Consider the following 54,757-nt stretch of genomic DNA (forward strand, 5'->3'; position numbering starts at 1 on the left):
CGGACAGCATCGACGGCGCCCTCGCCGCCGCTGCGGAACTGCCCGGCGCGCTGGGCGAACAGCTGATCGCCGCCGCACAGGCGGCCTTCTCCGGCGGCCTGAACATGGCGGCGATCGTCTCCGCGGTCATCGCCGCGGTGGCCGCGATCATCGCCGCTACCCGCCTGCGTCACATCCGCCCCACCGGGCAAGCGCAGCGCCTCGCTGAGGAATTTCACACCAGCCAGGAATACCCCTAAGGGGTATTGTGTTGGAGGAGCCATGTCCTAGCGAAAGCCCGAGAAGATTGTCACGAGAATGCGGGAGCGAGTCACCATAATGAGTGGCAGATACATGCAACTACAAGCCGCCGGGCGCTCACTTGCGATCTGATCCGTATCCGATCGAACCGTAATCAACCAAAGGAAGAGATCTACCTGATGACTGCATACGAGAACCTCAACCTCACCGACACCTCCGCCACGGGTGGCAGCTGCTGCGACCATACGCCCAGTGCGGAGACCATCGCCCAGACGCCGGCCGATGCGATGACCGAGTGCCAGGTCATGGCCGGCACCCCGGTCGTGAAGGCCGACGCTGAGGCCGCCGGACTCTACCGCGACCACAACGGGCAGCGGTACTGGTTCTGCTGCGCGGCCTGCGGGCCCCTGTTCGACGCCGACCCCGACCGCTACGCCTACGCCGCCTGACGGCATCTGGTTCCGCGCTCCCGACGTGCGAACGTGCACGGGAGCGCGGAACCTTCGCCCCGGTCTCGCCTCTGGGCTGGGGTGACGAACGAAGGAGACGAGACCATGAGCAACGATCCCTCGACACGATCGCACGCGCATCCTGAGCACGTGGACGTTCAGCACGCGCACCACGACGAGCCGAACACCCACTCCGGTCACCACTCGCACGACCACCACCAGAGTCACGGCGAGCCTTCCAGCCATCACCACGACGCCCACGCGCACCACGAGGGACACGGCGGACATGATCATGGGCATGCCGGACACGGGGATCACGTCGGGCAATTCCGGCGCTTGTTCTGGATCATGCTCGTGCTCGCCGTGCCGGTGGTGGCCTGCAACGACATGTTCGCCCACCTCGTCGGCTATCAGCTGCCCGAGGCCGCGTGGGTGCCGTGGGTGTCGCCGATCCTGGGCACGGTCGTCTACCTCTGGGGCGGCAGGCCGTTCCTCTCGGGCGGGCTGAGCGAGATCCGCTCCCGCAAGCCGGGCATGATGCTGCTCATCGCACTGGCGATCACCGTCGCATTCCTCGCCTCCTGGGGTGCGAGCCTCGGCATGCTGCACCACGAGCTGAACTTCTGGTGGGAGCTGGCGCTGCTGGTTGTCATCATGCTGCTGGGGCACTGGATCGAGATGCGCTCGCTCGCGCAGACCACCTCCGCCCTCGACTCGCTCGCCGCGCTGCTGCCCGACGAGGCCGAGAAAATCGACGGCAACGACGTAGCAAAGGTCGCTCCTGCTGATCTGGCCGTCGGCGACGTGGTGATCGTGCGCCCGGGTTCCTCGGTACCCGCTGATGGCAGGATCGTCGACGGGGCGGCCTCGATGGACGAGTCGATGGTCACCGGCGAGTCGAAGACGGTGCGCCGGGAGACCGGCGATCAGGTGGTCGCCGGCACCGTCGCCACCGACTCCGGCCTGCGCGTCGAGGTCACCGCCACCGGCGACGACACCGCCCTCGCCGGTATCCAGAAGCTCGTCGCAGACGCTCAGGCGTCCTCGTCCCGGGCGCAGCGGATCGCCGACACCGCGGCGGCGTGGCTGTTCTGGTTCGCCCTGGGCGCGGCGGCAATCACCGCCACTATCTGGTCGCTCGTCGGGCTGCCCGACGCCGCCGTGGTGCGCACGATCACCGTGCTGGTCATCGCCTGCCCGCACGCGCTCGGCCTGGCGATCCCGCTGGTGGTGTCCATCGCGACCGAACGCGCCGCCCGCGGCGGAGTGCTCGTCAAGGATCGCCTCGCGCTGGAGTCTATGCGCACCGTGGATGCGATTCTGTTCGACAAGACCGGCACCCTCACCAAGGGCGAGCCGACGGTGACCGCCATCGATCCCGCCGACACCCGGACCGAGGCCGAGGTGCTGGCCCTGGCCGCCGCCGCGGAGGCCGACAGCGAGCACCCGCTCGCCCGCGCGATCGTCGGCGCCGCGCGCGCCAGGGAGCTCGACGTGCCCGTGGCCTCGGACTTCTCATCCTCCCCGGCGGTCGGCGTCAAGGCGACCGTCGATGGAATCGTCATCGAGGTCGGCGGACCGTACCTGCTCGACCAGCACGGGGCGGACGAACTCCCCGTCGCCGACACCTGGCGCGAAGAGGGCGCGATCATCCTGCACGTGATCGCCGACGGCAAGGTCATCGGCGCCCTGCGGCTGGCCGACGAGATCAGACCCGAGTCGCGCGAGGCCGTCGACGCGCTGCACGCCGCCGGGGTCCAGGTCGTGATGATCACCGGCGACGCGCGGGCCGTCGCCGAGACGGTCGCGCGGGATCTCGGCATCGACCGCGTGTTCGCCGGGGTGCGCCCCGAGGACAAGGCCGCCAAGGTCGCCGAGCTGCAGCACGAAGGTCGCCGGGTCGCCATGGTCGGCGACGGCGTGAACGACGCTCCCGCACTCGCCCAGGCCGACGTCGGCATCGCGATCGGGGCGGGCACCGACGTGGCGATCGGCTCGGCGGGTGTGATCCTGGCCTCCTCCGATCCCCGGTCGGTGCTGTCCGTCATCGAGCTCTCCCGCGCGGCGTACCGGAAGATGAAGCAGAACCTGTGGTGGGCGGCCGGCTACAACCTCGTCTCCGTGCCGCTGGCCGCGGGCGTCCTCGCGCCGATCGGCTTCGTACTGCCGATGAGCATCGGGGCGATCCTCATGTCCGTCTCCACCGTCGTCGTCGCCCTCAACGCGCAGTTACTCCGCAGGCTCGACCTCACCCCAGAGGCCAGCACCGCCCGGATCCTGGATCGCTCAGCTTGAGAGCCCGTGAAACTTCCCCATCATGCCTATGCGGTGGCTAGCTACTCTGCAATTTGCACGACTCCTAGCTCGGGCTGCGAAAAGTGCTAACGAAAGTGCTAAGCAGCCTGTAGGTCGGGGTATCGCGGTGGAGTTATCCACAGGTTAGATGCCGTAGATCGTTGATTTCATACAGTAGAATGCTCGCCCGAGATTCGCGGCGCGAGGGGGTCGAGGTCAGTTCAAGTCCCCTCGCGCTAGCGACTGAACCATCGCCTCAAACGGCTCCGCTCTCCCCACAAGCAGGTGCAATCGGGTTGCGTGAGGTTGCACTGTGCAACCTCACGCAACCCCGGTGCCGGGTCAGAAGAGCGTCCGGCAGTCGCGCCTGCTCGGCGAGGAGTGCCGCCGCGTAGGTGCTGGCAGCCGTCGGGCTGGTGGCTGCAGTTCCTGGGGTTGCAGACGTTCGGCGAGCACGCGTTTCACGTCGCTCCATAGATCAGGCCGATCATGCCGGGCGTCGCGTTCGCATTCCTGGCGCAGGTCGTGGAGGAAGCGGGCGCGTCGGTCTGGGGTGGAGAGCTGGGCTTCGTAGAAGCCGTCGAGGTTGTAGTGCGCGATGAACCCGAAGCAGCCGTGAGTGGAAAACCCGCCGTACAGGGATCGGGTGAAGCGCTCACGCGGGAAGTCAGCAGCGATGAACCGCAGCAGCGAGTTCACGAACCGGGCCTTGCGCTCCGGCGTGCCCGACTCCCACCCCGACGCCTCGAACTGGGCTGGCTGGTACCTCGGTGCTCCCGTGCTCATGGCGCGCGTCCCTTCCTCCGTGGAGTCTCGGTCAGGAAGAAGGTGCGCGTAGACAGCTACGGCGCAACGAGCAGATCGGCGCGAGCAGCGTGTGACTTCTGAGGCGAGTGATGCACGCGTCAAACCGCAGATGCAAGACGCGTGGAAGGTCAGGAACGAGACGTACGACGAGCTGATCGCCTGCGCCTCGGCGAGGTCAGGCTGGCGTGCGTCGGCGACGGAACTTGCGAGTGAGAGTTCCGAGCGTTCGAGGTGGGCGCGGGGTGCACCTTAGAGGTGACCATCCGGCAGCACTGGGCGTGCGGGCCGGGAGCACCGATCACCGGGAGCCCCGATGCGAGAAGACCCCGCCCCAAGCGCCGCGCTTCTCCGCGTCGGGTCGTTGTTCTCCGGCTACGGCGGTCTCGACCTCGCCGTCGAACATGCCCTCCACGCGCAGACGGTCTGGTTCTCCGAGATCAGTCCCGTGCAGCGCGTCTTCGCGCACCACTGGCCGGACGCGCCGAACCTCGGCGACATCACCACGATCAACTGGGCGGACGTGCCGCCGGTGGATATCCTCTGCGGCGGGTTCCCCTGTCAGGATGTCTCGACTGTCGGGAAGATGGCCGGCCTCACACCTGGCACCCGCTCCGGGCTCTGGTCGCACATGGCCGACGCGATCGACCGGTTGCGCCCCGAGTACGTCGTGATCGAGAACGTGCGCGGTCTGCTCTCCGCATCCGCCGTTCGTGCAACCCCCGAAGGAGTCTCCGATGCAACCCCTGACCCCGCAACCCTTCGCGATCTGGAACCCGGCCTCTGGGGTGTGGGAGACGAGCCAGCTCGACCTCTCCGGGCGCTCGGCGCCGTACTCGGAGACCTGGCCGACCTCCGGTACGACGCGCGCTGGATCGGCCTACCCGCTTCCCTCATCGGCGCACCGCATCCCCGGTTCCGCGTCTTCGTTCTCGCGCATCGCGCCGATTCTCTTTCGCACGCCGCTCGCCTCGGACGCTTCCCGCGGCGGGGAGAGCGGGAACAATCGCGCTCTCTCATCAGGTCATCGACCTCGCCTTGCACGGGCCGAATGGCTCGACCGAATGTCGGAACGAGTCGGAGAGTCTGTGGTCGCTGATAGATGGCATCTTCACCGCTGGGGACGATACGCCGACGCCATAGCCCGATGGGAGTACATCACAGGGAGTGCGGCTCCGAGCCCGGCACTCCTTCATGAGTCCGGCGGACCGAGACCGGCCCCGGCGTTCCTCGAATGGCTGATGGGACTTGAACGGGGCTGGGTTACGGGCCCGGCTTACGTACTGACCGCGAACCAACAGATAACCGCGCTCGGCAACGGCGTGCTCCCGCTCCAAGCGGCCGCGGCTCTCGAAGCCCTCCTGCGACAATGGGAGTAATTCGACGGAAGGAAGCCAGGTGTCCCGCTCAAGTCCTCTGACGCGCTCATGGGGAGCCCGCTCTCTGATCTGGCCGGGCTCACCATGAGCGCGTCAGCGATGAGTAGCGGGAACGATCGGCTTTCGCTGGCGAATCAGGACCTGGTGGCTACTGGTGGCTACCAGCCACTGCTCGCCCGCACCCGCACCTTTCACCGACCAGTCGGCCCCGAGACCTATGACTGCGTAAAGCTCGCCACCGTGCGCGACGGATCGGCAATCGTTTACAGCGAGTTTGGGGAGAAGCACGCGAAGGTCGGTGACGTGCTGCTGCTCGGCGCGAACGTGCTCTGCGGCGCGCAACCCGAGGGCCACGTCACCGTCACGGTGATCTATCTCGATCTCGATTTCATCCTGGATCAGTTCTTCTGGCAGTACATCGATATCGTCAAGGATCGCTTCGCGTCGCAGAGTGTCGCGGACACGATCTACACCGAGCCCGCACAGTTGATGGGGCTTGGTGAGGATCGGATCGGGATGCTGATGCCGTGGCTTGATGAGTTGGTCGCGCTCAGCGTCGACGGGCAGTACCGGGAACGATTCCACCGGATGCAGGCGCTCTGGCACGCGGTGATCGACCAGGTGTCCCCGTTCATCCACGTCTCGCCGACTCGCACTCTTCCGGCTCAGCGGGCGCGCACGCGCCCGTCGGTCCCGCGTGGGCGGCGGTTCGCACCGCTGCGGGCCGAGGCCCGTGCTGTGCGAGAGCTCCTGGCCTCTGATGTGCGCCGTGCATGGTTGCTCTCGGAACTATCAGGAGCGGTACACCTTTCCGAAAAGCAACTCGTCCGAGTGTTCACGAACGCTTACGGGAAGACGCCGCTGGCATATCTCACGATGCTCCGTGTTGAGGAGATGGCGCGGCTCCTTCGTGAGTCTGGAGTGTCGATTGCCGAGGCCGGCAACCTGGTTGGGTGGGTGAGTCGGAATCGTGCTGCGACGGCTTTTCGGGAATGCACTGGTCTCACTCCGGGCCGGTACCGGGCGATGCAAGAAAAATCGTTGTGACCAGCATTTAGACATTCTCTGCGCAGGGAATGGACGCAGTTCGCCCGACCGCGGGAACGAATCTCTCATGGGCTGCTATCGGTAGTCCTACGTCAGGTGCCGTTGGGTCCTGACGGCCAACCTACCTCTTACTGTTCGCTGACCGTCTCGACCCGCCGCCGGCATCCCCGGCGTACCTCGCTTGCACGGGCACCCCGTTCTCGGGCCGCCCCGATGACGAGAGGAGGCGGTCATGGCTGCGAGGAGAACCCCCGAAGAGGCGCGCGCCGCGCGGGAGGCGAAGCTCGACGAGGTGCGCGAGCAGCTGAACGCGCAGGTCGAGAAGCTGGTCACCGGTGAAGACTGGAAGCAGGCGCTGACGTTTGCGGCGAAGTTCCGGTCCCGCAGCGTGAACAACTCGTGGCTGATCTTCGCCCAGCATCAGGCCGCCTGGGAAGCCGGCCGGGTGCCCGAGCCGATGCCGACGTACGTGGCCGGGTTCCGGCAGTGGGAGCAGCTCGGCCGCCAGGTTCAGAAGGGGCAGAAGGGGTACGCGATTCTCGCGCCGGTGACCGGGAAGTTCGCGTCGAAGACTCCTGCTGGTCCGATGTCGTGGCGCAAGCTCGCCCCGAAAGAGCAGCCGAAGCCGGGCGAGGTCGTCAGGTCGCGGATGATCGGCGCGAAAGTCGCCTACGTCTTCGACATCTCTCAAACCAGCGGCCCGGATGTGCCGCTCCCGCCTTCGCCGCAGCTTCTCGAAGGCGAGGCCCCGGCGGGGCTTCGTGATGGGCTGATCCGGCAGGTTGCCGAGGCTGGGTTCCAGTTCTTGCCGGTGCCGCACGAGGGCATGATCCACGGCGCGAACGGCAGCACGAACTTCGACACTCGGCAGGTGGCGGTGCGGACGAATATGGACGATGCCGCCCAGGTGAAGACCCTCGTGCACGAGCTCGCGCACGTGAAGATGCACGGCCCCGACCAGGAGGAAGCCCGCCAGCATCGCGGGATCGGCGAAGTCGAAGCCGAGTCCGTCGCGCTCATGGTCGGGGCCGCGCACGGGATGGACACGACCGCCTTCACGATCCCGTATGTGTCGGGGTGGGCGATGGCCGCCGACGGGAAGAACCCGATCCAGGTGGTGCAGGCGACCGCGGAGCGGGTGCGGAAGGTCGCCGTCGAGATCCTGGATCGGCTCGACACCGAACAGCTTGGCGACGGCACCCCGCCGGGCCTCACCCGCGAGGGTCCCGAAGTCTCGGCGGCGAAGCAGGTCGAGCGTAAGCCGTCGGCCCGCTCGTCCGCGCGGAAGCCAGCTGCGGCACGGTCGGCGCGTTCCTCGTCGCTGGTGCGGGGGCTGTGATGGACGTCGAACAGCTCCTCGCGCCGGTCGCCCGCATGAGTCTCGCGGACGCCGCCCGCCACTATGTTTCGCTGGGGGTGCCGGTGTTTCCTTGTGTGCCGGGTGAGAAGCGGCCGCTCGTCGCGCATGGTTTCAAGGATGCCAGCACCGATCCCGCGCAGGTTGAGGCGTGGTGGCGGCGGTGGCCGGATGCGAACATCGGCATCCCGACCGGCCCCATCTCGGGGATCGAGGTTGTCGATGTCGATGTGAAGGGCGACCCGCCGCGCGGTCCCGCCTCTTGGCAGCAGGCCACCGAGGCGGGCCTGCTCGATGGGTGGGCGGTGCAGGTCGTCACCCCGTCGGGCGGGTTGCACGCCTATTATCCGGCAGCCGCCATCGAGCAGCGGTCGTGGGCGTCGGGGGCGGCGCAGCTCGATTTCCGAGGCACCGCTGGTTACATCGTCGCCCCGCCGTCGAGAACGATCATCGACGGCGAGACGGTCGCGTATCAGCTCCTCGACCTCGCCACTGGCGACGTGCATCCCGTCGACGCGGGCGCGCTGCGGGAGTTTCTGGACCCGAGGCCCGTGCGGTCGTCGTGGGAGGCGCGCCCGTTCCGCGGCACTGTGGAGGAGCGGGCGAAGCGGATCGCGGCATGGCTGGAAGGGCAAGGCGAAGGCGAACGGAACCAGGGCCTGTTCTGGGCGTCGTGCCGCCTCGCGGAGAACGGCGCCACATTGGCGGAAGCGTTTCAGGCGCTCGGGCCGGTTGCGGAAGGGATTGGCTTGCCGCCGCGGGAGATCGAGCGCACGATCCGCTCCGCCTACCGCACTCCGAACACCACCCCGGCAGCACCCGCACCTGCCACGGCGCGCCCGGTTGCGCAGCGTGCCCCAGTTGATCGAGGGCGGGTGCTCGCATGAACATGAGGAGGGAGCGCCGGGGTGGCTGGCTCGCCGTGGTGACGGCGGTGGCGGGGACGGTGTTGATCGCGTGCGGGGCGTTCTGGCTTTCCTTCATTGCGCTGGCCGATCTCGCCCGCCGCTCCGGGATCGAGGAGGGGCAGGCGTGGGCGTGGCCGCTGATCGTGGACGGCGTCATCGTCGTTGCGACCGTCGCCGTCGTCGCGCTCGCCGGCACCCGCACCGCCTGGTACCCCTGGATGCTGCTCATCGCTGGAGCTGGGTTGTCGGTGACGGCGAACTCGATCCACGCGATCGTCGCCGCCGATGCGGATGTGCCTGCGGTGCTCGCGGCGTCGGTTGCGGCAGTGCCACCGCTGGTGCTGCTCGCGATCACGCACCTCACCGTGATCCTCACCCGCCACCAACCCAAACCGGCCCCTGAGACGGCTGCTGAGGAAGCCGCGGAACTGCACGTCGAGGCCGCGGAGCGGCCGGGCGGGCCGGTGCCGGTGGCGTCGCTGGAACCGGCGCTCCGAGCGCCGGTGCTCGCTGCGGTGCTGGCGCCCGATGCGGAGCCCGGCGCCGAAGCGGGTGATCCGCCGATGCCAGAGCAGGGGCGGGATGGGTGGTCGCGGCGTGAGGTGGCGGAGGTGCTGCGGGCGGGCGGCTGGTCGAACAAGAAGATCGCCCGCTACCTCGACGTGCACCCCTCGACCGTCGGCCGCTGGCTCCCGCAACCCAGCCCCACGCCGGAAGCCGAGCCCGGCACCGAACAGCCAGTCATCGCTATGCCAACGACCGATGCAGCAGCCGCGACGGCTGCAGATGACCCCAGAGACGAGGAGGACCCGTCATGTACCACGAACACGGCCCCGAAGTAGCGGAGGCGGCGCGGTCGCGTCTGCATCCCGCGCTCGCTGCGGCGATGAACGCCGAACGAACCTCGCCGGGCGGGCCTGAGCAGGTGGAGGCGGAGCGGTCGATGCTCGCCGTACACCGCGACCCCTCCCTGACCGGGAGCGACCGCGCCGAGCGCGACACGGTAGAAGCCGAGCCGGATGCTGAGGCGAAGCGGCGGACGCAGATTCGGTGGGTGCGGCCGACCGAGCTGGCGATGCAGGGCGGCGCCCGCGCGACCGGGAGAGGCCTCGATCTGCGGGCCGAGCTCACCCAGCGCCTCCGCGACGCCCGCGCCGACCGCAAGCAGGACCGCGCCGAACAGCGTGCGGTCCGGGGTGAGCGGGCATCGCGATTGCCCGATCTGTCGATCCGGGGCCGCAGGCACCAGGCACGACCAGAGCCGGCACGTTCGGGGATGGGGCTGAGGTGACCCGTCATGCACGACTCAAGCTCCCGGTTCGCGCAGGACCTTCCCGGCCCCAGGCACACACGGCGCACCTGCCATGCAGGAGGTGCCGTCATCATGAACCAGACCCGCACGAAGAGAACCCCTGCCGCACGCCCTGAACGGGACGCGCGGTGGGGGTTCGAGCATTCCGAAGGGCTCCGCGCCCTGCTGATCCGCCTGCACGAGGAGGGCCGGTGGGCGTGGCGGAACGACCCCGAAGTCGCAGCGCTCATGCGGCACGCGGCCGACAAGTACGCGGCGCTCGCGCGCCGGCACGGCCTCGACCCGTGGGAGGCCGCAGCGGCGGCGTTCGATGCGATGCGCACCGGCGCCGTCCGCCGTGCCGATGACCCCTGGGCCGTCATCACCCGCGCAGTGAAAGTGACCTGCATCGCCGAGGAACGCGCGAACGGGCTGCTGTGCTCCGTGCACCAGGCGAGGCGGCCGAAGTTCTCCGCCCACCACGACGCGGAGCGCTTCAGTGACCGGGAGAACCCGCTGACCGACTATCACCACAGCCTCACGACCCCCGCCCCCGACCTCACTGAGGAGCCCGAGCACGACGAGACCCCCGCCCGGGTGGGGCAGGCCGTCGAAGACGCGGTCGCGCTGTTCCATCTGCTCGGCTGGCCGGTCGAGGCTGCACGGGGCGGGATCGAGTACATCATCACCCGGCTCGCAGAATCAGCGTCGCGGGCTTCCGCGTTCGAGTCGCTGCGCCGCGACTACCACGCCCGCGCCCTCCTCGACATCCCCGCCGCCTCGTGGCTTGCGATGCTCCGGGTGGTGCTGGGGACGCCGGACCCGAACCAGGCGCACACCAGCGCCGCACGCGGCATCCTGCACCGCCTGGTCACCGGCGAACCCCTCCGCGCGCTCCTCGCCGACGACCGGGTGCTGTCGGAGGTGGTGCTGTCCACCCCAGACGGAGGTGGCTGCCATGGCTGCCAGTAGCCCGGGGCATATCGAGCTGGAACGCTCCCTCGACTCCATCACCGTCGGGAAGCGCCACCGCACCGACCTCGGCGACATTCCGGCGCTCGCCGAGTCCATCCGTGCAGAGGGCCTGTTGCAGCCGATCACCGTCACCCCGGACGGGGTGCTCGTCTGCGGGCGCCGCCGCCTCGAAGCGCTGCGCCTGCTCGGGCAGCGCTCCACGAACGTGTGGGTGCGGTCGAACCTCTCCGGCCGCCTCTCCCAGCTCCTCGCGGAACAGAACGACAACTCGCTGCACAAACCCCTCTCCCTGATCGAAGCCGAATCCCTCTACCGGGAGCTGAAGGTCGTGCTCGCCGAAGACGCCGCCCGCCGGCAGGCCGCAACACGGTTCGGAGCCGACGGCGAGAATCCGCAGGATTCTGCGGAAGTCCACGGTGCCGTCGAATCGACGGCACCGCGCTCCGCCGGGGAAGCCCGGGTGCAGGCCGCCCGCATGGTCACCGGGCACGGATCGCAGACGATGCTCGAACAAATCGGCAGATTGAAGGATCTCGCAAACGACGACACCCGACCCGAGCACATCCGCGCCCAGGCCGTCGAGGAGCTGGCGCGGATCGAGGCCGGCGGGAAAGTGCACGGCGCGCACCTGCGCATGAACACCGCCCTCTCCCTGCACGAGCTCGACCGGATCGCCGTCAACCCCGCCCAGCCGGACCCCGTGCGCATGCAGGCCGCCGCCTCTGCCGAGCAAGTGCGTGCCGCAGCCGCCAGGGAGGCACGGACGGCGGAGCTCGCGCAGCTCGCCGCTGCGGCGATCGCCCGCATCACCTCCACGGGTCGCAAGAAGGGCAAGAAGCCGGTACGGCCGGTGGAGCGTCCGAAGCTGACGCTCGTGGTGCTGCCGCCGCGCGCGTTCGTCGCGCTCTGGGCCGACATGGACGGCTGGACCCAGAAATACGACCCGGGCACCCTCGCCGCGGAACTGACCGGGGCGGAGTGGGAGCGCGCCGAAGCCGTGCTCGCCGAGACCATCGCGTTCTTCGCCCTCATCCGCGCCGCCCGCGAAAACGCTGCGGCGGGCAGCACGGAGGTGCAGGCCGTCTAAACCTGCCTGCCGGCGGCTACGAGCCGCCGGCTGTGCGTGTGCACCTTCCGGGTACCGAACTCGCCCGTTCGCCGGAAGGAAGCCCGTATGCGTCAGACCACCGAGCCGGAGCAGGCGTCGCGGCGCCTGCGCATCGCCCTCATCGGCGGCGGCATCGTCCTCGCCCTGCTCGTCGGCGCCGGCATCTATGGCCTGCTGCGCGGCCCCGCCCCCGAATCATCACCCGGCCCCCGCGTCTCGGCGTCCGAGACGCCTGGTGCTGACCGGGATCTCTCGCCGCGCGAGCTCTCGGCCGTCTCAGACGCGGAACGGTTTGCGCGGGACGTAGCCGAGGGGCTGTTCGCGTGGGATACCGGCCTCGGCTACAGCCCGCACGAGTACATGCAGGCGATCATCGATGTCGCGGACCCGGACGAAGCACCAGGCCTCGCCGCAGACCTCCGCGCCTACCTCCCAGACGATGCCGCCTGGGCCGAACTGCGGAACTACTCGACCCGGCAATGGCTCACCATCGACACGATCACCTTTCCCGAGAGCTGGGCGGGCATCGCCGCCGACGCCCGCCCCGGCACGCTCCTGCCGGGTGCGACCGCGTACACAGTCACCGGCACCCGGCACCGGACCGGCGTCTGGGAAGGGCAGGGCGTTACCGATGCGCGCCCGGTGTCGTTCACGATCTTCGCCGCCTGCCCGGACGACGAGGACTGCCGGCTGCTGCGGCTCTCCGCTCTCGACACCCCGCTCCGATAGCGAGGACGGCTCGGTGATGGTGAAGAAGCTGCTCGTCCTGTTCTTGGTGCTGTTCTGCGTCGGACCGTCGACCGCGCTGGTCGGCATGGGAGCGTTCATGGGCCCGTTAGGGTTCTGCCTCACGGATTCCCTGACGGTCGGCCCGATCCCGGACAAGCTCGCCGCGACCACTGCCGATGGCACCTCGGTTACGCTCGAGAAGCGGCAGCTCACCCACGCGGCGACGATCATCACCACCGGGGCGAGCATCCCCGGCGTCGGCCAGGCGGGTGTGCGCATCGCGCTCATGGCGGCGCTCACCGAGTCCCGGCTGCGGATGCTCGCCAACACCGGCGCCTACCCCGAATCCGGGAACTACCCGAACGACGGCGACGCCTCCGATCACGACAGCCTGGGGTTGTTCCAGATGCGGCCGGCCGCGGGCTGGGGTACGGTCGCTGAGCTTATGAACCCGACCTATCAGGCGAAGGCGTTCTACGGTGGTGAGCAGGGCCCGAACTTCCCCTCGCCGCGGGGCCTGCTCGACATTCCCGGCTGGCAGCAGATGGACCCAGGCTCCGCCGCGCAAGCCGTCGAAGTGTCGGCGTTCCCGGATCGGTACCGGAACTGGCAGCCCGTCGCCGAAGCGATCCTCACCGCCCTCACCAAGCCCGCCCCCAGCGGCGGCGGGAACCGTGGCGGGGCGGTGCCGGAGACCAGCCGCGTCGTGTTCCCGCTTCCCGAGGGCTCGTACACGAACACGGATAGCTTCGGCTGGCGCACCGACCCCTTCACCGGCGAGCGGCAGTTTCACTCCGGCTCCGACCTCGCCGCCGCCGACGGCACCCCGATCTACGCGGTCGCCGACGGCCGCGTGACCGTCGCGGAGTTCAGCTCCGGATGGGGCGGCCTCATCGTCATCGAACACACCGTCCAAGGCGCCCGGGTCGCGTCCTATTACGCGCACATGTGGCAGGACGGCATCTACGTCACCAGCGGGGAGACCGTCGCGGCCGGGCAGCACATCGGCGATGTCGGCTCCTCCGGCCGCTCCACCGGCCCGCACCTGCACGTCGAGATCCGGCCCGGCGGGCAGGGCCAGCCCCCGGTGAACGCAGTCGAGTGGCTGGCGCAGCACGGCGCAGTCCCGAGTGACGGCACGACGGGCGCGCCCGGGTGTCGCGCGAACCTTGGAGGTGCCCGGTGAACGTGTTTCCCGACTTCGGCGCCGTCGGCGCATCCGGGGAGTTCGCGTCGGTGATCGGCGCGCTCCTCACCTACGTCCTCATCGGCGCCGTGCTCACCCTCCTCGTCTCCGCAACCATCTGGGCCATCGCCGCCCACACCGGCAACCCCTACACGGCGCAGAAAGCCCGCATCGGCGTGTTCGTCGCCCTCGGCACCGCAGCCCTCGCCGGCGCCGGCATCGCCTGGGCGAACTTTCTCCTCACCATCGGCGACCGCATCTAAGGGTTCGGCCACCGGGCCTGCTGAGTGCACCTGCTTGTCGGACGGATCGCGTCCGCTTCACCGACCGGCAGGAGTGCCCAACCATGATCGATATCGACCCGAACAGCAACGGGCTTCCGGGGATCGCGCAACTGCGCGACATCGTCGGCGCGGTGATGACCGTCGGCCTCATCCTCAGCGTGCTGGCGCTCATCGTGTCCGCGATCGTCTGGGGCTTCGGCGCGAATAGCAGCAACCCGCACCTCGCGTCGAGGGGAAAGACGGGCGTGCTCGTGTCGTGCGGTGCGGCGGTGCTCGCTGGTGCGGCCGTCACGCTCATCAACTTCTTCTGGACCGTCGGCCAGGCCGTCAACTAGCCGGGTGGTGGTTCAGGGTGAGTATCTGCGACATCCCCGGCGTCTCCACCGTCTGCACCGCGATCGGCGAGGGCCCCGCCGGCCTCTTCTTCGGGTGGATCGCCTCCGCGATGGGGCTCGCCGTGTCCACCCTGTTCCAGGGCATGTGGGACGTGTTCTCCACCACCACCTCGGTCGACGTCACCAGCGACGGATACGTGAAGGTCTACAACATCCTGTTCGGCATCGCCGTGTTCGTGACGCTCCTGTTCTTCTGCTTCCAGCTCATCACCGGCCTCGCCCGCCGCGACCCGTCCGCACTCACCCGCGCCGCGCTCGGGGTCGCGAAATCGGTGCTCGGCTCGTTCGTGCTCATCACCTGCACCGCCCTGCTGCTCGAAATCACCGATCAGCTCTGCGTCGGCATCATCCAGGCCACCGGGCAGACGATCGAGAGCATGGACGACCGGCTCGCGCTCCTCATCACCGCGGTCACCATCACCTCGGTTGCTGGGGGTGCGGGGGCGCTGCTGACGATCTTTCTCGCGGGCCTCATGATCGCCGCGATCTTCATCCTCTGGTTCAGCCTCCTCATCCGGAAGGCCTTGCTGCTGGTCGCGATCGTGTTCGGCCCGGTCGCGCTCGCCGGCCTCACCTGGGAAGCGTCCCGCGGCTGGTTCGGGAAGTGGGCGACGTTCGTGGTCGCGCTGATCGCGTCGAAGCTCGTGATCGTGGTGATCTTCCTCATCGCCACCACCCAGGTCGCCGCACCCATCAGCCTCGACCTGAAATCCCTGTCCGAACCCATCGCCGGGATCGTGCTGCTGTTCGTCGCCGCGTTCGCCCCGTATCTGGCGTACAAGTTCCTGAGCTTCGTGGGCTTCGACATGTATCAGGCGTCCTCGATGGAGCAGGAGGCGAAGAACGCCCTCAACCGGCCCGTCCCGCTCCCGTCGAAGCCGAACGGCCCCGCCCCGAAGCAAGTGCTCAACGGCGCAGACACCGGCAAGGGCGCCGGAACGCCGAAGCCCACACCCACCCCAGCACCAGCGGCGGCGCCTGCCGCGGCCGGCACCGCAGCCCCGGCTGCCACCGGAGGCACGGCCGCACCGGCCGCCCCGGCTGCGGCTGCTGCGCCGCCGGTCGCGGCGGCCGTCGCCGCAGGAGTCGTCGTGAAAGAGACCGCGACCGCGGGCCCGAAGATCGGCGAGGCCATCGGTGACGCAGCGGACGGGCACGCGGGTAGTGCGTCCGAGCCGGCGGCTCCGCCGCCTGGGCCGCCGGTGCAGCAGCCGCCCGCGGTGCTCCCGCCGCCCTCGCCGCCAAGGACCGATCCGCCCGCCCCGACCGGGAAGCAGTAACCCATGAGCGCGAACACCTCCGAAGCGTCGCTCGAGCTGCGTCCGGTGCAGTTCTCTCGCCTCACCAAGCGCGGCCTGCTCCTCGGCCTCTCCCTGCCACAGCTTCTCGTCCTCGCGACCGCGCTCGGCATCATCGTCACCGGCCTCTACACGGGCGGCGGACAGGGCCTTGCCTGGTCGTCGCCGGCGTGGGCATCCCTGGTGGTGATCGCGTGGGTGCCCGTCGGCGGGCGGAAGCTGATCGAGTGGGCGCCGATCGTCACCCGCTGGCTCCTCCGCACCCGCGCGAAGCAAACCCAGTATCGGCGCAGGGTGGTGAAGCCGCGCCCGGCGGGCACGCTCGCGCTCCCCGGCGACCTCGCCGCGCTCCGGGAATGGGTGGACCCCGAGACGGGGGCGGCGATGATCCACGACCCGCACGCCCAGACCCTCACCGTCGTGTGCGGGGTGGCGCATCCCGCGTTCGTGCTTCTCGACCCCGGCGAGCAGCAGCGCCGTGTCACCGGCTGGGGTCGCGTCCTTGCGGCCGCGTGCCGGTCCGGGAGGATCGCCCGCATCCAGGTGCAAGAGCGCACCCTGCCCGATTCCGGGTCGGGGCTGACCGAGTGGTGGCGCGAACACGGCCACGACGACGGCTCCTGGGCGGCGAACACCTACCGGGAGCTCATCGAACGGGCGGGCCCCGCCGGGGAACGCCACGCCACCACCGTGTCGCTCTCCCTTGACATGCGAGCCGCTACCCGGCAGATCCGTTCCGCGGGCGGCGGCATGAAGGGAGCGGCGGTGGTGCTCGGGCAGGAGATGCAGTCGTTCCAGACCGCGCTGCGCTCCGCCGAGCTGCAGATGACGGGATGGCTCACCCCGGGTGATGTCGCCCTGATCCTCCGCACCGCCTATGACCCCGCCGCCGGCCCCGCCTTGGAACGTCACGGCGCGCTCGGCCGGGAGCTCGCGACCGCGGGCCCGGTTGCGGTGAACGAGGCCTGGGACCGGCTGCGCTCCGACAGCGCGCACCACGCGGTGCTGTGGATCAGCGAATGGCCGAGGGCGCAGACCTTCCCCGGGTTCCTCGCCCCGCTCGTGCTGACCGGCGGGGTGCTGCGCTCCTTGTCGCTGCACTATCTGCCGGTGCGGGCGGATCAGGCCGCCAGGGATTTGCGGCGGAAGAAGACCGAGATGGTCGCCGACGCCGCCCAGCGCCGGAAGATCGGCCAGGTCGAAGACACCCAGGCCACCGCCGAATACGGCGACGTGCTGCAACAAGAATCTGAGCTGACCGCGGGGCACGGGGTGCTCCGCGTCGTCGGCCTCGTCTCCGTCTCCGCACCCACCAATGGGGAACTGGATGCCGCGGTATCGCAGATCGAGCAGGCCGCGATCCAGGCGTCCTGCGAAACCCGCCGCCTGGTCGGCCAGCAGGCGCAGGCCTTCACCGCGGCCGCGCTCCCGCTCTGCCGCCCCATCTGAACCAGCGGCGAACCTTCGCGCACCTGGCATACGAATCATCTTCACGATTGGAGCATCGGACATGCTGACCTTCACCGATCCCGTCGCTGACGCGGAGGAAGCCTATGAGGCGATGCGGGCGCTCGCGCACGCCAGCCGCACCTTCGAGCAGCCGGAGGACATGTACGGGGTGCTCGGCGATCTCCTCGGCAGCGTCCGATCCCTCGAACAAGTCCTCACCCAGATCGCCACCGCCCACGAGAGCTCGCGCGACCGCGCCGCCGACGACGCCGGAGACCGCGCCACGGGCGTCCGCGATGCACTCACGACCGCCGGGGAGCTGCGGCAGGCGGCGGCGCTCATCGGTGAGGCGGAACGACGCCTCGATGCGGCATCCGCGGCGGCGGGCCGGATCGCCTGGCACCCCGCCGCAGAAATGCCGGAAGTCGGGCATCTGATCAACGTGGTCTTCCTGCAAGGCGGCGAAGCCGACCGGCTCCTCGACCTCATCGACCAGGGCGGCGCCGATGCCGTGATCCAGGAACTCGCGGGCTACGACTACGGTGACGAGACCGTGGATGCCGCGCTCGAGAACGGGTACGTCTACGACACGCCGCCGCAAGGCCTCCTCGACTGCACTGCCCAGTTGGACGCCTACACGCTGGTCTACAACCAGGATCACCGGCACCTCGCCCTCTACCGGCACATGGACGTCCTCCCGTCCCCGGTGCTGCTCGGCCTCGAAGACCCCCGCCACGCCGCCACCACTACCGAATCGCCGTCGTCTGCGATCGCCGCCCCGTCTGGGGTGCGGGCGGGGCCGATCCTCGCGCGCGAGGCCGCGCGGGAGCAGTCGCGGCGAGACCGCCTCGGCACCCCGGCCATCCGCCGCGAGCAGCCCGGCAGGCAGACGGGGCGGGGGCTCGGCCGATGAGCGACGACACCGATCCGGGACGTCTGCATACCTCGGTGCTCGTCGGGCCCGAAGGAGAGCTCCGCCGGCACCGGAAAGCCCGCGCCCAGGCCGCCGCCCGCATCCACGCCGAAGCCCGCGCCGAAACTGTGGCGAAGTTGCGGGCGGAGGCGGCAGCAGCACGCGAAGCCCGCCGTGCCACTCGCTACCTGCCTCGTGCCGGAGAGGAGGGACCGGCGGCGTTGTGCACGCCGGGCCGGTTCCGGCTCCCGCGCCACCAGGACACCTCGGCCACGCTGTCGGGGCATTACCCGTTCCTCGCCGAAGGCGGGCTCGGCTCCGCCGGCACCTTCATCGGACAAGACCTCTACTCCGGCGGATCTTTCGTGTACGACCCGTGGGAGCTGTACCGGCAAGGCGTCATCACCGCCCCGAACCTGATCCTCGCCGGGATCGTCGGAAGCGGGAAGTCGTCGCTTGCGAAAGCGCTCTACACGAGGGCGCTCCCGTTCGGGCGGCGCGTCTACGTTCCCGGCGACCCGAAAGGCGAGCACACCCCCGTCGCCCGCGCCGTCGGGGGCCGCGCGATCGTCCTCGGCCCCTCGCTCCCGACCCGTTTGAACCCGCTCGATGAGGGATACCGGGCCGCGGGCATCCCGGACGCCGACTGGGCTACACAGGTCGCAGCCCGCCGCCGGGATCTCATCGGCGCCCTCGCGGAGACCGTGCTCGACCGGCGGCTCTCTCCGGTCGAGCACACCGCGATCGATATCGCTCTCGCAGACGCCGTCAGATCAGCGGAGGTGCCGATCCTACCGATGGTCGTCGACCGCATCCTCTCGCCCTCATCGGCGGACGATCCCGACGGCCGGCTCGCAGAAGACGGGCGGATGCTCGGGCACGCGCTCCGACGGCTGGTCGCCGGGGATCTCAGCGGCTTGTTCGATGGGCCGTCGACGGAGAAGTTCGACCCGACGCTGCCGATGCTCTCCCTCGACCTGTCCCGCGTCTCGGAGAACAGCGCCCTGCTCGCCGTGCTCATGACCTGCTCTGCGGCGTGGATGGAATCAGCGCTCCAAGACCCGTCCGGCGGTCAGCGCTTCGTCGTCTACGACGAAGCCTGGCGCCTCATGTCCTACCCAAGCTTGCTTGCCCGCATGGATGCGCAATGGCGGCTCGCCCGCCACTACGGCATCAGCAACCTGCTCATCTTCCACAAGCTCACCGACTTGGAGAACGTCGGCGACCAAGGCTCCAGAATGCGCGCCCTCGCATCGTCGCTGCTCGCGAACGCCGAAACGAGGATCGTGTACCGGCAAGAGAGCGATCAGCTCGGCGTCACCGCACAAACCCTCGGACTCACCGGAACCGAACGCTCACTTCTCCCTGGGCTCGGCATCGGGCAGGGCCTCTGGAAGATCAAAGACCGCAGCTTCGTCGTGCAAGCGCAGTTACACCCCGCCGAACTGGAACTCTTCGACACCCGCGCCCGAATGCTCTAAAAAACCTAGATGTTCCGGTGAATATTGACGGTTTTGGCGGGAACTTCCGCCCGTGCCGTCGTTTTGGTGTGGGTGCGGGTGGATGTTCGAGGAACTGCCTCCTCTGCGACTGTACCGCGCCCGCCGGTGCGGGTGTCGTGAGGGCTCCGCGGGGGCGGGAGTGCCGCTGCTGGGTCGCGGGTGCATGGTTCGCCATCATCGACAATAGTTCAGTGCTTGCTGTATAGTTCAGTGCATGCTGACTATTGCTTCGCGTCTCGACGTCATGAACCGGCTGGGCCGGGCCATGGCGGACCCGACGCGCTCCCGGATCCTGATGACCCTGCTGGACGGCCCGAGCTACCCGGCCGTGCTCTCGCGCGAGTTGGAGCTGACGCGCTCCAACGTGTCGAACCATCTGACCTGTCTTCGCGACTGCGGGATCGTAGTCGCCGAGCCCGAGGGTCGGCAGACGCGCTACGAGATCGCCGACCCGCACCTCGCGGCGGCGCTCACGGCGCTGGTGGACGTGACGCTGGCCGTGGACGAGCACGCGCCGTGCATGGACGCCGAGTGCACGGTGCCGGGCTGCTGTGGGACGGGAGCGGGCGCGTGAGCGCGGCGTGCGGCTGCGACGAGCCGGAGACCCGGGTCGGCGAGGAGGCCGAGGAGGAGCGGGAGCGTCCGTGGTGGCGTGACCGCGGGATCATGGTCCCGGTGCTCTCCGGCGTAGCGTTCGGTACGGGCCTGGTCCTGGAATGGACGGGTGCGGAGATCCCGGCGCTGGTGGCGTTCTGGATCGGCCTGCTGCTGGGTGCGTCGACGTTCACGCCCGGCGCGATCCGCAAGCTGTTCACGGGCAAGCTGGGCATCGGGCTGCTGATGACGATCAGCGCGGTCGGCGCGGTCATCCTCGGCTACGTCGAGGAGGCCGCGGCGCTGGCGTTCCTGTACTCCATCGCCGAAGCGCTGGAGGACAAGGCCATGGACCGCGCCCGCGGCGGGCTGCGGGCGCTGCTCAAGCTGGTCCCGGAGACCGCGACCATCCGGCAGGACGGCGCGCCCGTGGAGGTCGCCGCGAAGGATCTGGCCGTTGGTCAGCTGATGCTCGTGCGTCCGGGTGAGCGGATCGCGACCGACGGGATCGTCCGGACGGGCCGGTCGAGCCTGGACACCTCGGCGATCACCGGGGAGTCGATCCCGGTGGAGGTCGAGCCCGGCGACGCGGTGTCGGCCGGGGCGATCAACACCGCCGGTGCCCTGGAGGTCGAGACGACCGCAGCGGGCACCGACAACTCGCTGACCACGATCGTGGAGCTGGTGGAGCAGGCGCAGGCCGAGAAGGGCGACCGCGCCCGCCTGGCCGACCGCATCGCCCGCCCGCTCGTGCCCGGCGTGCTGATCCTCGCCGCCCTCGTCGCGGTCATCGGCTCGCTGCTGGGCGACCCGGAGCTGTGGATCACCCGCGCCCTCGTGGTGCTCGTCGCCGCGTCGCCGTGCGCGCTGGCGATCTCCGTCCCGCTGACCGTCGTCGCCGCGATCGGCTCAGCGAGCAGGTTCGGCGTGATCATCAAGTCCGGTGCCGTGTTCGAACGGTTCGGCGTGATCCGCCACGTCGCCGTCGACAAGACCGGCACCCTCACCCGCAACGAGCCCGCCGTCACCGCCATCCTCACCGCCGACGGCGTGACCGAGGCGCAGGCCCTGGCCTGGGCGGCATCCCTGGAGCAGCACAGCACCCACCCGCTGGCCGCCGCGATCACCGCCGCCTCGCCCGGAGCCCCCGCCGCCCTGGACGTGACCGAGCAGGCCGGGCACGGCATCGAGGGCACCCTCGACGGGGCCCGAGTCACCGTCGGCAGCCCTCGATGGCTGGACGCCGGGACGCTCAAGGACCAGGTGGCGGGCCTGGAGGAGCAGGGCATGACCGTCGTGATCGTGCACCGCGACGGCGTCCCGGTCGCCGCGATCGGGGTCCGCGACGAGCTGCGACCCGAAGTCCCCGAGGTGGTCCGCACCCTCGCCGCCCAGGGCGTCGGGATGACCATGCTCACCGGCGACAACGCCCGCACCGCCCGGGCGCTGGCCGCGCAGGCCGGGATCGAGGATGTGCGCGCCGAGCTGCGCCCGGAGGACAAGGCCGCCGCGATCGGCGAGCTGGGCAGGCACGGCTCGGTCGCGATGATCGGCGACGGCATCAACGACGCCCCCGCCCTCGCCGCCGCGGACATCGGCATCGCGATGGGCGCGACCGGCTCCGACGCCGCGATCGAGTCCGCCGACGTCGCCTTCACCGGCCACGACCTGCGGCTCCTCCCGCGGGCGTTCGACCACGCCCGTCGCGGACGGCGCATTATCAATCAGAACATCATCCTGTCGCTGCTGATCATCACCGCCCTGCTGCCGCTGGCCCTGTTCGGCGTGCTGGGGCTGGCCGCGGTGGTGCTGGTGCACGAGATCGCCGAGGTGATCGTGATCCTCAACGGGCTGCGCGCCGCGCGCACCAGGAAGTCGATCGCGTGACCGCGCAGGGCACCGTCGTCGCCGAGGGGACGAGCCCGCCCTCCCCGAAAGGTCGGAGGGCACTCGGCGTCGCCCTCGCGGTCGCCGTGCTCGCCGTGGCCCTCGATCAGGGGTCGAAGGCCCTCGCTGTGGCGCAGTTGACTTCTGGCGAGCGGGTTCCGCTGGTCGGCGACCTGTTCGGCCTGTCCCTGGTCTACAACCCCGGAGCCGCGTTCTCGCTCGGCTCCGGGTCCACCTGGATCTTCACCCTCGTCGGCCTCCTCGCCGCCATCGCGGTAGTTGTGTTCGCTGTGCGGCTGCGTGGCGCGCGGTGGGGTGCCGCGTTGGGCCTGGTCCTCGGCGGCGCGGTCGGCAACCTCGTCGACCGGCTCCTGAACCCGCCCTCCTTCGGACAGGGGCAGGTCACGGACTTCCTCGCCTACGGCGACCTGTTCGTCGGGAACGTCGCCGATGTTTTCGTCGTCGCCGGTGTCGGCCTGCTCTGCCTGATCCTTCTCCCGCCAGGCCCGGACCGGGCGTCGAACGACGCGCGATTCGAGGATGCCGCATGAAGGTCGAGCTGCTGCACATTGTCGGTTGCCCGAACACGGACGTGGCCGAAGCCAACGCGCGCGCAGCACTGGACGCTCTTGGATTCAGGGCCGTGCCTGTCGAGCTGGTCACGATCCGGACCGAGGCCGAGGCGGTAAGCACCCGGTTCGGAGGCTCGCCCACGATCCTCGTCGACGGCGTCGACCTGTTCCCGACAGCACCGGTCCGCTCGCTCGCGTGCCGCGTCTATGCGACGAGGAACGGGTTCGCCGGAGCGCCTACGCAGGAGCAGATCGAAGCAGCGCTGCGAGGCGCGTCCCGGTAGAGCAAGAACGGGCTGTAGCGCGATCGATGGCGCACGCCTCACGGCACATCGGTGTTCGCCGCAGGGACCAGGAAACCCGGAAACACAGCGGAGAGGCAGGGCCATTGGCCGCTGCCCCTCCCGTGCTCGCAGTCCCTCGCAGTCCCTCAGACGAGCAGTTCCGCCAGCAGCGTTTCGACGCGACCTTTGATCTCGTCCCGGATCGGGCGCACGGCATCGATGCCCTGTCCGGCCGGGTCGTCGAGCTTCCAGTCCTCGTAGCGCTTGCCGGGGAAGAACGGGCACGCGTCGCCGCAGCCCATGGTGATCACCACGTCGGAGTCCTGCACCGCTTCGGTGGTGAGCACTTTCGGCTGTTCGGCGGTGATGTCGATGCCGACTTCGCGCATCGCCTCGACGGCGACGGAGTTGATCTGGTCGGCGGGTATGGATCCGGCGGAGCGGACCTCGACGCGGTCGCCTGCGAGCTCGCGGAGCCAGCCGGCGGCCATCTGGGAGCGCCCGGCGTTGTGGACGCAGACGAAGAGGACGGAAGGCTTCTGGTCAGTCATTGTTGTTCGCTTTCGTTCAGTCGGTGAGCGTGGCGAGGAGCTCGCGGACGCGGCCCTCGATATCGTGGCGGATCGCGTCGACCCCGTCCGGGGAAGCGAGAGCCGGGTCGCCCACGGCCCAGTCCTCGTAGCGGACGCCGGGGATGATCGGGCAGACGTCGCCGCAGCCCATGGTGACCACCACGTCGGCCGCGCGCACGGCGTCGTCGGTGAGCGGCTTCGGGAACGCCGTCTCGGCTTCCTGCTCGCCCTCGATCTCCGTGAGCAGGGAGCGCACGTGCGGGTGCATGTCCGAGGCAGGGGCGGAGCCTGCTGAGCGGGCGATCACGGCACCGCCTGCGAGCTGGTTGACGATCGCGGCGGCGAGCTGGGAGCGGCCCGCGTTCTGCACGCACACAAACAGCACCTGCGGCACCCCGGCCGAGCGGTCCCTGGCCAGGTCGGCGAGGCGCTGCCGGGCGAACCGTTCGGTCAGCGGGATCATGTGCGCCGTCAGCTTCGCTGAACGCACCAGGCCGGCGTAGGACTCGCGCACGATCGCGATCACGAGGTCCCGGTTCAGCCCGGTGAGCTCGTCCGCGAGCTCTTCGGCGAGGCGGGTCACGCGGGCGTCCATCTGCTGCAGGGCCGCGGCCCGTGCTGCGGCGTCTTCGGGTTCGTCGGTGACGGCCGCGGCGGGAGCGAACGCGTCGAGGAGGGACGCGACGGCGCGCTGCTTGCCCGGCGCGATGCGGTACCAGACCCAGGTGCCGCGCCGCTCGGAGGCCAGCATCCCGGTCTCCTTGAGCACCTTCAGGTGGTGCGAGACCGTCGGCTGGGAGACCTCTGCCAGCTCGGCGAGGTCGCACACGCAGGACTCGCCGCGCGGGTCGGCCGCGATCGCGGAGAGCATCCGCAGCCGCAGCGGGTCCGCCAGCGCCTTCAGAGCACTGGCGACCGTGCTCGCCGCCTCCGCGCCGATTGCGTGGGTCGTCGACGGCGAGCATGCCTCGGCGTCGGGGATGGTGGCAGCGTCGGTCATGACGTCCTCGATTCAGCGGTATACGGATCCGTGCGGAACCAGGCTCTGGCGGCCCAGAGGGAGACGTAGACGAGGCCGACGAGCACAGGGACCTCGATGAGCGGACCCACGACGCCGGCCAGCGCCTGGCCGGAGGCGGCCCCGAAGGTCCCGATGGCGACGGCGATCGCGAGCTCGAAGTTGTTGCCCGCCGCGGTGAACGCCAGCGTCGTCGACCGCGCGTAGCCGAGGCCGATGCCCTTGCCGAGCAGCAGCCCCGCGAACCACATCAGGCCGAAGTAGACCAGCAGCGGCAGCGCGATGCGCGCCACGTCGAGAGGCTTCGCCAGCACCGCGTTGCCCTGCAGTGCGAACAGCAGCACGATCGTGAACAGCAGCCCGTAGAGCGCCCACGGCCCGATCCTCGGGAGGAACTTCTCTTCGTACCAGTCGCGCCCCTTGCGCTTCTCGCCGATGAAGCGGGACGCGAAGCCCGCGATGAGCGGGATCCCGAGGAACACGAGCACGTTCAGCGCGATCTGCCAGACCGAGATCTCCAGTCCCTGTGCGTCCAGGCCCAGCCAGCCCGGCAGCACAGTCAGGTAGAACCAGCCCAGCACCGAGAACATCACGACCTGGAAGACCGAGTTGATCGCGACGAGCACCGCGGTCGCCTCGCGGTCGCCGCAGGCGAGGTCGTTCCAGATCACGACCATAGCGATGCATCGGGCGAGGCCGACGATGATTAGCCCGGTCCGGTACTCGGGCAGGTCCGGCAGGAAGATCCACGCGAGCGCGAACATCACCGCGGGCCCGACGAGCCAGTTCAGCACGAGCGAGGAGACCAGGAGCTTCTTGTCACCCGTGACGGCTGCGACCTTGTCGTAGCGGACCTTCGCGAGCACGGGGTACATCATCACCAGCAGGCCCAGCCCGATCGGGACCGAGATCCCGCCGACCTCCATCGCAGACAGCGCGTCGGAGAGCGCCGGCACGAACCGGCCGAGCACGAGGCCGGCGACCATCGCGAGGCCGATCCAGAGCGGCAGCCACTTGTCGAGGGTGGAGAGCCGTTTCGGGGTGGTGCGGGTCAGGGCGTCGGTCATGCGAGCAGCTCCTCGAGCTTCGCGACGTAGACGGGTTTCGGGTGCGCGCCGATCAGCACGTCGACACGTTCCCCGTTCCGGTAGAAGCCGAGGGTCGGGATCGAGGTCACGCCGGCCGCGGTCACGGTCTCGGGGTTCTGGTCGGCGTCGATCTTCACGATCTTCACCCGGCCCTCGTACTCGCCGGCGAGCTGGTCCAGGATCGGGGCGATCGCCCTGCACGGGCCGCACCAGGTCGCCCAGATGTCGACCACGACGGGCAGCTCGGACTCGAGCACCTCGGCCTGGAAGGTGGCGTCGGTGACGGGGGTGACGGTGCTCATACGGAGACCTCCAGAACAGGCTCGGAAACGGTGGCGGGTGCGAGGTGCGACAGGTAGTGCTGGGCGTCCTGCGCGGCCGCGCAGCCGGTGCCCGCGGCGGTGATCGCCTGCCGATACGTGTGGTCGACGAGATCCCCGGCCGCGAACACCCCGGCCAGATTCGTCCGCGTCGACGGGTGCGCGACCCGCACGTACCCGTCCGCGTCGGTGTCGACCTGCCCAGTCACGAGCTCGGAGCGCGGGTCGTGCCCGATCGCGACGAACACCCCCGTCGCGTCGAGCCTCCGCTCGGCCCCGGTGATCGTGTCGCGCAGCGTGAGCCCGGTGACCTGCTCGTCGCCGAGGATCGCGGCGACCTCGCTGTTCCAGGCGACCTCGATCTTCGGATCGTCCAGCACGCGCTGTGCCATGATTCTCGACGCTCGGAACTCGTCCCGGCGGTGCACGACGGTGACTTTCGATGCGAACCGGGTGAGGAACAGCGCCTCCTCCATCGCGGAATCCCCGCCACCGATCACGGCGATCTCCTTGTCGCGGAAGAAGAACCCGTCGCAGGTCGCGCACCAGGACACTCCGTGCCCCGACAGGCGCTCTTCCTCGGGGAGGCCGAGCTTGCGGTACGCGGAACCCATCGTCAGGATCACCGCCCGCGCCCGGCACCCGTCTCGAGGGTCTTCACGTCGCCGTCGAGCTCGAGGCGAATCGCGTCGTCGTAGACGATCCGAGCGCCGAACCGCTCAGCCTGCGCCCGCATCGACTCCATCAGCTCCGGCCCCTGCACGCCATCGACGAAGCCGGGGAAGTTCTCCACCTCGGTCGTCGTCATCAGCGCACCGCCCGCGGTGACCGAGCCCGCGATCACGTTCGGCGCAAGACCCGCGCGGGCCGCGTAGACCGCCGCGGTGTATCCGGCGGGACCGGACCCGACGATGACCAGTTCGACTTCTTGATTCGACATACTTCTATATTGACATCTATCGAATCAGTTCGCGAGCCCATGCCGGCTTTGTCACCGGATGTTCACCTACCGTGCTCAGGCAGGGCTGCCAACGCCCTTCGCGCGTGACCTCCGCATCATCGACGAACAGTGCATGAAAAGTGCACTCTTCAACAATCGGACCTACCAGTAGAGGTGCTCGAGCGCTTCACGCACGAGCTCGACGTGTATTCGATCGACGAGGCGTTCGCCGCGGTGGATCGTCGGACTTCGGCCGATCCCGAGGCCATGTCGGTGCTCGGGCGCACAATCAGAGACGAGGTGCGCCGGCTCGTCGGCGTGCCCGTCTGCGTCGGGATCGCGCCGACCCGCACCCTCGCGAAGCTCGCGAACCGCGCGGCCAAGAAGATCCCGGTCTTCGAAGGGGTGTGCGTGTGGCCGGCGACGCGGGAGGCGTGGCGCGAGCAGCTGATGCGCCGACTGCCGGTCTCGGAGGTCTGGGGGATCGCGCGGCGCCTCGAGCGGCGGCTCGCAGGGTACGGCATCACCTCCGTGTGGGATCTCGCCACCGCGGATCCTGCGCAGATCCGACGCTGCTTTTCCGTGGTCGTCATGCGTACCGCGCTCGAGCTGCGCGGGGTCGCGTGCATCGGCCCGGAGGAGGATCGCACGGGGAAGAAAGACGAGCTGATCGTGTCGCGTTCCTTCTCAGAGAAGGTGTCCACGATTGAGGGGATGCGGCAGGCGCTCTCGATCTATGCGCAGCAGGCCGCGGCGCGCCTGGTGAAGCACCGGCAGGTGGCGAAGTCGGTGCAGGCGTTCGCCGGCACGAGTCACTGGCACGAGCAGCAGCACTATCCGGCTGTCCGGGTGCCGCTCCCCTATCCGACGGCCGATCCGGTCATGCTGACGCGAGCGGCACATCTGCTGCTCCCGCAGATTCAGGAGGGAACGCGGTATGCGCGGGCCGGGCTCCTGCTTACGGATCTGCACGCGGCTGAGGCGCACCAGGCCCTCGAGTTGTTCAGGCACGTCCACGAGGATGCGAGTATCGCGACGCTCGTGGACGCGGTGCAGAAGAAGGCCGGCCGAGAGGTGCTCGGGCTCGGCTATGGCGGTCTCCGGCCCGGCCCGGCCTGGCAGATGAAGCGTGGACTGCTGACGCCCAGGGCGACAACTCATTGGGACGAGCTCATGATCGTCCGGGCGTAGGGCCGACTACCGTCTGCAGCTACGACTGTGCTGAAGCTCTCAGGAGTCGAAGATGTCTCCGAGGAACTCGAAGGGACTCTTCTTTTTGCGGTAGCGGGGGTCGCGTTGGCGATCGTCGGAGTAGCCGCCGCGTCGGTCACCGTGGTGGCCTTCTCGTCGGCGGTCGTCGTGATGACTGTCGCGACGTCGATCGTCGTACCGGGGTGCCTCGTAGTCGTCATAGCGGGGTTCTGCATACTGCGAGCCTGGCGCCGCGTCGCTTTCGGCCTGCATACGCTCGAGGATCTTGTCTAGCTCGCCCCGGTCGAGCCAGATGCCCCGGCACTGCGGGCAGTAGTCGACTTCGACTCCCTGTCGCTCGCTCATCAACAGGGTGGTTCCATCGCTGGGGCAGTTCATGATGTCAGCGTAAAGCAGCCGGGTCGCTCCCTGGCTGTGAAGTTGACTGCCGCAGCCTGGGAGTTCGTCGCGCGTTGCCGAGTCAGAGTCGGAACTCCAAGAGCCAGTCGACGGCGAGCTGCGCGACGGTGGCGACAATGACGAAGTGGAGGAGGATCGCGACCCATGCCCAGGACGCGAATCCTTTGAGCGCGCGCATGGCGGAGTCGCCCGGGAGGAGGAGGCCGTCGGCGCCGGCTTTCGCGACGGTGACCCACCAGAGCGGGATCATGGCCGTCCAGACGACCATGCACCAGGGGCAGAGGGTGCCGAGAGAGTAGAAGCTCTGGTACTGCAGCCAGGTGATGAAGACGATGCCTCCGAGGAGGCCGAGGCAGTAGAGCCGCCAGAACCATTGGGCGAAGTGTGCTCCGGCGAGGATCGCGGCCCCGACGAGGATCGGCGCGGTGAAGGCGGTGACGCCGATGATGGTGTTGGAGAACCCGAAGAGGGAACCCTGCCAGGAGTCCATGTTCGGCCCGCAGGTGACGAGCTTCGAGATGTTGCAGTTGGGCGCGTGGGTGGGTTCCTGCAGGGTCTTGATGTACTCGGTGAGCAGTTCGAAGGAGGCGAACCAGCCGACGATGCCGGCCACGATCGAGAACCAGGCGAAGCCGATGCGTCGTCGGCGTAGCGGTGTCTCAGCGCTCGTGGTCATGGTTCGAATCTACACAAGGGGAGGCTGAACGGATGACGGCTGCTCGATACGAATGCAGCGGCCGGGCAGAGGCGCTCTGCATGCGGGATCCTGGGCACGGGTCAGTCGGCCGTCACGTTGACGACGCCTTTCATCTCCGCGTGAATGGAACAGTCGTATTCGTAGCTGCCGGCCTGGTCGAAGACATGGGTGAAGCTGCCCTGTCGCATGAGATCGCTCACGAAGCTCGCATCCTGGGCGACGACATCGTGCTCGTTCTGTCCCTCGAACACCCAGCGCACCGCTTCGCCCTCGGCAACCTCGACCTCGGCTATGTCGTAGGCGTTGTCGTAGGCCCGTACCGTGACGGCGGGGGCGGCGTCCTCGGCAGAGGGGGTGACCTCGGGCTTCGTGGCGGCACAGGCGGCGAGTCCTCCGAGCAGGCCGACTGTTAGGACGGCTCCGAGGGCGTGCACGAGGATGCGGCGAGTGTCGGCGTCCATGGTGTCTCTCTTACTCTCGATTTCTGGGTTAGTGTGGGCGTGCGACGCGGGACTGCTCTCCCGGTGTCGACTCGGCGGCGCTCTACCGGGTTCCCCGCTCCTTCGGCGCGGTGGTGTGCTGGATGAGGTCGATGCGCTGCCGGCCGTACCCGCCCCGTGTGAAGACGCGCAGCGTGAGCCAGGCGAAGAGCGCAAGACCGGCGATCTGGCCGATCAGTCCGGCGGCGCTGCCGTCGCCTGTGGTCTGCGCGGTTTCCCCGGTGAGGCCCGACGCCATGATGCCGAAAGCGACGTAGTTGTTGACGACGTGGATCGCGATCGCTGCCTCGAGGCCGCCGGTGCGCCAGGTGAGCCAGGCGGATACTGCGCCAAGCAACCCGACGGCGAGGAGTCCCCAGATGTCGTAGATGTGCAGGGACGCGAAGCCGATCGAGGGGATCAGGATCGCGAACCAGGGGTTTCTGAGCCAGGCTCCCAGCACCTGCATGAAGAGTCCCCGGAAGACGATCTCTTCGGCAGTGGATTGCAGCGGCACCAGGAGCAGCACGAGCAGCATCGATAGCAGCGCGGCGCGTGCATCGAAGGCAGTCTCGTTCGCAGCCGCTGCAGGGTCGGTGGCGGGCTCGAGGAGCACGCCTGCGGCGATACCGACGAGGTTCATCACGGCGATCGCGAGCACGGAGATGACGAACAGTCGCCCGAGCAGCCCCCAGCGCATGCGGGCCGCGACTGACCAGATCAGGCCGATGGGCCGCATGCCGAGGACGAGCATCGCGAGCAGCACCGCCGGGAGCATGATGATGATCGACACCATGCTCACGAGTACCGAGACGGGCCGTTGGGTGTCGAGCGCCGCGGCAGTGCCGGCGGCGACCTGCGCCGGATAGTCGGGATCCGTGAGCAGGAGCACTGGGATGACGGCCACGGTGACTACCACGGTGAGGATGCCGAAGAAGGCCCCTGACAGCAGGAGCAGGGCGAGCGGTTTCCACCATCGGTAGGCGGAGGTGCCGCGCAGCAGGCTGTGGTAGTCGAGCGGTTCGGTCTCCATGATGCGCAGCTGCGGCGGCGTGCCCCGTGCCCAGCCCCAGGACGGCGACACTGCAGACGGCGCGTGGGGCTCGGACTCGGGGCTGGACATGCGGGGAACTGCGGTTGCGGCTCAGGCGGGGGCGTTCGTCGGCTGCTGCGCGCGGTAGCGGCGGGCGCGGACGAAGGAGGCGATGCCGACGGCGAGGAATACGAGGAGCACGACGAAGGTGACGGTGCTCGCGATCACGGCGTTCGGTCGCTCGGCGGTGCCGGCGAAGAGTTCCCCGATCTTCATCACGTTCATCACGGTGCCGGCGATGCCGAGGAGGGCGATCGCGAGGGCGGCGTGGATCGCGTGGCGGCGGGCTTTCGGCGCGCGTGAGATGACGGCTGCGACGAGGATGAGCACGCCGAGTGCGGAGGGGATGAGTGCGGTCATGCTGCTCGCGTCGGACGCGAAGTAGGCGACGACGCCGGTGGCGGTGAGGATGCCGCCGACGGCGAAGGTGAGTCCGGTCATGGTCAGTATTCCTTTCGCAGACGCCGCAGGGGTTCTGGGCCGCGCCGGGCGCCCGGGATGTCTCCTCCCCTCCCCCGGGTTCGGGGAACCTCGAGGGATGCGGGCCTTGGCCCGTACTCTACATGATGTAGATGTAAGCTCGTGGGTATGCTGGCTTCCCCGTGGAATCTGATTCTCACCGTCGTCTTCGCGTTCACCGGGGTGTACTGCCTCGTGCGCCTCATCGCGCACCGGCCCCCTCCCGGCGCGCGGCGCGGCCCGGTGCTCGAGTCGATGGCGATCCATCTCATGCACCTGGTGATGAGCGCCGGGATGATCGCGATGTGCTGGATGATGTCGATTCCGGCGGCGTCGAACTGGGCGCAGATCGTGGTCTTCACCGTACTTGCGCTCGCCCTAGTGCCGGGGCTCTGGAAGGCGCCGTTGCCGGCCCGCCGCGTCGATCTCGCCGGGCATATCTGGCTCGCTGGCGCGATGGTGTGGATGATCGCGGCGATGCCGCTGCTCATGGCGGACATGGGCGGCGGGGAGCACGGTGGCGGCCACGGAGAGGCCGCTGATGAGGCGATGATGTTGGCGATGACCACCCCGGTGTGGGTGGACGTCGTCAACGTGGTGTTTGTGGCTGGAAGCGCAGCGATCGCACTGTGGTGGGCCTTCCGCGCGGCGACGGTTCGCGGGGATCGGTTGCACGCGCTCTGCCACTGCCTGATGGCGGCGGGGATGACGGCGATGCTGCTGCTCATGAACGGGTAGTCGGCCTGCTATGGCGCGACTTGGAAGAGAGTGGGCCAGAGCAGCAGCGCGAGCGGGTAGCCGACGAAGCTGACGATGTTGAGCAGCCAGTGCGCGACGATGAGCGGCAACGACCTCCCCCAGCGGTGGTAGACCCAGCCGAAGAGGAGCCCCATGACCACGTTGCCGATGAATGCGCCGATGCCCTGGTAGAGGTGGTAGCTGCCGCGCAGCAGTGCGCTTGAGACGATGGTGGAGATCGGGCCGACCCCGAGGCGTCGCATACGGTCGAAGAAGTAGGCGACGACGATGAGTTCCTCGCCGAGAGCTGCACGCAGGGCGGAGAGGATCAGCACGGGCACCGTCCACCAGTAGGCGTCGAGGGCGGTCGGTACGACGTTCGCGTTGATCCCGATGATGCGCGAGAAGAGGTAGAACGCGAGCCCCGGGATCCCGATCGCAGCCGCGAGCACGACACCCCAGCCGGTGTCTGCCAGCCACCACCGGCCGCCCCTGCCGGGGAGCCGTCCGAGGCCGAGGTTTCCCAGGTGCGGGGCCGCTGTGCGCCAGAGCAGATACGCCACGAGCGCGACGGGTGCGAGTTCCCCCACGAAGCCGAGCAGCTGGTAGGCGAGGTCGAAGAGGGGCTGCTCGGCCAGCGGCCGGTTGATGGTGGCGGTCTGGGAGGCGAGCGCGGTCTCCTGGCTGAGGCGGCGCAGGATCGTGATGATCGACTGCACGCCCGCGTAGCCGAAAGACAGTGCGAGCACGATCGCGAGCTCCCAGCGCAGTCGACGCTTCGAGATCGGGGCAACGTCGAAGCGCGCGTATTGGGGTGGTCGCACCTTTGAGAGCCCGTCTATATCCGGCGGCGGTAGTTCTGCAGCCGAAGGCTGTTGAAGACGACGAGCACCGAGGAGAGTGCCATGGCGCCGGCGGCGATGAGGGGATTCAGTAAGCCGGCAGCGGCGATCGGGATCGCGGCGAGGTTGTAGCCGAACGCCCAGCCGAGGTTCACGCGGATGGTGCGAAGGGTGCGACGGGAGAGCTCGATCGCCTCGGGGATCACGGCGAGGTCTTCCCGAACGAGGATGACGTCGGCCGATTTGAGGGCGATGTCGGTGCCGGAGACGACGGCGAGGCCGAGGTCGGCGGCGGCGAGGGCGACGGCGTCGTTGATGCCGTCGCCGACCATCGCGACCCGCTCTCCCGCCGCTTGCAGCTCGCGAATCGCATCGCCTTTCTCGGCGGGCAGCACTTCTGCGGAGACGCGGTCGATGCCGAGGGTGTCGGCGATCTCCTCTGCGGCCGTTCGGGAGTCGCCGGTGAGCAGCACGGTGGTGAGGCCCTGTTGCTGCAGCGCTTGGATTGCAGCACGGGCGTTCGGCTTGATGGTGTCGGCGAGTCCGAAGCGCCCGATCAGGCGTCCTGCCTGGGAGACGAACACGGTCGATTCCGTGGCGTCGGCCTCTGTGAGGTAGACGCGGGCGGCACCGGTCGAGACGCCCTGCTCGTCCAGGTAGGCGAGGCTGCCGATGTGGACGGTGTCGCCGGCGACGGTGCCGGAGGCGCCCCGGCCGGGCACGGCGATGAAGTCTCTGACGGGGTCGAGGTCGGCGATCTGCTGCTTCGCGGCCGCGACGATGGCACGGGCGATGAGGTGCTCCGATCCCTGCTCCACGGAGGCGGCGACGCGTAGCAGCTCGTGCTCGGCGACGCCGGGAACGGTGGCGATGCTGCGCACGGTCATCTCGCCGGTGGTGAGGGTACCGGTCTTGTCGAGCACTACGGTGGTGATCGTGCCGCTCGCCTCGAGCGCGTCCTGCCCCTTCACGAGGATGCCGAGGCTGGCGCCCCGGCCGATGCCGACCATGAGCGCGGTCGGAGTGGCGAGCCCGAGGGCGCATGGGCAGGCAATGATGAGGGTGGAGATCCCGATCCCGAAGGCCTCTTCAAAGGAGCGGCCGGCGAGCATCCACCCAGTGGTGACGAGGATGGCGAGAACGATCACTCCGGGTACGAAGTAGCGGGTGACGCGGTCGACGAGGGTCTGCACGCGGGCTTTGCGGGCCTGGGCTTGTTCGGCGAGGGCGGTCATCTGCGCGAGCTGGGTGTGTGCGCCGACCGAGCTCGTGCGCACTTCGAGGCGGCCGTTGGTGCTGATCGTGCCGCCGATCACCGCATCGCCGCTCGAGGCAGTGACGGGGAGCGGTTCGCCGGTGAGCATGCTGGCGTCGATGTCGGCGCTACCGACGATGATGGTGCCGTCGGCGGGGAGAGTTTCGCCGGGGAGCACGACGAACACGTCGTCGACGCGGAGTTCCGTGGCGGGCCTGATCTCCTCGGTGCCGTCGCGCTGGATGCGGACGTGCGTGGCGGCAAGCTCGCTGAGAGCGCCGAGCACGTCGCCGGCTTTGCGGCGTGAGCGGGTTTCGAAGTAGCGGCCGGCGAGCTGAAAGGTGGTCATGCCGGCGGCGACGTCCAGATAGATGGCGTTTGCCCCCTCGGGAGTGGCGCCGATGCCAAGCCAGTATCCGGCCCCGCTCCCCTCGATACCGAGTAGCAGCGTCACAACCGACCAGCCGAAGGACGCGGCGATGCCGAGGGAGACGAGGGTATCCATGCTGACGTCGCCGTGGCGGAGGTTTCTGAGGGTGGCCTTGTGGAACGGCCAGGCCGCCCAGGTGACGATCGGCACGGCGAGGGCGACGCAGAGCCATTCCCAGCCGGGGAAGCGCCACTCGGGGACGAGGGCGAGCACGATCGTGAGATCCATGAGCGGCACGGTGAGCACGGCGGCGAGGATGAGCCGTCTGCGCAGCGAGGTGATGCGCACTTCGGTAGCGCGCTTTGACCAGGCGTCGTCGGCGTCGTCGTGGATGCGCGCCCCGTAGCCGGCTTTCTCGACGCGCTCGAGTGCTTCGCTCGCGCGAGCGGCGCCGAGGCCAGAGACGATGGCGCGCTCGGTCGCGTAGTTCACGCTCGCGGTGACACCCTCGATCTTGTTCAGGGCGCGCNGCGAGGATGAGCCGTCTGCGCAGCGAGGTGATGCGCACTTCGGTAGCGCGCTTTGACCAGGCGTCGTCGGCGTCGTCGTGGATGCGCGCCCCGTAGCCGGCTTTCTCGACGCGCTCGAGTGCTTCGCTCGCGCGAGCGGCGCCGAGGCCAGAGACGATGGCGCGCTCGGTCGCGTAGTTCACGCTCGCGGTGACACCCTCGATCTTGTTCAGGGCGCGCTCGACGCGTCCCGCGCAGGCGGCGCAGGTCATGCCTGAGACGTCGAGCTGCAACGGCTCGACGACGTCGGGGGCGAGGGTCACGACTGGGGCTCCTCTTCGCTCCGGGGCGCGGGTCGTCCAGGGCCTGCGGCTTGCCGTCGATTGGCGAGAGTTTCGAGCATCTTGTTGTAGTCGTCGAACTCCTCATCGCGGCCGGAGTCCAGGTGTCGATCCTTGCGGCGGGCCTCTTTCGCGTCCTGCCGCGACCATTGGATGCCGAGCGCGATGATGACGAGCAGCAGCGGCAGCTCGCCGCCAGCCCAGGCGACGCCGCCGCCGAGGTATTGGGAGGCTTGGAGGTTTGTCCAGGGCAGCCCGAAGTAGAGGTAGAAGTTCTCCGCGATCCACTCGCCATCAGCCATCATCAGGATCACGCCGAAGAACGCGTGGAACGGCATCGCGGCGAGCACGAAGCCGAGCTTGCCGATGTGCGGGAGGGGGCGCGGCGGTCGGTCGACCCCGATTACGAGCCCGTAGAAGAGGTACCCGGCGATGATGAAGTGGACGTTCATGAGCTGGTGCGCCCAGTGGAACCGCATGCCCTCTTCGAAGATCCCGGTGAAGTACAGCCCGTAGTAGGAGCCGACGAAGAGCACGAACACGAACAGCGGGTTGTAGACGAGGCGGAGCGCCTTCCAGTGCAGCATCCAGGTGATCCAGAGGTGCAGGCCTGCTGGTCTGGTGGGGTCTGCGCGGGTCGCCCGCAGCAGCAGGGTGATGATGCCGCCCATCACCAGGAGGATCGGGGCGAGCATGTTCAGGCTCATGTGCACGATCATGTGCGTGCCGAAGTCGGGGGCGGAGTACTTGCCGAAGCCCGAGCTCGTGGCGAAGACGATGACGCACCACCCGCCGATCCAGGAGACCGTGCGGCCGATCGGCCACCGGTCGCCGCGCGTGCGTAGCACGCGCACCGCCCAGAGGTAGGCGGCGATGGCGGCGATCGCGAGCACGATGAAGAGGAGATTGGGCCGCCAGTGCGTCAACCACACGAGCATCGAGGGTGCCTCGTCGACGTCGAAGCCGAGGAACACCTGGGAGATGCTGGTGGGCTGGAAGTAGTGGGGTGGCGGGATCCTCGTCATCGCCGCGGTGATCCCGATCCATCCGGTGATCGCTAGGGTCGCGATGGCGGGCGGCAGGGCAGCGGGCTGTGCCGGGTTTGCGCGCTGGGCCGCGCGCCAGCCGAGCAGGGCGACGGTGAGGAGTGCCAGGCATGCCCAGCGTGCGAGGATCTGCCAGCCCGTCTCGGACTCGAGGAGGCTCGATCCGGCAAGCTTGAACCAGGTCAGAACGAGGTCGGTGGCGATGATGAGCGCAATGCCCGCGAGCACGAAGCTGGTGAGGCGGGTGACGATGACCGGGTCGAGGGTGCGGCCGCTCGCGGCGCGGATGGCGGCGATGAGGATGACGCCGAAGACTGCTCCGGTGGCGAGGGTTTGATAGGTGCCGGCGTCGCTGCCGAGGTCGTGATTCGGGCCGACGAGGATCTGCCCGACGACCACGGGGGCGAGGATGCCGAAGCAGGTCACCCAGAGCGGGATGAGGAGTCCTGTCCACCGGGTGACGAACTGGCAGACGAGTGAGGTGATGACGGCGGCGACCAGCGACACCGTCCAGGCTCGCGGGAAGGCGCTCGTCTCGTAGAGGAAGGCGAATGCGCCCGGCTCCGTGAGACGCGCGAGGGGCATGCCGCTGCTGTCGAGCGATTCGAAGACCACCATGCCTGCCGACACCATCGCCCAGGCGACCGAGGCGATACGCAGCAGGGCGAGTTCGAGGCATGGCTCGATCCGTTTGGCCTGTTTGCCGCGAGCGTCACGGAAGAACAGGAGGTACAGCAGGGCGCCGAGGGTGAGCATGGCGGCGAGATCGCCGAGTCCCTGCCCGAGCGCGGTCGGCACGGCGACGTCGAAGCCAGGGAAGGTGAGGTAGATCTGTTCATAGGCGGCCGGCCCGATGCGGAGCGTGGCGACGATCGGGGGGACGATGATCGCAAGGAGACCGAATGCCGCGATCGCCAGAGCGACGGCGGTGCGACGTGGCGAGCGCTCCCGTGAGGCCTGAGCGGGCGTGGTCGTGGCCGCGCTGCTGCTCATCGTGCCCGCTCGCGGATGGCGGTGAGTTCGAAGCCGGCCTCGCTGACGGCCTGCGTGAGGGCGTTGGTGCTGAGGGGGTGGGCGACGTCGAGGATCACCCGGCCGGAGGTCACGTCGACGTCGACGTTCTCGACGCCGCTGAGCGCGCTGAGCACCGTGGTCAACGTCTGAGCGCAGTGGCTGCAGGTCATGCCGTTGACGGTGAGCTCCTGCTTGCTGGTCACGTCCATCGCCGTCGTCCTCTCCTCGGGATACTCGCTTAAGACTACAAGATGTAGACGTACGCGAGCTTGGCGCGGGCAGCCGGCGCGACGAGGTCAGCGCAACTGTGCGGCGGCGTGCAGGCCCTGCGGGATGCGGCGTCGCTGCGGGGTAGGCCAGCGTTTCCGGGTGAGGCGCTCGGCTCGGAGGGTCATGCCGACATCGTGCGTCGCGGCTGCGAGGACGATGAGTGCATTCGCGAGGTGTGCGGCCCCGACTTGACGGGCGGCGGCATCGTCGGCAGCGAGCTCAATCTGCAGGCGGGTGGCGCGTTCGAGCGCTCGGCTGGCTCGGGTACCCGGCAGGACGAGCGTGTTGAGCTGGGCAATGCGGATGGCGAGTCCGTGCTGGTGGCGCAGATGGGCGAACTCGTGGGCGAGCACGGCTTGCAACTGCGGCGGGGTGAGGAGCTGCTCCATGGCTGAGGAGACGAAGATCTCGGGACGTCTGCCGGGGACAGCATAGGCTTCGGGCGTCTCCGAGTGGAAGCGGACGAGGGTGAATCCGATGTGCTCGTCTCTCGCATAGGCGACAGCGTGGGAGTGGGAGGCCGGGCGCAGGGACTGCAGCGAGCCGGCGAAGGTGAAGGCGAAGACGAGGAAGACGCCGGAGATCCCGGCGGCGACCCAGATCACCGCTGATACGGTCACGCTGGTGGTGTGCGGGATGGTGTGCCGCAGCGACTCGACCGCGACGATGCCGAGGGCGATGCCGGCGAGGGCGGTCGCGATGCCCACGCCGAACGACCCGAACCAGACCGTCAGCGCGGCTCTCGGGTGGAAGAGGTGCCAGCGTCCTGCGGTGAGCACGCGCGGGCAGAGCACGGCGAGCGCGAGGGCCGTGCCCAGGAGAACTAGGGCAAGGAGCAGCACGGTCGGTTATCCTTCGGGCTTCGCCTCGCCGAAGGCGTCCATGAGCGCGGCGACGTCGTCTTCGGCGAGATTCCCGGCGAAGGCGAGCAGGGCGGCCCGCCGGTCGGCGGCCTGCTCGAGCGCGGAGGTCATCGTCTCGCTCGCCTCCTTCTCACTTGATCGCAGCGGTCGGAAGCTGATCTTCCGGGGCGAGTCGCCGATCCGTTCGACGCGGCCTTTCCCTTCCAAGCGGGTAAGTGCCGTCATGAGCGTCGTGTAGGCCGGCACGGGTTCGCTGAACATGGTCTGCAGTTCGCGCGCGCTCACGGCGCGCTCCTGTTCGTGGAGTCGTTGCATGACCTCGTCTTCGAGACCGCCCCATTCGCGTTTGCGCACCCCGGCCATGTCGTACCCTCCTCGTCGATGATTTTTACTCTACATCTCGTCGAGTTATTGCATTGTTCTCACAGCATGCAACAGTAGCCTCTGCGCATGGAGAACTGGTGGGCGAACGCGCTCTGGTCGCTCACCCCGTCGGTGATCATCGGCGCCTTCTTCTGGTTCGTGATCCGCGCGATCTCTCGGGCCGATCGCACGGAGCGCCGGGTCTATAAGCAGATCGAGGCCGAGGAGCGCGCGAAAGCTGGTCTCCCGCCGAAACAGCAGCCTCCCGCGCAGTCGCCGGCGGCTGCCGAGCCCGCGCCTGTCGAAGAGACGCCGGAGTGAGCACGCTGGCCGGTCAGTCAGCGGTGATGCCCTCATGATGCATGGGGCACAAGCGGACGGCGTCCCCGGTGAGAGCTAGCATCTTCTCGGCTGCTGCGAGGATCGCAACGACGGCGTCGGGATGCGCGAGCGAGTACATCGAGGCCCGCCCCTCGGCTCGCGAGACGACCATGCCGGTGTCTTTCAAGCAGGCGAGATGCTTGGAGACGGTGCTCTGGGAGAGACCGAGGTGCTTCACCAGATCGACCACGCGGTGCTCCCCGAGTTGCAGATGCTGCAGGATCACCAGTCGGGAAGGATCGCCGAGGCTATGGAAGAGGGCTGCCGCAGAGGTCAGCGCCTCGGCTTCGGCAATCGTCGGCAGCTCATGAGAACGTTCGGCTTGCATCGTCATATCACGATGTTATCTCCGAATCGGCAATCACTCTAGGTCGGAGGCAGCCGCGACTTATTGGCGAAAGATAACATCGCCAAACGACGATGTTATCTATATAGTGAAGTGTATTGACCAGTACCGAATGAGAACGGAGATCTCGAATGGGCGCAGGACATGATCACGGCCCGGGCGTGGCCGAGGCGGGACAGCCCGGCGACTATCGCCGTAAGCTCTGGATCGCCTTCGGCATCACCGCAACGATCGTCGTCGCGCAGGCCGTGGGTTCCGTCGTCACCGGAAGCCTCGCACTGCTCACTGACACCGCGCATGCCATCACCGACGCCTCGGGGCTGCTGGTCGCGCTGATCGCGGCGACACTGATGCTGCGGCCGGCGACGTCGACGCGCACCTGGGGGTTCCGCCGGATCGAGGTGATCGCCGCGCTCGGGCAGGCGACGCTACTGCTCGTGGTCGGCTTTTACACCGCCATCGAGGGCATCCGGCGCCTATTCGAACCGCCGGAGGTGCCTGCGACCGAGCTGCTGGTCTTCGGTATCGTCGGCCTCGCCGCGAACATCACCGCCATCCTCATTCTCTCCTCGAGCCGAGGCGCAAACTTCAATATGCGCGCCGCATTCCTCGAGGTGCTCAACGACGCGCTCGGCTCCCTGGGCGTGATCGTCGCCGCCATCGTGATCGCCACCACGGGCTTCCAGCGCGCCGACGCCCTCGCCGGCCTCTTCATCGCCGCGCTCATCGTGCCCCGCGCCTTCAAGCTGATGCGCGAGACGACGAGCGTGCTCATGGAGTTCACCCCCAAGGGCCTCAATCTCGACGAGGTGCGTGCGCACATCCTCGAGCTCGAGCACGTCAAGGATGTGCACGACCTGCACGCTTCGACGGTCGCGACCGGTCTGCCGACGATCACCGCGCATGTCGTCGTCGAGGATGAATGCTTCACCGACGGGCATGCTGCCGAAGTGCTCCATGCGGTGAAGGAGTGCGTAGCGGAGCACTTCGAGGTGTCGGTCAACCACTCGACCTTCCAGATCGAGACGGCGCACATCAGCGACGACGAGCCGGTGGGCGTCAAGCACCCATGAGCGAGTGGCGCGGGATCGGCGGCGGAGCATGACGAGCGCCCCCACGACTCCGCTGCGCCGCCGCATCGAACGAAACTGGCGGCGGCTGAACGGCCCCGCCCGGGTCGCGGGGGTCGACCTCGCTCGCGGGCTCGCGGTGCTGGGCATGTTGGCGGCGCATCTGCTCTGGCTCGGCTCGCTGTCGTGGACGGAGCCGTCGACATGGGGGGCGATCGTGAACGGTCGCTCCTCGATCCTCTTCGCCACGCTCGCTGGCGTCTCGCTCGGCCTCTCCACGGGCGGCCCGAGGCCTCCGAGCGGTGCCGGGCTCGGCCGGGCGAGGCTGCGGGTGGTGATCCGGGCGCTGTTGATCTGGCTTATCGGCGTGCTGCTCATCAGCCTCGACGTACCGGCGGCGATCATCTTGCCGACTTATGCGGTCATCTTCGTCCTGGCGCTCCCCCTGCTCGCGCAGCGCGCCTCACGGCTGTTCCTCGCAGCCGCGATCGTCGTGCTCGTGGCTTCGCCCGTGGTGGTGTGGGCGAATGCCTCGCCGTGGTGGGAGAGCTACGAAGGCTGGCTCACCGGGCTCTACATCGGATGGAACTATCCGTTTCCGCTGTGGGTCGCGTTCACCCTCGCGGGCCTCGGTCTGGCGCGCGCGGGGATGTGGTCGCGGCGGGTGCAGTGGGCGGCACTCGGCCTTGGCATGTTGCTGGCGGTAGCCGGATACAGTCTCTCCCCCGGCGCGGAGTCGTCGGAGGAGTCGGCTGATCGACCGTTCCTTGAGGCCTGGTGGACGGCGGATCCGCACTCGAGCGGCGTGCTCGAGGCGATCGGGAGCGGCGGCTTCGCGATCGCGGTGATCGGCGTGTGCCTGCTGCTGTGCTCTGCCGGACGGCTGCCGTGGCTCACCTTCCCGCTCCGGGCGGTAGGGTCGATGCCGTTGACGGCCTATGTGCTGCAGATCGTGGGCTGGGCCCTCGCCTCGACGATCCTGCTCGGCTCCGCGCATGAGCATGCGTTCCGCGATCTCGACCCGTTTCTCCCGATGACGCTCGCCACGATTGTGCTCTCCGTGGTGTGGAGTCTGCTGGTCGGGCAAGGGCCGCTGGAAGCTCTGATCGGTCGGCTCTCGTCGTTCGGCGGGCCGCCTGGCTCCTCCGGGGGCAATGCGCAGCGGCGCCAGCATATCCTTGAGCCGTGACTGTCGACCCCGCTCTCGCCGCATGATCGTCTGGTTCGGCATTGCCCAGATCGTCCTCGCCCTGCTCGCGGCGCTCGTCTGCATCCTTGAGTTCTCCCGCAAGCGAGGCCCCAACGACTACACCCTCGGCGCGACCCTGCTTGTCGGGGTGCTGCTCATCGCGCAGGTAGTCGTCGGCATCGTGCAGCCTGTCGCAGGCAATCCCGTCGTGGGGGATCCGCTCGAGTTCTGGATGTATCTCATCGTCGCGCTACTCATCCCGTTCGGTGCGGCGTTCTGGGCGCTCGTCGACCGTCGCCGCACGGCGAACCTCGTGCTGGTCGTCGTGAACTTCGCCGTCGCCGTCATGCTCTACCGCATGATGGTGATCTGGGGATGAGTGAGTTCGACGCTGACCGGCACGCCGCGCCGCGGTGACATCGCCCGCCGCCCGGCTGAGGTTTGAGAGAATGGCGGAATGGCAGCTTCGCACACGGATGAGACTCGGCGTCGGCTGCTCTCCGAATCCTACCGTCGTCTCCGACCGGATGCGCATGTGGCGTTCGTCGATGAGAGCTACGTCGTCCCCGACGTCGCACACGGTGCACGCACGTTCTACATCGCGACCGCGTATGTGTCGCCGGTTCGACTCCATCAGCCGGTGCGTGACGATCTCGGGTCGATCGTCGGCGGAAGCTACTGGCATACGAGCGAGGCACACGCGGCGGGCGATGCGGAGACGATCCACGAGCTCTGCCGCTACCTCGCCGCAGCCGAGGAGGACGAAGCGTTCCTGTTGGCGGTGCAGTCGCCGATCGAAGATGCTCCTGGCGGCGATGAACTCGCTCGCGAGGCATGCTTGACGGCACTGCTGGGGAACCTGCACGAGGGGCAGCTGACGCCTCGGCCGTCGCTCGTCGTGGCCGAGGAGCGACGCCACCAAGGACAGCGGGCCCGTGATCTGCGGACGATCAAGACGATGCGACAGGCGCAGGTGATCGGCCAGATGCAGGTGACCTTCACCTCACCGTCAGTGGAGCCGCTGCTGTGGGTGCCCGACATCGTGGCGTTCGCGCAGAGCCACCTTGAGCGTGGGAGCGACGCGGGCTATGCCGTGCCGCTGGCGCCGCTGCTGCGGGTCGTGCCCGTGGAAAAAAGCAACCCCCGGTAGCCGAAGCAAGAGACCGGGGGCCGCCGGAGCTATCGAGCGCTGGGCTGGAATGCTCCGGTTTGCACTCACTAGTGTAGCCGCATCGTCCAGTGTAGGCAAGACCCGGCAAGACGACAGATCAGCGACGCGGAGGGCGTTTCTTCCGCCTGCCGCGCTGCTGCCATCGGCGCTTGAGCCGTGAGCCGAGCCGACGCGAGCGGTAGACGAAGTCGTCGAGCTCCTCGCGAACGGTCGGATCCTCGCGGCTGTCGCGCGGGGGTGCGCCGGCGACACCGATGACGGCGATCAGGGCGGACATGATGAGCAGCTGCGTGATCCAGAGGGCGATCTCCACGCCTGCTCCTTTCGATGGCCCGGGTCGGGAAGACGCTCCGGCGCATGCGGCCGGTGGCGACCGCTACTGCTCGAGGAAGGCGTCTTCCTCTTCGGCGTCGGTCGTGCCGCGCCGGGCCTTGCGCGCTGCGGCTCGTCGCTGCTGCCGCAGCACGGCTTCGCTGCCCGCATTCAGACCGCGATGCTCCTGCCGGGCGGCGTAGACGACGCCGAAGGCGGCGATGAGGATGAACACATACCATTGCAGCGCGTAAGAGAGGTGCGGGCCTTCATCGCGCTCCGGTGGCTCGGGGAGCACCCCGGTTTCGGCCTTGGGGGTTTCCCCGATGAGCATGCCGTACGCCCCGGTGTAGGCCTCATCGAAACCGCCGATCCGGGCGATCTCGGGCAAGTTGATACTGGCGACCGTGCTGCCCTGAGCGAGGCGCCCGGCGATCTGCGGTTCACTCGCCCGAAGTCGCACGTCGACCTCGACCGGCCCGGTTGGGGCTGCAGGAATGCTGTCGAGCCAGGCGTCGCCCGCATTCGCCTCGTTGCCATTGACCGGCACCCAGCCGCGGTCGACGATGAACATCAACCCCTGATCGGTGCGCAGAGCTTGGAGGAGATGTGAGCCGACCCCTTCGGGGCCGGGTCGGTTGCGGGCGAGGAAGGGGTTGCCGAGGTACTCGCCGCGCACGGTGGCGGTCTGCCATTTCAGTGTGTCTTCGTCGAAGCCAGCAGGGTCGGGCACAGCGTCATCGAGCGGGATAGCTGCGGCGTCGTAGTTCTGCTCAATGCGCGCGATCTCCGCTCGGGCATCGGCTCGCCGGTCGAACTGCCAGTCAGCGAGCCAGACGCAGACGATGCAGAAGATGACGAGGAGGACGTAGTACCCGAGCCAGCGGCGCGATCGCAGGAACGACCAGCCCGGTTGCGATTGGGGCGGCTCCTGGGGTCGCTCATGTCCTCCGTGGACTGGGCCCTGCCCGGAGGTGGCGGTGTGTGTCGTCATGCCGCTCAAGGGGTGCGCAGCATGCCGGAGTCGACACGGAGTGTGAGGGCGGCAAGCATCATGCCGGTCATCCTTTCCTGAGCCGCCCGCAGCTGGGCGGCCTCGCTGCTACGGCAGGGAGCTGAAGCCTTCGAGTGTGATCTTCCCGACCGCCGTGCCGCTCTCGATGAGGCGATGGGCTTCGGCGACGGTCGCGGCGTCGATCTCGCCGAGCGTGCTGGTCAGCGTGCTGCGGAGCTTCCCGGCGTCGACGAGCTCGCCGACCTGTCGGAGGATCTCGCCCTGCTCGGCCAGGTCGAGGGTCTGCAAGCGAGAGCGCATGAACACGTCTTCGGGGTGCAGTGAGATGCACTTCGACTGGAACGGCTGCACGTCGAGCTCGGGGTGATCGGTGTACCCGAAGCGCCCCTGCGGGGCGAGCAGTTCGAGGATGTCGCCCTGTCTCTCCTCGGATCCCGCGGTGGAGAGCACGAAGCCGGGCGCCCCGAGGCCGAGCTCGGCCACCTGTGGGGTGAGCGGCCGGCGGTGGTCGAGGACGTGGTGGGCGCCAAGGTTCGCACACCACGCCTTCGTGACTGGGCGGCTGGCGGTGGCGATCACGGTGACGTTGGTGAGGGCGCGCAGCAGCTGAATGGCCATCGACCCGACTCCCCCGCCCCCGCCGATGATGACGACTGCGGATGCGGCTCCCGGGACGGGCCGCGTCACCTCGAGCCGGTCAAAGAGCAGCTCCCACGCGGTGAGCGCTGTCAGCGGCAGCGCCGCCGCGTGCGTGTCGCTCAGCGAGGCCGGAGCGTGAGCAGCGAGGTGGGCATCGACGATCTGGTATTCGGCGTTGCTGCCCGGCCGGTCGATCGCTCCCGCGTAGAAGACGCGGTCGCCAACGGCGAAGTGTTCAAGCAGCGGTTCGTCCTCGACGGACGCGCCGAGTCCGACGATTGTGCCAACGGCGTCGTAGCCGAGAACGCGAGGCTGCCCGGCGCGGGGTTGCTCGGTGGCGCGAATCGCACAGTCCACCGGGTTCACGGAGACAGCGTGCACCTGCACCAGCAGATCGTGTTCCTCGGCTTCGGGTATCGGCAGCTCGACGTCGCGGAGAGCCCCGTCTTCGTCGAGGGGGCCTGGGTGGGTATATCCAACGGCCTTCATGTTTGTCCCCTTTCCTGCATGTAGATGAGTCGTGGGCTCCGGCACGAGTGCGGCGTCACCGGTTGCGGCCTCTGCGCGCGGCACGGCATGGGGCGTCGGCGTGCCAGAGGCGGGTCTTGAGCGGATGCGGTGTCTAGAGGTGACATCGTGCTAGATGAACGGGGTCGGATCGATGAAGTTGCCGCCGGAGAGCACTTCGTAGTGGACATGGCAGCCGAAGCTCATCCCGGTGTTGCCGACGTAGCCGATGACAGCTCCGGCGGGCACCCATTGGCCGGAGACCACCGGCGGTGTGCCGATCTGATGCGCGAAACGGGTCTGATAGCCGTTGTCCTGGTTGAGGTAGGTCATGTATCCGCCGAAGTTGTCGACCCAACCGGCGACGGCGACGGTGCCGGAGGAGGGCGCGACGATGGGGGTGCCGCAGCCGGCTGGGAGATCGAGCCCGGTGTGACTCGGTGGTTGCCGGAAGTAGGTGGAGATCCAGGAGATCGGCACCGGCTGGTACCAGCCGGCACCGCCGGGGGTACCGCCGCCACCCCCACCGCCGCCACCTCCGCCGCTCTGTTGCTTTCTGCGCTCCTCCTCTTCGGCGCGGAGGCGTTCCTCGTAACCGGCGACCGTGTCGGTGGTCGCGCCTTTCAGAGCGGCGAGCTGCGCCTCGAGCTCACGCTGCTGCGCTTCTTGCGCGAGGAACGTAGTGCGCTGTGCGTCGAGGTTCTCAGCGGCGGTCTGGGCCAGCTGTTCGGCATCGGCTCGCAACTGATCGCGCTCCGTGCTCGCGGCGTCGGCTTGCTCGCCCAGCGAGGAAGCCGTGTTGCGGGCGAGCTCAGCACTCGCGGCGATGGTGGTGTTGCGCCGGGTGGCTTGCTCCATCATCGCGAGGCGGTTCAGCAGGGCGTCGGTGGTCGCTGCGTCGGCCTCGAAGAACATGTCGGCACTGCGGTCGATACCGCCGGAGCGATACATCTGGCCGACGACGACCCCCGCTTGGTCTGCGGCGACGTTGGCTTCCTCACGGCTCTTGTCGGCCTTCGCTTGGAGCGTCTCAGCGCGGAGCGCGGCGTCGGCTGCTGCGGTCTCGGCGTCCTGCCAGCTCGCGTTCGCTTGTTCGGTCGCGACCCGGAGCAGCTCGAGCTCCGCCAGGCTCTGCTCGAGCAGTCCTTCGATCTCCGTGACTTTCGCGGCGGCGGCCGCCTCGTTCCGCTTCGCGGCCTGCACGTCGTCCCAGGTGGGCAGCTCGACCCCGTGGGCGGGCGTCGCCCCTCCCGAGAGGAAGAGGGCGAGGCCGACCAGGGCGGCCGCGAGAGCGCCGACGAGCCGGCGTCTCCGAACGCTTGAGGTGATATTCATCTGTCTGCTCCTCCTGTCTGCGGAGTGTGAACGGTCGGATCCTGGGTCTCTAGTCGCGAGGCCGTTTGATGAGTGCTCCGGCGATCAGGAAGACGCTGCCGGCGATGGGCTGGGCGAGGATCCAGAAGATGCCGCTGAAGTTGAACGGATAGACGGGGTTCCAGAGCACGGCGATCGCGACGAAGACTGGCACCCACCACCAGTGGCGGGCTTGCACCGCGAACCAGGCGACGATGAGCGCGAGGATAGCGATGATGAAGCGGAAGACGGTGAACCAGTCGGTGCCGATGAAGGCGACCGCGACGATGAGTAGGGCGAGTGCGATGAATCCCGGGAGCAGCGCGTTGCGCTGGTAGGACGGGGGCTGCTGTTTCTGACTCATGAGTCCGTCGTTTCTGCTCGGGTGGTTACGGGACTACTGGTCGGCAGTTCGGCCTCGGCGCTCTCGACCGAATCGTCGGTATCTCGAGCGCGGGAGGCTGCGTGGAGGCGCCAAGCACCGAGGGCATAGAGCACGACGCCGGCCCCGATCGCGACGTCGGCGAGGTTGCCGATGAACAGGTGACCGTAGGCGAGGAAATCGGTGACCGCACCGCTGCCGAATCCTGGCGGGGCGAAGATGCGATCGGCGAGGTTGCCGAGGGCACCGCCAAGGATCAGCCCGATCGAGGCGGCGTAGATGCGGTACTTCGTGCGGAGGGCGGCCCGGATAAGGAGCACGGAGGCGACGATGCCGAGCAGCGTGATGAAGGGGGTGAGCTGGGCACCGATCGAGAACGCGGCCCCGGTGTTGAAGGCGAGCTGCAGCCCGAAGAGGTCGCCGAGCACGGGGATGCGGTTCTCCGTGTCGAGGAAGTGCAAGGCGAGTTGTTTGCTGATCACGTCGACAGCGATCGTGAGGGCGGCGATGGCGCAGCTGTAGACGAACAGCAGTCGGCGGGAGGGACGGCGGCTTCGGGGCTGCGCCGACGGGCCGGTGCGCTCATCGGCGGGCGGGTCGTGCGGGAGTTCGTAGGTCATGATGCTTTCGGCGGGAGTTCGGCTGCTGCGCCGCCCTTTGCGGAGGCAGGCGCGGGCGGGAGGGAGGTCGTGCGGCTCCGTCGCTCGAGCAGGCCCAGTGCGAGGAGCCCGCCGAGCGCGGCGATGGGGATGATGAGGGTGAGGGTCGGGCCGACGAGCACGGCCGGGGTGAGCCCGGTGCGCAGTGGTACGGCGGTGACGGCGGCCGCCGGAGAATCGGCGGGTGCGCCGTCGATGATGGTGCCGTCGGGGGCGATGATCTGGCTGGTGCCCACGGTCGATACGTTCACGACGGCACGTCCGGTCTCGATGGCGCGCATACGCGCGAACTCGAGCTGCTGCAGGTTCTCGTCAGTGCCCCGGAAGTCGGCGTTGTTGGTCTGGAAGGCGTAGAACTGCGCACCGCCTCGCACCCCGTCCCAGATCACCGAGTCGTAGATGACATCGAAGCAGATTGCGAGCCCGACTTGGATGCCGTCGACGGAGACGAGCGGCGGGTTCGTACCCGGCGTGTACTCGCGCTGGATGAGGCCGACCAGGTCGGGGACGATGCGTTCGTAGAACCACCGGTCGGGCACATATTCGCCAAAGGGCACCGGGTTCACCTTGTCATGCATCTGCTCGGCGCTGCCGGCCTCCCAGAGCATCGACGTGTTGTAGGTGTCCTCGCCTCGCGCGGTGGCCGCATTCATGAGGAGCGGGGCCTCGGCGTTTGCGACGAGCTCGTCGAGGATGCGGGCGGTGGCCGGGGTGTTCAGTGGATCGGAATCGACCCCACCCTCGGGCCACACGAGCAGATCCATCGGTTCACCGAGGAGTGCGTCGCTCGCTTGCCGCTGGGCGGCGAGCACATCGCCGGGGCTGCGCGTGTCGAAGTAGCCGGCAGGCCCATCACCCTGCACCCAACCGACGCGGAGGCTGCCCGCTGCAGTCGTGGGGAACGCCGGCACGAGCAGCAGGGCGAGGATCACCGCTGCGGGCAGCAGCTCGGCGCGTCTCCGGGGTGCGGGCCGGGCGGCCCAGTCGACGACGCACGCGCAGAGCCAGACGATGAGCAGGGTGAGGCCGGCGACGCCGACCCAGGAAGCGGCTTCGGCGAAGGGGCCACCAGCCTGGGACATGCCGATTCTGCCCCACGGGAACCCGCTGTAGGGCCAGGTTCCGAGGAGGAGCTCGCGTGCGGCCCACAGCACCGCGATGAGCACCGGGAGTAGGAATCGGCGGGTGGCGCGGCGTTCGAGGAGAGCGCCCCAGCGGTAGGCGAGGGCGATCGGGATCGCGCCGAGCGCGAAGAGCAGCGATTCGACCCCGGCGAGCGCGACCCACGGGATCGGGCCGAGGAACTGCACGACCCACATGAGGTGCGTGAAGTAGAACGCGGCGCCGTAGGCGAGACCCACGAGAAACGCTCCCCCGATGCTGCGGCCCATGAGCGTCCAGAGCCCGCCGGCGATGCTGAGGAAGGCGAGCGGCCACCAGCCGAGGCTCGGGAACGCGGCGTCGAGCAGCAGGCCCGAGACGGCGGCGATCGGGATCGCCGCGCCCCACGGCAGGCGACGCACCGTGGTGGTGGTGCGCTGCTCGCGCGCACCGCGCCCGAGTGCCGTGCGGGGCACGTCGGGGTCGTCGCGCAGCGGGAGCGTGTCCGTGGTCGTCACAGCGGCCTCCTTCCTGGTGCTCGAATCGCGGGTGTGGTCGGGGGCGGCTCAGCTGACGCCGGAGTAGGCGTGCAGGCCCTGGAAGTAGAGGTTGACGATGGTGAAGTTGAAGATCACCGTGGCGAAGCCGATGAGCGACAGCCACGCCGACTTCGTGCCGCGCCAGCCGCGGGTGGCGCGGGCGTGGATGTACCCGGCGTAGATCACCCAGATCACGAACGTCCACACCTCCTTGACGTCGAAGCCCCAATAGCGGCCCCAGGATTCGTTCGCCCAGATCGCTCCGGCGATGAGCGTGAACGTCCAGAAGATGAAGCCGAGAATCGCGAAGCGGTAGGCGAGCGTCTCGAGCACCTCGGCCTTCGGGAGCGTGCGCAGGTAGCCGCGATCCGGGGCAACCTCTTCGCCCCCGGTGGCCTTGATCCGCTCGCGGCGTGCCTGCAGCAGCTGCATCGTCGATAGGCCCGCCGCGATCGCGAGCAGCGCGGTGGCGAGCGAGGCGACGAAGACGTGGATGATGAGCCAGATGCTCTTGAGCGGATCCATCAGCGGGGTCACTTCGACGTAGAAGGAGATCGTCGATCCACCGAGGAAGAACACCACCATGCCGACGATGAAGACGCCGAGGAACCGGAGGTCGTACCAGCGCAAGGCGGCGAGGTAGACGGCGACGATCAGCAGGGTGCCGATGAGGGCGAACTCGTACATATTCGCCCACGGCACCCGTTCGGCCGCGATCCCGCGCGTGACCGTGGCGGCGAGATGGAGCGCGAAGCCGAGGGCGGTGAACGCGATACCGAGGCGCGCGAAGTAGCGCCGTGACCGTTCGGCACCGGGCACGCGGAGGCTCCCCTCCCCTCCCCCGTTCTGCGGGGAGGCTGCGGGGCCTCCGGCCGCGCCGACGAGCGCGGCCTCCCGCTGTTTGATGGGTGCGGCCGAGGCGCGCTGCGAGAGGTCGTAGGCGAAGGCGAGGAACGCAAGGACGTAGATCGTGATCGCTGACCAGACGGCGAGCACGGAGAACTCGTCGAGCGCGGCCTGCAGTTGCAGATCCATGGCTACTCCTTGCTCTCCGCGATCGCCGCGTCGAGGGCGTCGGTGATGTCGGTGACGGTCTGGGGTTGCAGCAGCTCACCGTTCAGGAAGAACGTCGGGGTGCCGCGCACGCCGAGCGACATGCCGGCGTTGTGGTCTTCTTCGACCCTCGCTTGGGTTGCAGGGTCGGCGACGGCCGCATCGAAGGCGTCCATGTCGAGTCCGAGCTCCTCGGCGTAGCCGCGGATCTTGTCGGCCTGCGAGTCTTGCTGCTCCGCCCATTCGGACTGCGACTCGAAGAGCTTCTGGTACATCTCCTCGAACTTGCCCTGCTGCGACGCGGCCTCGACCGCGATGGCGGCGTTCATGGAGTTCGTGTGGTTGGTGATGAAGTAGCGGGCGACATAGGTGATCTGCCCGTCGTACTGTTTGCGGATCTCCTCGATCACCGGGTAGACGGCGCCGCAGGCCTCGCATTCGAAGTCGAGGAACTCGACGAGCACGGGTGCACCCTCGCCGGCGTCGTCGAGGACGTGCGAGTTCTCCTGCACGAGCGGCACTTCGCTCTGCGTGGGGGTTCCGCCGCCCGTTCCGCCGCTGTTCGACGCCTCGCCGGGCGCCTGGACTTCGGGCCGGTTGAGCACCGAGATGAGGATCAGGATGAGCGCGATGAGCAGCACGGCGGGAATGGCGATGAGTGCCGCCTTCTGCGAGGTGCTCAGCTTCTTGTTCGGTTTCTGCACGGTGTGCGGGGGCCAGTTCATGGGGTTCCCTTCTTGAAAAGCGGTGACGGTAGTTGCTCGGCGATGGCCGAGAGGTGGCTGGTGCGGAACTGTTCGACGGCGCGCTCGAGGCCTGGATCCTCACCGCGGGCGAGGCCGGCGTACTCGATCTTGACCTTGCGGCCGCCGACGACTGGTCGGGTGAGGGTGGCTTTCACCCAGAGCCGACGGCGCGGCACGAGGAGGCCGGTGATGAGGCCGACCGTGGCGAGGATGGAGAAGACAAGCACCCAGGTGGCGCCGGTGTCGCGCTGGATCTGCAGCGAGACGAAGCGCTTGATCGACTCTTCGGCGCCCTCGGTGACGGTGAGATCCTCGAAGGTGATAGTTCCCATCCCGTTCGGGAGGTCGGCGGTGTCGCCGGGGGTGAGCTCGATCGAGTCGATACCGGTGTCGCCGCCGGTGATCTGGGTCATCGATTGGGTGTCGAGCTGGTACACCGAGCGCGGAGTGCCGTCGTCAATGCCGAGGTCTCCTGTGAACACGTTGAACGTCATCATCGGGTTGTAGAGGTCGGGGAACACCGAGTAGTAGGCGCCGGTGTCCAAGGTGCTCTGCGTCGGGTACAGGAAGCCGATGAGCCCGACCTGCTCAGGCAGACCGTCGGGGACTTTGATCACGCCGAGCGAGGTCATCGCGGAATCCTGCGGGAGGAAGGGCTGGGGTTCCTGGTAGACGACGTCTCCGGCGGCGTTGCGGATCGTGATCATCGGCGCGTAGCCGTTACCGAGGAGGTAGATGCGGTCGCCGTTCACCTCGATCGGTGCGTTCACCCGCACGGTCTCGGCACGGGTGTCGTCGTCCCCGGCCTCTCGGATGGAGAGGTGGGCAGCGAAGTTGCCTGCCTGCCCCGCACCGGGCTTCCCAGGGTCGACGTACTCGACGTCGAAGCTGTCGAGGCTCAGTGCGTAGGGGGTGAGTGAGCTTCGGTCGAAGTACCGTCCTGGCGAGAACGAGGAGTAGGCGCTCTCGCTGTTCACGAAGGTGGTGCCTTGGACGATGACGCGATCGCCGGTGTAGTTGAGGCCGGTGCTCAGCAGCACGGTCACGAGGATCCCGACGAGTGCCGAGTGGAAGACGAGGTTGCCGGTTTCGCGCAGGTAACCGCGTTCGGCGGATACCGACCAGGAAGTCGCGCTGTCGTAGCGGGCGGTGCGGTATCCGCGGCGTCGCAGCTCGCTCTCGGCGATCGCGATGGCCTGGGCGACGTCGGCTTCGGAGGTGCGATCATCGACGAGTTGCAGATCGTTGGAGGAATAGCCGACCATGCGCTGCAGCCGGGCCGGGGTCTTCGGCGCCGGCGCGCGGAGCGCTTTCGCATGATGCTTGATCCGCGGGATGATGCAGCCGATGAGGGAGACGAACAGCAGCAGGTAGATGGCCGAGAACCAGGCCGAGCTGTAGACGTCGAACAGCTGCAGTTTGTCGATGGTGGGGGCGAGCTCGGGGTTGTCGTCGAAGTACTTCACGACGCCGTTGGGGTCGGCTTGGCGCTGTGGGAAGAGCGAGCCGGGGATCGCGGCAATCGCCATGAGCAGGAGCAGGATGAGCGCGGTGCGCATGCTCGTGAGCTGCCGCCACCCCCATCGGAGCCAGCCCTGCCACCCGAGGCCGACGTCGCCGCTGCCGCGTTCGGTGGAGTCGACGTGATCGCTTGGGCGTGCGGGGAGGGTATCGTTCTCAGAGCGGGAGCTGGACATTCGCCATCACCCCCTGCAGGGAGGACATGAGGCGCGTCCAGAGCCCGCTTACCATGAGCAGGCCGAGCACGACGAGGACAACTCCGCCGGCGATGTTGATGGCGCGGATGTGACGCCGCAGGAACGACATCGAGCGGGTGGCCCAGCCGAGCCCGAGGGCGAGCAGCAGGAACGGGATACCGAGGCCGAGCGAGTAGGCGACGCCGAGCAGCCCCGCACGGACGGGGTCGCCGAGGTTCCACGACACGGAGATGATCGCGGCGAGGGTGGGCCCGATGCACGGTGTCCAGCCGATACCGAGGGCGAGACCGAGCAGTGGCGCCCCGGCGAGGCCCAGGCGTGAGCGGAAGCGGGGTCGGACAGTGCGCTGCATCTTGCGGAAGACCCCGACGAAGGCGAGCCCCATGACGATCACGACGACGCCGAGGATACGGGTGGCGATGTCGGCATAGGCGAGGAAGACCTGGCCGAAGACACCTCCGAGCACGGTGACAGTGACGAACACGATGGAGAATCCGGCGATGAACAGGAGAACACCCAGGAGCAGGCGGCGGCGCTGTGCGGTGGTGCCGCGGGCAGGTGCAAAGCTCGGCTCGACGGGGGCGACGGCGGAGCCAAGGTAGCCGAAGTAACCGGGTACGAGCGGAAGCACGCAGGGGGAGGCGAAGGAGACGAAGCCGGCGAGTGCGGCGATGAGCACACCCGCCCAGAGTGCGCCGTCGAAAACGAGATCGCTCGGGTTCATGGCGTCTCCGCGAGTGCGTCGGCGACGAGCGTGTCGAGGATGGAGGCGGACTCGAGTTGCCCGATGATGCGGGCCGCGACGCGCCCCTCGCGGTCGAGCACGAGCGTGGTGGGCGTGGCCTGGATCGGGGTGACGCCGGCGAAGGCCTGCTTGACGCGGCCGTCGTTCACATCGATGATGCTCGGGTAGGTGATGCCGTTCTCTTCGGCGAAGGCGACGGCGGTTGCGGGCTGGTCGTAGATGTTCACACCGAGGAACCCGACGCCCTCATCCTGGTAGTTCAGCCAGACCTCCTCGAGCATGGGGGCCTCGATGATGCAGGGGCCGCAGGCGGCGTACCAGAAGTTCACGACGTACACCTCTCCGGCGTAGTCGTCGCTGGAAACCGGGTCGCCGTATTCGGTGGTGCCGCTGAAGCTCACGGCGGCGCCACGCTCGTCGACCGGAATCTCGACGATGCGGCCATCAGAAGTGCCGCTTCGTTCACTGCCCTGCTGGTACTGTTCCGACATCGGCGCGGCGGCTGTGCAGCCGATCAGCCCAATGCTGATTGCGGCGGTCGCTACGAGTGCGGTCAGCAGCAGGTACGTCGGTTTGGACGTCCTCAAGTTCCTGGTTCTCCTCATTCCTCAACGCGTGGTCGCGGGCATGGCGGACGTGCCGGCCCGTTCCTGCCTCAGGGGGCAGCGTGAGGGGCGCTTAAATGCGCAGGAGGCTGAGGTCGTGCAGGCCGAAGCGATGCCTGCCGCGATGATTGAACGCTGCAGTTGCGGCGATCGGAGCGATCTGGGGGCGCTGGCGTTGGAACCGCATCTGCCTGCAGCGGAGCGCGAAGACGATCAGGATCGCCAAGGCAAAGCCGCAGAGTATCCCGAGCAGGCAGGTGACAACACCGATCAGGATGTCGTCGCTGGCGGTGGTCTCCCCCACGGTGTCGGCGAAGTGTCCCACTGCGGCGTCGAAGGAGGTGGCTGCGACCGTGTTCGAGGCGGCCGCCGGCGCGGAGAAGCCGACATCA

The 54,757-nt window shown here is 68.5% G+C and carries 59 protein-coding genes and 3 pseudogenes (1 of these 62 cut by a window edge); 30 read left to right on the forward strand and 32 right to left on the reverse strand.

All coding sequences use genetic code 11. The features are described from left to right. From H490_RS23280 to H490_RS23290, 3 genes and pseudogenes are all read left to right on the forward strand, one after another. Positions 1–239 (forward strand): annotated as a pseudogene (locus H490_RS23280) (MFS transporter); the annotation flags it as partial. Positions 240–419: 180 nt separating this feature from the next. After that, a complete protein-coding gene (locus H490_RS23285; protein WP_017883867.1) occupies positions 420–689 on the forward strand; it encodes a YHS domain-containing protein in 270 nt (89 codons plus the stop codon). Between the two features lie 105 nt (positions 690–794). Further along, positions 795–2,984, forward strand: coding sequence for a heavy metal translocating P-type ATPase (locus H490_RS23290; RefSeq protein ID WP_076623916.1), 2,190 nt, complete (start codon positions 795–797; stop codon positions 2,982–2,984). Positions 2,985–3,326: 342 nt separating this feature from the next. Here H490_RS23290 and H490_RS31090 read toward each other — a convergent pair whose 3' ends face one another. Continuing rightward, a complete protein-coding gene (locus H490_RS31090; protein ID WP_017883869.1) occupies positions 3,327–3,770 on the reverse strand; it encodes a hypothetical protein in 444 nt (147 codons plus the stop codon). Between the two features lie 334 nt (positions 3,771–4,104). Here H490_RS31090 and H490_RS23295 point away from each other — a divergent pair, with 334 nt between their 5' ends. The 20 genes from H490_RS23295 (at position 4,105) to H490_RS23385 (ending at position 22,946) form a co-directional block, all read left to right on the forward strand. Then, a complete protein-coding gene (locus tag H490_RS23295; RefSeq protein WP_017883870.1) occupies positions 4,105–4,887 on the forward strand; it encodes a DNA cytosine methyltransferase in 783 nt (260 codons plus the stop codon). A gap of 379 nt (positions 4,888–5,266) precedes the next feature. Beyond that, positions 5,267–6,214: a helix-turn-helix domain-containing protein gene (locus H490_RS23300; protein WP_051066184.1), complete on the forward strand. Its 948-nt coding sequence runs from the start codon at positions 5,267–5,269 to the stop codon at positions 6,212–6,214. Positions 6,215–6,446: 232 nt separating this feature from the next. Further along, entirely contained in the window at positions 6,447–7,553 is a 1,107-nt protein-coding gene (locus H490_RS23305) for an ArdC-like ssDNA-binding domain-containing protein (RefSeq protein ID WP_017883872.1), read from the forward strand. Further along, positions 7,553–8,458 (forward strand): bifunctional DNA primase/polymerase, encoded by a 906-nt coding sequence (locus tag H490_RS23310; protein ID WP_029746569.1) that lies wholly within the window; start codon positions 7,553–7,555, stop codon positions 8,456–8,458. The genes H490_RS23305 and H490_RS23310 overlap by 1 nt, the downstream gene beginning before the upstream one ends. Beyond that, positions 8,455–9,321, forward strand: a complete 867-nt coding sequence (locus H490_RS0115895) for a DUF2637 domain-containing protein (RefSeq protein ID WP_017883874.1) — start codon at positions 8,455–8,457, stop codon at positions 9,319–9,321. Before H490_RS23310 ends, H490_RS0115895 begins: the two co-directional genes overlap by 4 nt. Beyond that, on the forward strand, positions 9,294–9,770 hold the full coding sequence (locus H490_RS23315) for a hypothetical protein (protein WP_081611638.1): 477 nt from the start codon (positions 9,294–9,296) through the stop codon (positions 9,768–9,770). The genes H490_RS0115895 and H490_RS23315 overlap by 28 nt, the downstream gene beginning before the upstream one ends. A 93-nt stretch (positions 9,771–9,863) precedes the next feature. Next, complete coding sequence (locus H490_RS23320) at positions 9,864–10,742, forward strand: hypothetical protein (RefSeq protein ID WP_017883876.1); 879 nt, start codon at positions 9,864–9,866, stop codon at positions 10,740–10,742. Further along, positions 10,729–11,832 (forward strand): ParB N-terminal domain-containing protein, encoded by a 1,104-nt coding sequence (locus H490_RS23325; RefSeq protein WP_017883877.1) that lies wholly within the window; start codon positions 10,729–10,731, stop codon positions 11,830–11,832. Before H490_RS23320 ends, H490_RS23325 begins: the two co-directional genes overlap by 14 nt. An 87-nt stretch (positions 11,833–11,919) precedes the next feature. After that, positions 11,920–12,582, forward strand: a complete 663-nt coding sequence (locus H490_RS23330; RefSeq protein WP_017883878.1) for a hypothetical protein — start codon at positions 11,920–11,922, stop codon at positions 12,580–12,582. 16 nt (positions 12,583–12,598) lie between these two features. Further along, complete coding sequence (locus H490_RS23335; RefSeq protein WP_017883879.1) at positions 12,599–13,768, forward strand: M23 family metallopeptidase; 1,170 nt, start codon at positions 12,599–12,601, stop codon at positions 13,766–13,768. Continuing rightward, entirely contained in the window at positions 13,765–14,031 is a 267-nt protein-coding gene (locus tag H490_RS23340) for a DUF6112 family protein (protein WP_017883880.1), read from the forward strand. The genes H490_RS23335 and H490_RS23340 overlap by 4 nt, the downstream gene beginning before the upstream one ends. An 83-nt stretch (positions 14,032–14,114) precedes the next feature. Then, the gene (locus H490_RS23345; RefSeq protein ID WP_017883881.1) at positions 14,115–14,387 is read left to right on the forward strand and encodes a DUF6112 family protein; all 273 of its coding nucleotides are present in this window, start codon (positions 14,115–14,117) and stop codon (positions 14,385–14,387) included. Between the two features lie 17 nt (positions 14,388–14,404). Then, positions 14,405–15,727, forward strand: coding sequence for a hypothetical protein (locus H490_RS23350; protein WP_017883882.1), 1,323 nt, complete (start codon positions 14,405–14,407; stop codon positions 15,725–15,727). A gap of 3 nt (positions 15,728–15,730) precedes the next feature. Continuing rightward, entirely contained in the window at positions 15,731–17,194 is a 1,464-nt protein-coding gene (locus tag H490_RS23355) for an SCO6880 family protein (protein ID WP_017883883.1), read from the forward strand. A 61-nt stretch (positions 17,195–17,255) separates the two neighbouring features. After that, positions 17,256–18,107 (forward strand): hypothetical protein, encoded by an 852-nt coding sequence (locus H490_RS23360; RefSeq protein WP_017883884.1) that lies wholly within the window; start codon positions 17,256–17,258, stop codon positions 18,105–18,107. Then, positions 18,104–19,588 (forward strand): ATP-binding protein, encoded by a 1,485-nt coding sequence (locus H490_RS23365; RefSeq protein WP_031289979.1) that lies wholly within the window; start codon positions 18,104–18,106, stop codon positions 19,586–19,588. The genes H490_RS23360 and H490_RS23365 overlap by 4 nt, the downstream gene beginning before the upstream one ends. A 235-nt stretch (positions 19,589–19,823) precedes the next feature. After that, positions 19,824–20,183 carry a Cd(II)/Pb(II)-sensing metalloregulatory transcriptional regulator CmtR gene (cmtR, locus tag H490_RS23370; protein WP_017883886.1) on the forward strand — a complete coding sequence of 120 codons (360 nt, stop codon included), beginning with the start codon at positions 19,824–19,826 and terminating at the stop codon, positions 20,181–20,183. Beyond that, positions 20,180–22,090, forward strand: a complete 1,911-nt coding sequence (locus tag H490_RS23375; RefSeq protein ID WP_193743400.1) for a heavy metal translocating P-type ATPase — start codon at positions 20,180–20,182, stop codon at positions 22,088–22,090. The genes cmtR and H490_RS23375 overlap by 4 nt, the downstream gene beginning before the upstream one ends. Further along, positions 22,087–22,641: a signal peptidase II gene (gene lspA / locus H490_RS23380; protein WP_010157045.1), complete on the forward strand. Its 555-nt coding sequence runs from the start codon at positions 22,087–22,089 to the stop codon at positions 22,639–22,641. The genes H490_RS23375 and lspA overlap by 4 nt, the downstream gene beginning before the upstream one ends. After that, the gene (locus tag H490_RS23385; RefSeq protein WP_010157044.1) at positions 22,638–22,946 is read left to right on the forward strand and encodes a hypothetical protein; all 309 of its coding nucleotides are present in this window, start codon (positions 22,638–22,640) and stop codon (positions 22,944–22,946) included. The genes lspA and H490_RS23385 overlap by 4 nt, the downstream gene beginning before the upstream one ends. Positions 22,947–23,092: 146 nt before the next feature. Here H490_RS23385 and H490_RS23390 read toward each other — a convergent pair whose 3' ends face one another. From H490_RS23390 to trxB, 5 genes and pseudogenes are all read right to left on the reverse strand, one after another. Beyond that, entirely contained in the window at positions 23,093–23,497 is a 405-nt protein-coding gene (locus H490_RS23390; RefSeq protein WP_010157043.1) for an arsenate reductase ArsC, read from the reverse strand. Positions 23,498–23,513: 16 nt separating this feature from the next. Beyond that, a complete protein-coding gene (locus tag H490_RS23395; protein WP_017883888.1) occupies positions 23,514–24,518 on the reverse strand; it encodes a metalloregulator ArsR/SmtB family transcription factor in 1,005 nt (334 codons plus the stop codon). Beyond that, on the reverse strand, positions 24,515–25,603 hold the full coding sequence (gene arsB, locus H490_RS23400; RefSeq protein ID WP_010157040.1) for an ACR3 family arsenite efflux transporter: 1,089 nt from the start codon (positions 25,601–25,603) through the stop codon (positions 24,515–24,517). Before arsB ends, H490_RS23395 begins: the two co-directional genes overlap by 4 nt. Continuing rightward, on the reverse strand, positions 25,600–25,926 hold the full coding sequence (gene trxA, locus H490_RS23405) for a thioredoxin (protein WP_010157039.1): 327 nt from the start codon (positions 25,924–25,926) through the stop codon (positions 25,600–25,602). The genes arsB and trxA overlap by 4 nt, the downstream gene beginning before the upstream one ends. Further along, positions 25,923–26,884, reverse strand: a pseudogene (gene trxB, locus H490_RS23410) (thioredoxin-disulfide reductase). The gene trxA and the pseudogene trxB overlap by 4 nt, the downstream one beginning before the upstream one ends. Positions 26,885–27,058: 174 nt before the next feature. Between trxB and H490_RS23415 the strand changes: the two are divergent. Next, positions 27,059–28,075 carry a DUF4113 domain-containing protein gene (locus H490_RS23415; RefSeq protein WP_017883889.1) on the forward strand — a complete coding sequence of 339 codons (1,017 nt, stop codon included), beginning with the start codon at positions 27,059–27,061 and terminating at the stop codon, positions 28,073–28,075. Positions 28,076–28,114: 39 nt separating this feature from the next. Here H490_RS23415 and H490_RS23420 read toward each other — a convergent pair whose 3' ends face one another. The 5 genes from H490_RS23420 to H490_RS23440 form a co-directional block, all read right to left on the reverse strand. Further along, positions 28,115–28,474 (reverse strand): zf-TFIIB domain-containing protein, encoded by a 360-nt coding sequence (locus tag H490_RS23420; RefSeq protein WP_024356160.1) that lies wholly within the window; start codon positions 28,472–28,474, stop codon positions 28,115–28,117. Between the two features lie 82 nt (positions 28,475–28,556). Then, positions 28,557–29,171 (reverse strand): vitamin K epoxide reductase family protein, encoded by a 615-nt coding sequence (locus H490_RS23425; RefSeq protein ID WP_017883891.1) that lies wholly within the window; start codon positions 29,169–29,171, stop codon positions 28,557–28,559. Positions 29,172–29,272: 101 nt separating this feature from the next. Then, on the reverse strand, positions 29,273–29,653 hold the full coding sequence (locus H490_RS32830; RefSeq protein ID WP_017883892.1) for a cupredoxin domain-containing protein: 381 nt from the start codon (positions 29,651–29,653) through the stop codon (positions 29,273–29,275). 82 nt (positions 29,654–29,735) lie between these two features. Further along, complete coding sequence (locus tag H490_RS23435; protein ID WP_238560328.1) at positions 29,736–30,794, reverse strand: CPBP family intramembrane glutamic endopeptidase; 1,059 nt, start codon at positions 30,792–30,794, stop codon at positions 29,736–29,738. Between the two features lie 21 nt (positions 30,795–30,815). After that, positions 30,816–31,205 carry a hypothetical protein gene (locus H490_RS23440; RefSeq protein ID WP_017883893.1) on the reverse strand — a complete coding sequence of 130 codons (390 nt, stop codon included), beginning with the start codon at positions 31,203–31,205 and terminating at the stop codon, positions 30,816–30,818. 147 nt (positions 31,206–31,352) lie between these two features. Between H490_RS23440 and H490_RS23445 the strand changes: the two genes are divergently transcribed. Next, on the forward strand, positions 31,353–31,961 hold the full coding sequence (locus H490_RS23445; protein ID WP_017883894.1) for a DUF5134 domain-containing protein: 609 nt from the start codon (positions 31,353–31,355) through the stop codon (positions 31,959–31,961). Positions 31,962–31,969: 8 nt separating this feature from the next. Here the strand turns inward: H490_RS23445 and H490_RS23450 are convergent, their stop codons facing one another. From H490_RS23450 to H490_RS23475, 7 genes and pseudogenes are all read right to left on the reverse strand, one after another. Beyond that, positions 31,970–32,785 (reverse strand): CPBP family intramembrane glutamic endopeptidase, encoded by an 816-nt coding sequence (locus H490_RS23450; RefSeq protein ID WP_017883895.1) that lies wholly within the window; start codon positions 32,783–32,785, stop codon positions 31,970–31,972. A 14-nt stretch (positions 32,786–32,799) separates the two neighbouring features. Then, on the reverse strand, positions 32,800–34,920 hold the full coding sequence (locus tag H490_RS23455; protein WP_017883896.1) for a heavy metal translocating P-type ATPase: 2,121 nt from the start codon (positions 34,918–34,920) through the stop codon (positions 32,800–32,802). Positions 34,921–35,062: 142 nt separating this feature from the next. Then, positions 35,063–35,260 (reverse strand): annotated as a pseudogene (locus H490_RS32835) (heavy-metal-associated domain-containing protein); the annotation flags it as partial. After that, positions 35,257–37,317: a cytochrome c oxidase assembly protein gene (locus H490_RS23460; protein WP_017883897.1), complete on the reverse strand. Its 2,061-nt coding sequence runs from the start codon at positions 37,315–37,317 to the stop codon at positions 35,257–35,259. The gene H490_RS23460 and the pseudogene H490_RS32835, both read right to left, overlap by 4 nt. Beyond that, the gene (locus H490_RS23465; RefSeq protein WP_017883898.1) at positions 37,314–37,547 is read right to left on the reverse strand and encodes a heavy-metal-associated domain-containing protein; all 234 of its coding nucleotides are present in this window, start codon (positions 37,545–37,547) and stop codon (positions 37,314–37,316) included. Before H490_RS23465 ends, H490_RS23460 begins: the two co-directional genes overlap by 4 nt. An 87-nt stretch (positions 37,548–37,634) precedes the next feature. Beyond that, positions 37,635–38,450, reverse strand: a complete 816-nt coding sequence (locus H490_RS23470) for a M56 family metallopeptidase (protein ID WP_017883899.1) — start codon at positions 38,448–38,450, stop codon at positions 37,635–37,637. A 6-nt stretch (positions 38,451–38,456) separates the two neighbouring features. Continuing rightward, positions 38,457–38,834: a BlaI/MecI/CopY family transcriptional regulator gene (locus tag H490_RS23475; protein ID WP_017883900.1), complete on the reverse strand. Its 378-nt coding sequence runs from the start codon at positions 38,832–38,834 to the stop codon at positions 38,457–38,459. An 87-nt stretch (positions 38,835–38,921) separates the two neighbouring features. Here H490_RS23475 and H490_RS23480 point away from each other — a divergent pair, with 87 nt between their 5' ends. Next, positions 38,922–39,155: a hypothetical protein gene (locus H490_RS23480; protein WP_017883901.1), complete on the forward strand. Its 234-nt coding sequence runs from the start codon at positions 38,922–38,924 to the stop codon at positions 39,153–39,155. 13 nt (positions 39,156–39,168) lie between these two features. Here the strand turns inward: H490_RS23480 and H490_RS23485 are convergent, their stop codons facing one another. Continuing rightward, positions 39,169–39,549, reverse strand: a complete 381-nt coding sequence (locus H490_RS23485) for an ArsR/SmtB family transcription factor (protein WP_017883902.1) — start codon at positions 39,547–39,549, stop codon at positions 39,169–39,171. Between the two features lie 143 nt (positions 39,550–39,692). On the opposite strand from H490_RS23485, the gene H490_RS23490 reads away from it, so the two are divergent. The 4 genes from H490_RS23490 to H490_RS23505 all read left to right on the forward strand — a co-directional run bounded on the left by H490_RS23490 (position 39,693) and on the right by H490_RS23505 (position 42,970). Continuing rightward, positions 39,693–40,634: a cation diffusion facilitator family transporter gene (locus tag H490_RS23490; protein ID WP_024356167.1), complete on the forward strand. Its 942-nt coding sequence runs from the start codon at positions 39,693–39,695 to the stop codon at positions 40,632–40,634. A gap of 28 nt (positions 40,635–40,662) precedes the next feature. After that, positions 40,663–41,820 (forward strand): heparan-alpha-glucosaminide N-acetyltransferase domain-containing protein, encoded by a 1,158-nt coding sequence (locus H490_RS23495; RefSeq protein WP_024356168.1) that lies wholly within the window; start codon positions 40,663–40,665, stop codon positions 41,818–41,820. A gap of 22 nt (positions 41,821–41,842) precedes the next feature. Then, positions 41,843–42,199, forward strand: a complete 357-nt coding sequence (locus tag H490_RS23500) for a hypothetical protein (RefSeq protein WP_017883905.1) — start codon at positions 41,843–41,845, stop codon at positions 42,197–42,199. 78 nt (positions 42,200–42,277) lie between these two features. Continuing rightward, a complete protein-coding gene (locus H490_RS23505) occupies positions 42,278–42,970 on the forward strand; it encodes a hypothetical protein (RefSeq protein ID WP_152424242.1) in 693 nt (230 codons plus the stop codon). 118 nt (positions 42,971–43,088) lie between these two features. Here the strand turns inward: H490_RS23505 and H490_RS23510 are convergent, their stop codons facing one another. The 13 genes from H490_RS23510 to H490_RS23570 form a co-directional block, all read right to left on the reverse strand. Continuing rightward, on the reverse strand, positions 43,089–43,304 hold the full coding sequence (locus tag H490_RS23510) for a hypothetical protein (RefSeq protein ID WP_017883907.1): 216 nt from the start codon (positions 43,302–43,304) through the stop codon (positions 43,089–43,091). 63 nt (positions 43,305–43,367) lie between these two features. Next, a complete protein-coding gene (locus H490_RS23515) occupies positions 43,368–44,297 on the reverse strand; it encodes an SURF1 family protein (protein WP_017883908.1) in 930 nt (309 codons plus the stop codon). A gap of 108 nt (positions 44,298–44,405) precedes the next feature. Next, positions 44,406–45,446 carry a zinc-binding alcohol dehydrogenase family protein gene (locus H490_RS23520; RefSeq protein ID WP_024356170.1) on the reverse strand — a complete coding sequence of 347 codons (1,041 nt, stop codon included), beginning with the start codon at positions 45,444–45,446 and terminating at the stop codon, positions 44,406–44,408. Positions 45,447–45,596: 150 nt separating this feature from the next. Continuing rightward, positions 45,597–46,799, reverse strand: a complete 1,203-nt coding sequence (locus H490_RS23525; RefSeq protein ID WP_017883911.1) for a M23 family metallopeptidase — start codon at positions 46,797–46,799, stop codon at positions 45,597–45,599. A 49-nt stretch (positions 46,800–46,848) separates the two neighbouring features. Further along, entirely contained in the window at positions 46,849–47,181 is a 333-nt protein-coding gene (locus H490_RS23530; protein WP_017883912.1) for a DUF6804 family protein, read from the reverse strand. After that, complete coding sequence (locus H490_RS23535; RefSeq protein ID WP_017883913.1) at positions 47,178–47,819, reverse strand: signal peptidase II; 642 nt, start codon at positions 47,817–47,819, stop codon at positions 47,178–47,180. Before H490_RS23535 ends, H490_RS23530 begins: the two co-directional genes overlap by 4 nt. After that, positions 47,816–49,477: an apolipoprotein N-acyltransferase gene (gene lnt, locus H490_RS23540; RefSeq protein ID WP_017883914.1), complete on the reverse strand. Its 1,662-nt coding sequence runs from the start codon at positions 49,475–49,477 to the stop codon at positions 47,816–47,818. The genes H490_RS23535 and lnt overlap by 4 nt, the downstream gene beginning before the upstream one ends. Before the next feature lie 48 nt (positions 49,478–49,525). Next, entirely contained in the window at positions 49,526–50,533 is a 1,008-nt protein-coding gene (ccsB, locus tag H490_RS23545; protein WP_017883915.1) for a c-type cytochrome biogenesis protein CcsB, read from the reverse strand. A gap of 2 nt (positions 50,534–50,535) precedes the next feature. Then, positions 50,536–51,276, reverse strand: a complete 741-nt coding sequence (locus H490_RS23550) for a DsbA family protein (protein ID WP_017883916.1) — start codon at positions 51,274–51,276, stop codon at positions 50,536–50,538. Further along, on the reverse strand, positions 51,273–52,994 hold the full coding sequence (gene resB / locus H490_RS23555; RefSeq protein WP_017883917.1) for a cytochrome c biogenesis protein ResB: 1,722 nt from the start codon (positions 52,992–52,994) through the stop codon (positions 51,273–51,275). The genes H490_RS23550 and resB overlap by 4 nt, the downstream gene beginning before the upstream one ends. Next, positions 52,975–53,739: a cytochrome c biogenesis CcdA family protein gene (locus tag H490_RS23560; protein ID WP_017883918.1), complete on the reverse strand. Its 765-nt coding sequence runs from the start codon at positions 53,737–53,739 to the stop codon at positions 52,975–52,977. The genes resB and H490_RS23560 overlap by 20 nt, the downstream gene beginning before the upstream one ends. Continuing rightward, positions 53,736–54,251, reverse strand: a complete 516-nt coding sequence (locus H490_RS23565) for a TlpA family protein disulfide reductase (RefSeq protein ID WP_017883919.1) — start codon at positions 54,249–54,251, stop codon at positions 53,736–53,738. Before H490_RS23565 ends, H490_RS23560 begins: the two co-directional genes overlap by 4 nt. Positions 54,252–54,438: 187 nt before the next feature. Further along, positions 54,439–54,757, reverse strand: the 3' portion of a protein-coding gene (locus H490_RS23570) for a hypothetical protein (protein WP_238560329.1). Its footprint extends 119 nt past the window's final position; the window shows 319 of its 438 coding nt (coding positions 120–438); the start codon falls outside the window, past its right edge; it ends in the stop codon at positions 54,439–54,441.

It is taken from the genome of Leucobacter sp. UCD-THU (assembly GCF_000349545.1).
Lineage (GTDB): Bacteria > Actinomycetota > Actinomycetes > Actinomycetales > Microbacteriaceae > Leucobacter > Leucobacter muris.

Bases quoted from the DNA above. Each gene is read 5' to 3' on its own strand.
- H490_RS23330 (WP_017883878.1), top strand. From the start codon at position 11,920: ATGCGTCAGACCACCGAGCCGGAGCAGGCGTCGCGGCGCCTGCGCATC.
- H490_RS23355 (WP_017883883.1), top strand. From the start codon at position 15,731: ATGAGCGCGAACACCTCCGAAGCGTCGCTCGAGCTGCGTCCGGTGCAG.
- H490_RS23390 (WP_010157043.1), bottom strand. From the start codon at position 23,497: ATGACTGACCAGAAGCCTTCCGTCCTCTTCGTCTGCGTCCACAACGCC.
- trxA (WP_010157039.1), bottom strand. From the start codon at position 25,926: ATGAGCACCGTCACCCCCGTCACCGACGCCACCTTCCAGGCCGAGGTG.
- H490_RS23290 (WP_076623916.1), top strand. From the start codon at position 795: ATGAGCAACGATCCCTCGACACGATCGCACGCGCATCCTGAGCACGTG.
- H490_RS23360 (WP_017883884.1), top strand. From the start codon at position 17,256: ATGCTGACCTTCACCGATCCCGTCGCTGACGCGGAGGAAGCCTATGAG.
- H490_RS23525 (WP_017883911.1), bottom strand. From the start codon at position 46,799: ATGAATATCACCTCAAGCGTTCGGAGACGCCGGCTCGTCGGCGCTCTC.
- resB (WP_017883917.1), bottom strand. From the start codon at position 52,994: ATGTCCAGCTCCCGCTCTGAGAACGATACCCTCCCCGCACGCCCAAGC.
- H490_RS23560 (WP_017883918.1), bottom strand. From the start codon at position 53,739: ATGAACCCGAGCGATCTCGTTTTCGACGGCGCACTCTGGGCGGGTGTG.
- H490_RS23325 (WP_017883877.1), top strand. From the start codon at position 10,729: ATGGCTGCCAGTAGCCCGGGGCATATCGAGCTGGAACGCTCCCTCGAC.
- H490_RS23505 (WP_152424242.1), top strand. From the start codon at position 42,278: ATGGCAGCTTCGCACACGGATGAGACTCGGCGTCGGCTGCTCTCCGAA.
- H490_RS23500 (WP_017883905.1), top strand. From the start codon at position 41,843: ATGATCGTCTGGTTCGGCATTGCCCAGATCGTCCTCGCCCTGCTCGCG.
- H490_RS32830 (WP_017883892.1), bottom strand. From the start codon at position 29,653: ATGGACGCCGACACTCGCCGCATCCTCGTGCACGCCCTCGGAGCCGTC.
- H490_RS23385 (WP_010157044.1), top strand. From the start codon at position 22,638: ATGAAGGTCGAGCTGCTGCACATTGTCGGTTGCCCGAACACGGACGTG.
- H490_RS23565 (WP_017883919.1), bottom strand. From the start codon at position 54,251: ATGTCGGAACAGTACCAGCAGGGCAGTGAACGAAGCGGCACTTCTGAT.
- H490_RS23535 (WP_017883913.1), bottom strand. From the start codon at position 47,819: ATGACCTACGAACTCCCGCACGACCCGCCCGCCGATGAGCGCACCGGC.
- H490_RS23310 (WP_029746569.1), top strand. From the start codon at position 7,553: ATGGACGTCGAACAGCTCCTCGCGCCGGTCGCCCGCATGAGTCTCGCG.
- ccsB (WP_017883915.1), bottom strand. From the start codon at position 50,533: ATGGATCTGCAACTGCAGGCCGCGCTCGACGAGTTCTCCGTGCTCGCC.
- H490_RS23460 (WP_017883897.1), bottom strand. From the start codon at position 37,317: ATGAGCAGCAGCGCGGCCACGACCACGCCCGCTCAGGCCTCACGGGAG.
- H490_RS23485 (WP_017883902.1), bottom strand. From the start codon at position 39,549: ATGACGATGCAAGCCGAACGTTCTCATGAGCTGCCGACGATTGCCGAA.
- H490_RS23395 (WP_017883888.1), bottom strand. From the start codon at position 24,518: ATGACCGACGCTGCCACCATCCCCGACGCCGAGGCATGCTCGCCGTCG.
- cmtR (WP_017883886.1), top strand. From the start codon at position 19,824: ATGCTGACTATTGCTTCGCGTCTCGACGTCATGAACCGGCTGGGCCGG.
- H490_RS23365 (WP_031289979.1), top strand. From the start codon at position 18,104: ATGAGCGACGACACCGATCCGGGACGTCTGCATACCTCGGTGCTCGTC.
- H490_RS23435 (WP_238560328.1), bottom strand. From the start codon at position 30,794: ATGTCCAGCCCCGAGTCCGAGCCCCACGCGCCGTCTGCAGTGTCGCCG.
- H490_RS23520 (WP_024356170.1), bottom strand. From the start codon at position 45,446: ATGAAGGCCGTTGGATATACCCACCCAGGCCCCCTCGACGAAGACGGG.
- H490_RS23300 (WP_051066184.1), top strand. From the start codon at position 5,267: ATGAGTAGCGGGAACGATCGGCTTTCGCTGGCGAATCAGGACCTGGTG.
- H490_RS23295 (WP_017883870.1), top strand. From the start codon at position 4,105: ATGCGAGAAGACCCCGCCCCAAGCGCCGCGCTTCTCCGCGTCGGGTCG.
- H490_RS23530 (WP_017883912.1), bottom strand. From the start codon at position 47,181: ATGAGTCAGAAACAGCAGCCCCCGTCCTACCAGCGCAACGCGCTGCTC.
- H490_RS23495 (WP_024356168.1), top strand. From the start codon at position 40,663: ATGACGAGCGCCCCCACGACTCCGCTGCGCCGCCGCATCGAACGAAAC.
- H490_RS23465 (WP_017883898.1), bottom strand. From the start codon at position 37,547: ATGGACGTGACCAGCAAGCAGGAGCTCACCGTCAACGGCATGACCTGC.
- H490_RS23515 (WP_017883908.1), bottom strand. From the start codon at position 44,297: ATGACGACACACACCGCCACCTCCGGGCAGGGCCCAGTCCACGGAGGA.
- H490_RS23445 (WP_017883894.1), top strand. From the start codon at position 31,353: ATGCTGGCTTCCCCGTGGAATCTGATTCTCACCGTCGTCTTCGCGTTC.
- H490_RS23345 (WP_017883881.1), top strand. From the start codon at position 14,115: ATGATCGATATCGACCCGAACAGCAACGGGCTTCCGGGGATCGCGCAA.
- H490_RS23420 (WP_024356160.1), bottom strand. From the start codon at position 28,474: ATGAACTGCCCCAGCGATGGAACCACCCTGTTGATGAGCGAGCGACAG.
- H490_RS23490 (WP_024356167.1), top strand. From the start codon at position 39,693: ATGGGCGCAGGACATGATCACGGCCCGGGCGTGGCCGAGGCGGGACAG.
- H490_RS0115895 (WP_017883874.1), top strand. From the start codon at position 8,455: ATGAACATGAGGAGGGAGCGCCGGGGTGGCTGGCTCGCCGTGGTGACG.
- H490_RS23550 (WP_017883916.1), bottom strand. From the start codon at position 51,276: ATGAACTGGCCCCCGCACACCGTGCAGAAACCGAACAAGAAGCTGAGC.
- H490_RS23425 (WP_017883891.1), bottom strand. From the start codon at position 29,171: ATGACCACGAGCGCTGAGACACCGCTACGCCGACGACGCATCGGCTTC.
- H490_RS23335 (WP_017883879.1), top strand. From the start codon at position 12,599: ATGGTGAAGAAGCTGCTCGTCCTGTTCTTGGTGCTGTTCTGCGTCGGA.
- H490_RS23320 (WP_017883876.1), top strand. From the start codon at position 9,864: ATGAACCAGACCCGCACGAAGAGAACCCCTGCCGCACGCCCTGAACGG.
- H490_RS23305 (WP_017883872.1), top strand. From the start codon at position 6,447: ATGGCTGCGAGGAGAACCCCCGAAGAGGCGCGCGCCGCGCGGGAGGCG.
- H490_RS23475 (WP_017883900.1), bottom strand. From the start codon at position 38,834: ATGGCCGGGGTGCGCAAACGCGAATGGGGCGGTCTCGAAGACGAGGTC.
- arsB (WP_010157040.1), bottom strand. From the start codon at position 25,603: ATGACCGACGCCCTGACCCGCACCACCCCGAAACGGCTCTCCACCCTC.
- H490_RS23285 (WP_017883867.1), top strand. From the start codon at position 420: ATGACTGCATACGAGAACCTCAACCTCACCGACACCTCCGCCACGGGT.
- H490_RS23440 (WP_017883893.1), bottom strand. From the start codon at position 31,205: ATGACCGGACTCACCTTCGCCGTCGGCGGCATCCTCACCGCCACCGGC.
- H490_RS23480 (WP_017883901.1), top strand. From the start codon at position 38,922: ATGGAGAACTGGTGGGCGAACGCGCTCTGGTCGCTCACCCCGTCGGTG.
- H490_RS31090 (WP_017883869.1), bottom strand. From the start codon at position 3,770: ATGAGCACGGGAGCACCGAGGTACCAGCCAGCCCAGTTCGAGGCGTCG.
- H490_RS23315 (WP_081611638.1), top strand. From the start codon at position 9,294: ATGTACCACGAACACGGCCCCGAAGTAGCGGAGGCGGCGCGGTCGCGT.